This window comes from Kluyvera cryocrescens NBRC 102467 (assembly GCF_001571285.1).
GTDB lineage: Bacteria > Pseudomonadota > Gammaproteobacteria > Enterobacterales > Enterobacteriaceae > Kluyvera > Kluyvera cryocrescens.
In genome coordinates, this window is sequence record NZ_BCTM01000006.1 from 1 (window position 1) to 56,486 (window position 56,486).

Here is a 56,486-nt window from a genome sequence, read left to right on the forward strand (position 1 = left end):
GACTCGCTTCGCTCGCCCTGACGGGCAGCCTGCTCACTGCGTTCGCCGTCTGTCCAACGGGCGTTGCCCGTTGTCGACCCCGGTTCCGGGGTTCTCACCCCGCCTGGCTGTGCAACAGGCGAAAAAAAAGCCCGTACTTGTGTACGAGCTCTTCTTAAAATATGGCGGTGAGGCGGGGATTCGAACCCCGGATACGTTGCCGTATACACACTTTCCAGGCGTGCTCCTTCAGCCACTCGGACACCTCACCATATTGTTTTGCTGCACACCTTGGGTGGGCAACGGGGCGCTACTATAGGGAGTTGGACGAAAACGGTCAAGCATAATTTCTGCATTATGTATCGTTCGGTTAATCAATGAACACTGCCCCGTTAATCCATAGTGGGGCAGGTGGTGTGGCGTACAAAAGATGCGTTGTATCAGCGCATTGATGGCGCCGAATTATTCATGTTGTTCTATCTGACCAAATCGGCCAGAGTTAAAGTCGCGAACGGCTTCGGCGATCTCGGCTTGGCTATTCATCACGAAGGGCCATAGCCCACAATCGGCTCATGAATAGGTTCGCCCGCCAATACCAGCACTTTGGCGTCGGTGCTGGCATGAAGATGCACGCGTTTTCCTTGCTGACTCAGCACGATCAGCTGTGCTTCCTGGGCGCGGGTCGCACCGTTGACCGTGACAGTCCCTTCCAGTACGACAATCGCAGTGCTCCACCCCTCAGGTTGCTCAAACGTGAACTCTTTATCCTGTGCAATCTGCATATCCCAGACGTTCATCGGCGAGAAGGTGTTAGCGGGCCCCGCGGTTTGCTGATATCGACCCGCAATCACGCGCAGTGAACCGCTATTGTCAGGGAGCGCAACCGCTGGGATAGCCGCAGCTTCAATCCCCTGATACCCCGGCGCGGTCATTTTGTTTTTCGCCGGCAGATTGACCCACAGTTGGATCATCTTAAGCTCACCGCCCCGGCGGGCGAATTCAGCGGAATGAAATTCCTGATGCAAAATACCCGCACCCGCAGTCATCCACTGCACGTCGCCGGCACCAATGACGCCTCCTTTACCGGTGGAGTCGCGGTGTTCAACCTCACCGGCATAAACGATGGTCACCGTCTCGAATCCGCGATGGGGATGCTCACCCACGCCGCGTTTGGCGCCGTAGGCGGGAAAGTGGTGCGGCCCGGCGTAGTCAAGCAATAGAAATGGGCTCAGGCTTTCACCGTGCGACTGATAAGAAAAGAGCGAACGTACCGGGAAGCCATCGCCCACCCAGTGCGGACGCGGCGCGGTGTACACACCTGTGATCTGTTTCATCGTTTTCTCCTGCAGCGTGATTTTTGATGTGTATTAGCTTAGAACCACGGGTAATTTCGCGGTAGATAGTGGAAATAATCTACACTGTTGCAAAAATAGAACGATGAGGTGGCGATGCAGGATCTCAATGCGTTAGCGTGGTATGTCCACGTGGTGGATAACGGCGGCTTTGCCGCTGCGGGGCGGGCGCTGGATATTCCGAAATCCAAACTTAGCCGGCGGATTGCCCAATTGGAAGAGCAGCTTGGCGTGCGCCTTATTTACCGAACGACCCGGCAGTTTGCGGTCACTGAGGTGGGGCAGACTTTCTACCAACACTGCAAAGCGATGCTCATTGAAGCTGAAGCGGCGCAGGAGGCGATTGCCGTGCTGCAGGCCGAGCCGCGCGGAACGGTGAAGCTGGCGTGTCCTGTGACGTTGCTGCATGTGCACGTTGGGCCGATGCTGGCGCGTTTTATGCTGCGTCATCCTGGCGTACAGATCCAGCTTGAGGCGACCAACCGCCGGGTGGACCTGGTGGCGGAAAGCGTAGATGTCGCCATTCGGGTGAGACCTCGCCCGTTTGAGGACAGCGATCTGGTGATGCGCGTGCTGGCCGATCGTGGGCATTGTCTGGTAGCGAGTCCTTCTCTGGTGGCATTGATGGGGAAACCGCGTTCGCCGGACGATCTGTGCCGTTGGCCGGGGCTGAGTATGGCGGTGGGTAAGCACATTCATCAATGGCAATTAGATGGGCCAAATGGGGCCCGGGCCGAAGTGCATTTCACGCCGCGATTTATTACCGGCGATATGCTGGCGCTGCGCGAGGCCGCCATCGCAGGCGTTGGCGTGGTGCAGTTGCCGGTGCTCATGGCGAAAGAGCAACTGGATGCGGGAACATTGGTTCGGGTTTTGCCCGAGTGGGAACCGAAACGTGAGGTTATTCATGCGGTGTTTCCATCGCGCCGGGGTCTGCTGCCGGCGGTGAGGGCGCTGGTTGATTTCCTCGGTGAAGAGTATGCGCAAATGATTGAGGATTGATTTTACATTTAATTTACAATCACGCAGTGAATATGCTATTTGTCATCGCTCGGTTCCCTACTGGAGAGGCGTGAGACACGTAACCAGAATGAATACGCAAGATATTCAAATGGCAATTAGCCCATCGCTGGCCGAACTGGTGTTGGAAAAGTTAGGTTTCAGCCATCGCCCCGCGCTGACGGAACACGGATTGACGCAGCTGTATCAGGTCTGGTGTCGCAACGTGCCGTTCGACAATATTCGTAAACGTATCCAGGTTGCGCAGGGAATTCATGCGGCGCTCCCCGGTTCTACGCCTGATGATTTTCTCTCCCATTGGTTACGTTTTGGAACCGGCGGAACCTGTTGGGCCGGACATGGGGCGCTGTATGCGCTGCTGAAAGCGGCGGGATTTTCCGTTCAGTTCGGCCTGTCGACCATGCGTTCTCCACGTCCGGTTAGCGCGGGTTCTCCGGGACATGGCACCTTGTTTGTCCGTCTCGAAGAGACCTTATTTATTGTCGATGCGACGATGCTTCACGGACAGCCTTTACCCCTGCAAGCCTGGCATTCCCCGCATCCCGTTTGGGGGACGCGGGTGCATCGTGACGAAGGGGTCTGGTCTATTAACTGGAAACCGCTTGGGCGTTCGCGAGTGGACTGCCAACTGGTGGAGTTCGATGCGGCTGCACATGAATATCCGCTGCGGCATGAACAAAGCCGCTATCACAGCCGGTTTGACGGGGCGCTGCATATTCGTCTGGCGGGTCGGGAATCGATAATCGGGATTGTGAAGGGCGAAAAAGTTGTGCGCGATACCTCAGGTAAAGAGTCATTCTCACCGCTTTCGCATCGCCAGCAGCAGCTGTTATTGATCGAGCGCTTTGGTATTGCGCAGGAGATCGTTGCGCAGCTGCCGCCGGATGAGGTGGAAAAATAAGGCACAATCGTCACCCCGTCTGGCTGTGCAACAGGCGAAAAAAAACGTATTTGCGTACGGGCTCTTCTTAAAATATGGCGGTGAGGCGGGGATTGACTCGCTTCGCTCGCCCTGACGGGCAGCCGGCTCACTGCGTTCGCCGTCTGTCCAACTGGCTGCGCCAGTTGTCGACCCCGGTTCCGGGGTTCTCACCCCGCCTGGCTGTGCAACAGGCGAAAAAAAAAGCCCGTACTGGCGTACGAGCTCTTCTTTAAATATGGCGGTGAGGCGGGGATTGACTCGCTTCGCTCGCCCTGACGGGCAGCCGGCTCACTACGTTCGCCGTCTGTCCAACGGGCGTTGCCCGTTGTCGACCCCGGTTCCGGGGTTCTCACCCCGCCTGGCTGTGCAACATGCGAAAAAAAAGCCCGTACTTGCGTACGAGCTCTTCTTTAAATATGGCGGTGAGGCGGGGATTCGAACCCCGGATACGTTGCCGTATACACACTTTCCAGGCGTGCTCCTTCAGCCACTCGGACACCTCACCAAATTGTTGTCCCGTGTTGCTGGGACGAGCGCTAATGTAGGGAAAAGGCCTGCCAGCGTCAATAAACTTTTTAAAAAAATCGTGCGTTTAGACAAACTTCACTCAACTTGTTCCTTAAATACGCATAAATCGTCTTTTTTGCGATCAGTCCCGCATTTAGCGGGACAGCGAAATGAAATTTGTTATGCTGTTAAATCACAAAAAAATCAAAAATGCGCCGGGTAAGTTCTTGCTGAGGTGCTTTAAAACAGGAGTCGCAATGGAGATCATCTTTTACCATCCCACGTTTGATACCCCTTACTGGATTGCCGAGCTCACGAAGAAGCTGCCGGGAGCCAATGTCCGTGCATGGCAGCGCGGTGATAACGCGCCAGCGGATTATGCGCTGGTGTGGCACCCGCCGGTAGAAATGCTGCAGGGGCGTAACCTGAAAGCGGTATTCGCATTAGGTGCTGGCGTGGATTCCATTCTTAGTAAGCTCAAAGCGCATCCAGAAATGCTGCCAGACGCGATTCCGCTTTATCGTCTTGAAGACACCGGAATGGGGAGCCAGATGCAGGAGTATGCCGTCAGCCAGGTGTTGCATTGGTTCCGCCGCTTTGATGATTACCAGCAATTACAGCGTGAAGGGCGCTGGCAGCCGCTGGCTGATTATAACCATGATGAATTCACCATTGGCATTATGGGGGCGGGCGTACTGGGATCGAAAGTGGCACAAAGTCTGCTGCCGTGGGGATTCCCGGTGCGCAGCTGGAGTCGCAGCCGTAAAGATTGGCCGCAGGTCACAAGCTTTGCTGGGGAAAGTGAGTTGGCGGAGTTTCTGCGGGATACACGAGTGCTGATTAATCTTCTGCCCAATACTGCGGAAACCATTGGCATTATCGATCAATCGCTGCTGGCTCAACTGCCGGACAATAGCTACGTTCTCAATCTGGCGCGGGGTGTTCATGTGGTCGAAGACGATCTGCTCGCGGCGCTGGATAGCGGCAAACTGAAGGCGGCGATGCTGGACGTGTTTAGCCGGGAACCATTGCCTCAGGAAAGCCCTTTATGGCGTCACCCGCGCGTCACAATGACGCCGCACGTGGCGGCCGTGACGCGACCACAGGAAGCGATAAGTTATATTGCGCAGACCATTAGCCAACTCGAACGTGGTGAACAGGTCGATGGTCAGGTCGATCGCGTGCGTGGCTACTGAGACGCCAGGCTAATAAACGCGGGGCTTTCCTGCTATCCTTGAAGAATCACAAAAGAGGAGAATGTGATGTATCCTGTTGACTTACATATGCACACTGTCGCCAGCACGCATGCCTATAGCACGCTGCATGACTATATTGCCGAAGCGAAACGCAAAGGGATCAAGCTGTTCGCGATTACCGATCACGGCCCCGATATGGCCGATGCTCCGCATTATTGGCACTTTGTGAATATGCGTATTTGGCCGCGTATTGTTGATGGTGTCGGTATTCTGCGCGGCATTGAAGCGAATATCAAAAACATCGAGGGTGAGATCGACTGTACCGGGCCGATGTTGACCTCGCTGGACTTTATTATTGCCGGTTTCCATGAGCCCGTTTTTGCTCCGCAGGATAAAGAAACGCATACCCGGGCAATGATTGCCGCCATGGCCAGCGGTAACGTTCATATGATAAGCCATCCAGGGAACCCGAAATTCCCTGTTGATATTCCCGCCATTGCTGAGGCAGCCGCGAAATATCACGTTGCGCTGGAGATTAACAACTCCTCGTTTGTCAGTTCGCGCGTGGGCAGTGAGCAAAACTGCCAGGCGATTGCCGCGGCGGTACGCGACGCTGGCGGCTGGCTGGCGCTGGGCTCGGATTCACACACTGCCTTTACGCTGGGTGAGTTTACCGAGTGCCAGAAGATCCTCGATGCGGTGGAGTTCCCGCGGGATCGGATCCTGAATGTCACTCCGCGACGTTTTCTGAATTACCTTGAATCGCGCGGTATGCCGTCGATTCCTGAATTTGCTGATTTTTAATGACTAACTGGACTAACTGAATGAACGAGTTTTCAATCATCTGTCGTGCGCTTGGCTCGCTGTACTATCGTCAACCGCAAGACCCTCTGCTGGTTCCGCTGTTTACCCTGATCCGTGAAGGCAAGCTGGCGGCAAACTGGCCACTGGAACAGGATGAATTACTGGCTCGTCTGCAAAAAAGCTGCGATATCCAGCAAATTGCTGCTGATTATAATGCGCTGTTTGTTGGCGAAGAGTGCAGCGTGCCACCGGTACGCAGCGCCTGGGTGGAAGGGGCGACGGAAGCAGAGGTTCGTGCCTTCCTGACCGGACAGGGTATGCCATTAGGTGAAAACCCTGCCGATCAGCTGGGAACGCTACTCCTGGCCGCTTCCTGGCTTGAGGATAACGTCAAAGATAATGACAGCGAAGCTCTGGACATCCTGTTTGACGACTATATCGTGCCTTGGGTTGGTACGTTTCTTGGAAAACTTGAAGCCCATGCCACGACGACGTTCTGGCGTACGATGGCGACGCTGACGCGCGAAGCGATTTCAGCCATGTTTGACGATCTGCAGGAAGAGCACGAAGAGTGATTTAAATCACATAATTAATGTAATGGAAAGCAATCCCGTGATCATAGTGTGCTTGTGATCTCATCAATAAGGCGAGTATCTGCTAAGATACTCGCCATGAACGTTAACTTAGCTATTGCAATTACCACAGGCATTCTCTCCGGTATCTGGGGATGGGTTGCCGTTTCACTCGGGTTACTCAGCTGGGCCGGTTTCTTAGGCTGTACGGCTTATTTTGCCTGTCCGACGGGGGGGCTAAAGGGGCTGGTGATTTCTGCCTGTACCACCATGAGCGGCGTTATCTGGGCGTTGGTGATTATTTATGGCAGCGCGCTCGCACCGCATCTGGAAATCGTTAGCTACGTCATGACGGGTATCGTGGCGTTTTTGATGTGTATTCAGGCAAAACAGCTGCTGCTTTCATTTGTACCAGGCACCTTCATCGGCGCCTGTGCGACCTTTGCCGGACAGGGCGATTGGCAGTTGGTTGTTCCTTCTTTAGCGGTGGGACTGCTGTTTGGCTATGCGATGAAAAATAGCGGGCTATGGCTTGCTAATCGCAAGGCCAGAACTCAGGCAGTGAAAGAGACCGTGCTCTGAGAACAGAGAAACAGACAAAGGGCGGCAGATGATGCATCTGTCGCCCTTTTTTTTGTGGCTCAATTCAGTGCTTAAAGTTGTCGTTGGCCCAGGAGACGGCCTGAGTGCGATTTTTTACCGCGATCTTTTTGAAAAGATGGTAAAGGTGGGTTTTTACCGTGCTTTCACTGATAAACAGTGAACGGGCGATTTCAATGTTTGAGGCTCCGATGCGCAGCTTGTTCAGGATCTCTTTTTCTCGATACGTCAGGATAGTGCTTTCTAAATTATCATAACGATAGTTGCCTGAATGCATAATCAGATAGCTGGCGAGTTTACGCGAAAAATAGCATTCCCCCTCCATAACTTTCTGCAACCCTTTGATTAGGAAATGTTCTTCATCATGGGAATAAAAAATCCCGCAGATATGCGGCCAGGTCTCGATTTCAGAATAGGCATAATCTTCGGGAGTGTTAAAGAGCAAAAGCTTAACTCCACGCTTAATTTTACACAGCTCTTCCTGCCATCCTTTTATTAACCGTTTATCAGTCTCTATCAAATCAAAAAGAATGATGCCATCCGCGATGCTATCTATATTAACTACATGAATATTAATGATTTTAATATCCATCTTTAGTAGTTTCTTGAGATTCTGCGAAAGGGCGCACGACTGTAGTGACGGCCTTGTAATCAAGAAAAGAGTTTGGCTTGAAAAGGTGAGCTCTTTTGTCATGATGAGTCCCCGATTTTTTTATTAACAACAGGCACATATTATAGAATCATCTATTTAAGCACTGCTGAAAAGTGGTTACTGTGTGGTTTAAGTGTTACGAATATAGAAAAAATAACTAACGATTCTTAATTTAAAATTTAGTCGCAACCCTCCTTAAAGCAAGAAATAATCATGAAACATAATGTAAAAATAAATTGCAAAATGTAAATTTAATATATTGTCAGCATTTTTGACACAATATCGCAGAGCGTCATTGGAAAGATTAATTTAGATTAAATGCTATTATTATCAAATTGATGTTGAAATGCCATGTAACGCTAATATGATCTCGTCATACTTTTTGTATGATGATTTGTTGTGATGCTTATCGCCCTTCAAACTTTAGTAGAATCACCATCCTTATAAGGTGTTGTTTTCGTTTTGCGTTATCTGTTTGTATTAATGTCTTAGCGGGTAATACTAAAGTTCCACTTTTTTAAAATAAATCATTCTTTGTAATGAGAACATCATACCTTCTCAATATGCATACTCATCCATATAGCATCGAGTCACTGAGTATTTCGGTGTGACAAAACTTACGTATCTTTCTTTCGATATCCCTGGCACGGTAAGGCGGTAAACTTTTAAAGATTTATATGACTGTAGGATCCAATAAATGGTTAGCAATTGACACTATGGTTTTTTATTAATAAATCAGTAGTGGCATCGTTTTGACCATTATTTATTAAACACGATCCGTTCATTTGGTTGTGTGGGATACCTATCATTAAATCTTAGGTTGCTGTGCCTTCAAATTTCCGCGTGGCTTTATAACTTATTGAAATTTCTGTTTTTGCTGTTCCTTATTAATTACGTACTTATCGTTAGGACGTTATGTAATTTCCCGAAGGGTGTCGTGATTATCTCTGGTTATATTTGTTTTTATTACAAAATGATCGGTTTTTACGGCAATAGCACACAGCAACTAATAACGCGTGAAAGGGTTCATCATGAAAATGAAGCAACTCGCCATCATTGTGGCGCTCACCGTTTTATATCCTGCGGCGACTATATATGCCGTAGCCGCAGGTGGTAACGGTAATAATGGCAATAGCGGCCAGAATGCTAATAACGGCAACAACGGCGGCAATGGCAACAACGGTAATGGAGGCGGTAACGGCAATAACGGTAATGGAAATTCTAATGGCAATGGAGGCGGGAGCGACCACGGCGGTAACGGAGGCGGTAACGGAGGCGGTGGCGGTAATGGAGGGGGTGGCGGTAATGGGGGCGGTAACGGAGGCGGTGGCGGTAACGGAGGCGGTGGTGGTAATGGAGGTGGTGGCGGTAACGGAGGCGGTGGCGGTAATGGAGGCGGTGGCGGTAATGGAGGCGGAGGCAATAACGGAGGCGGTGGCGGTAACGGAGGCGGTGGCGGTAATGGAGGCGGAGGTGGTAACGGAGGCGGTGGCGGTAATGGAGGCGGAGGCGGTAATGGAGGCGGAGGCGGTAATGGAGGCGGAGGTGATAACGGAGGCGGTGGCGGTAATGGAGGCGGTGGTGGAGATCACGGCGGAAATGGAAATGGCAATAATGGAAATGGTAACGGAAACGGAGGCGGGGGCAATGGAAGCGGCAACAATGGCAATGGGAACGGGAATGGGAATGGAGGTGGCGGTGATAACGGAGGTGGCAGCAACGGAAATGGCAATGGCAATAATGGAAATGGTAATGGAAACGGAGGCGGGGGCAATGGAAGCGGCAACAATGGCAATGGGAACGGGAATGGTAACGGCGGCGGCCATGGCGGTGGTATAGGTGGCGGCATCGGAGGCGGCCATGGCGGTGGTATAGGTGGCGGCATCGGAGGCGGTCACGGCGGTGGTATAGGTGGCGGCATCGGAGGCGGTCACGGCGGTGGTATCGGTGGCGGTATCGGCGGCGGCCATGGCGGTGGTATCGGTGGCGGCATCGGCGGCGGTATCGGCGGCGGCCATGGTGGTGGTATAGGTGGCGGCATCGGAGGCGGCCATGGCGGTGGTATCGGTGGCGGTATCGGCGGCGGCCATGGCGGTGGTATAGGTGGCGGCATCGGAGGCGGTCACGGCGGCGGTTGGGGAGATCATGGCGGTTGGGGCGGCGGCAATAATGGCGGCGGCAACAACGGCGGTGGTCACAATGGAGGAGGCCACGGCGGCGGTTGGGGAGATCATGGCGGTTGGGGCGGCGGCAACGGCGGCGGTGGTCAGAATGGCGGAGGCCACGGCGGCGGTTGGGGAGATCATGGTGGTTGGGGCGGCGGCAATAATGGCGGCGGCCACAACGGTGGTGGTCAGAATGGCGGAGGCCACAACGGTGGTGGTCACAATGGTGGCGGCCACAACGGTGGTGGTCACAACGGTGGTGGCCACAACGGTGGCGGTAACAACGGTGGTGGTAACAACGGTGGTGGCAACAACGGTGGCGGTAACAACGGTGGCGGTAACAACGGTGGTGGCAACAACGGTGGCGGTAACAACGGTGGCGGTAACAACGGTGGTGGCAACAACGGTGGTGGCAACAACGGTGGCGGTGGCGTTGATCCCGTTGGCGGTACCCCTAGCGTGACGGCTACCACTGTACGGGGTGGCTTCTTTAGCAGCAGCCCAACATCTGGTACTTCAGATGGGGCGAAATGTAACCAGCCAGGCGCCGCGGGATGTAACTTCCGTTAGCGGTTTTGATGTAAGGGTCATGCAGTCACAATGAGTTTAAAAATATGAGAAGGCCGTAATCTGCGCATTACGGCCTTTTTCTTTCGCAAAATGAATCAAGAGATCGCCGATACTGCCGAAAATAAGTAAGTGAGAGCTTATGGATAGGGCCTCCAGGCAAGATACATAAAAGCCGTCTAACGTCATTAATGTAAATGCAATGTTTACAGGATGTGCATTCCGAATGTGCATCAGAGTCAGGACCGGGTGCCATTCCAGATAACCCTAAATTCACTGGGAGTTGCCATGCAAACAGTCATCCGCAGTTTGAATTCGATCCTTTGTGTTTTGGCGGTAAGTTCAACCGCGACCCTTGCTGCAACGGGAGGCGTAATCCACTTTGTGGGGCAAATCGTTGAAACACCGTGCGCATATCAAGCATCTTCACGACAGGTTCACGTCAAATGCTACAACGACAAGATCGGCAACACTGAGCAGGCTATCCCGATAGCTGCTTTGCTTAAGGGAGGCGTTATTTCTAATGACAAGAGCACCGCCCGTTTGCAATGGGTCGATCGCACGAAAAATCTCGCCATACTGAACGTCGAATATAAATAGTCCGAAACGAAATTGCGGTCAGCGTTGTCTATGGTAGACAATATGTTCTTCTAAGACAGAGGATAGTAAGCATGACCGAACGAATTCAGCTGCTGCAGGGCGATATCACCCGCCTTGAGGTGGATGTTATTGTCAATGCCGCCAACCCATCACTGCTGGGTGGCGGCGGTGTTGATGGCGCCATCCACCGCGCAGCAGGCCCCTCGCTCCAGGAGGCTTGCGCAGTCGTCCGCCAGCAGCAGGGCACCTGCCCACCGGGACATGCCGTGATCACACACGCAGGGGAGTTGAAAGCGAAAGCGGTTATCCATACCGTTGGGCCTGTCTGGCAGGGTGGAGGGGAACACGAAGCTTCTCTGCTGGAGCAAGCTTATCGTAATAGCCTACAGCTGGCGTTGGATAATGGCTATCACACGCTTGCATTTCCGGCGATCTCAACCGGGGCGTATGGTTACCCTCACGCCGCCGCAGCGGAGATTGCCGTCCGGACGGTCGCCGCTTTCCTGACCCGTCGAAGCCTTCCAGAGATTGTTTATTTTGTCTGCTTTGATGATGAGACGTTACGGTTATACCAGCAGCAGCTTGGCCAGACCCGGATCCCGAGCCTGGCCAACGATGCTAATACTTAGTGGTGGACGGCTGAGCCTTGGCCGCTTTCTGCTGAGGCTTGCCGGAAAACAGGAAACGTAGCAGTGGGATGCGCAGGTGAATTTCGTAGAGCACGATGGCGCAGCCAACCACAAACAGCAGGCCAGTCAGGAAACCCAGCGCGTTTGAACTGATGCTGGGCATAATCCAGGCACCGAAAAACAGCGTCAACGGATGATGCACCAGATAGATAAATAAAGACGCATTCACGAAATAGGTCACCCGTGCAGACTGGAAGTTCAGCAGGCGGTGACCAAACGAAAAGACCACATTGACCATCCACACGCCCAGCACCATCGTAATCACGTACTCCGTTTCATACATCCAGGCATCACCCGAACCGTAGCGCTGGTTTGCAAGATAGGCGATAAACCCGAACAGCGCGGCAAACATGCACCACGGTGATGGCGTAGTAAACAGCGCCTTGAGCCGCGGGTGAATAAAGGCTAGCGCACCGAGAATAAAGAACGGTATGTAGAATAATGTCTGCATGACGACAAAGTTGAATATGCCGTCGCTAAGAATAGGCGGGTAGAGCAAGAAAATCGTGCGGCGAATCGCGGCATAGACAATGCCCAACAGCAGGAACATCAGCGTGAGTTTTTCCATCGACATATTATCGAAAAGATCGGCGCGTCGGCGCATTTGTCGGCGACGCATCAGGCGAAACGCCAGGATACCGATGGTGGTGAGAACAACCAGCACCAGTAAAAACCACAGATGCGACACCAGCTCCCAGGCCAGCGTATTATATTTTTGATAGAAAGTGAGCGTATGCCAGGTTTCCGTCTTACCCTTTACATATTGCAGCATCAGGAATTGCGGCAGCGTCAGTAGCGGTATCGCGGTTAGAAGAGGTATGCCGACGCGCTCCACGCGAACTTTCCACCACTTTTTAAGCGGGTAGCGCAAAAAGAGCATATAGGAAAAATAGCCAGAGATAACAAAGAATACCTGCATGCGGAAGGCATGAATGAAATCGTTGAATAGCGTTAACCACCATGACGGTGTTTCACTGTTCATATGCCAGGTATGGCTGGAATAGAGTAATGAGATATGAAAAGGGATCCCCAGGAGCATCAGCCAGGCCCGAATGGAGTCGAGGAAGTATTCACGCTGCGCGGGTTTGTTATTCATAGGGTTAGGTACGATTCTCAGACTAATCGCCTTACACGGCCAGACGATAAAGTTTACATTCGTTGGCAACCCTACACTAACTCTGGTTACCTGTCTCCAGGATAAGCACGCAAAGTGCAAAGTGCGGTTAACAGTTGCTTAATCCATAAGCCACTGCGCTGAACAATATGGGGATTATGTTGTCGGATTGCTTGAATTTCCAGTAAAATGGATCGGATCGATTTAAGCACACAAAGGGGGAAGTGCTTAGTTATATGAAACATACACCACAGATGATGAAACTGCGTTGGTTAGGCGCAGCCGTAATGTTGTCCCTGTGTACTTCATCTGCATGGGCATTCACTATTGATGACGTTGCTAAGCAAGCTAAATCGCTGGCTGATAAGAGCTATGAAGCGCCGAAAAGCAACCTGCCATCCGTCTTCCGCGACATGAAATACGCGGACTACCAGCAAATCCAGTTCAACCACGATAAGGCATACTGGAACAAAATAAAGACCCCATTTAAGCTTGAGTTTTACCATCAGGGTATGTATTTCGACACGCCGGTGACCATTAATGAAGTCACGGCGACTTCCGTGCGTAAAATTAAGTACAGCCCGGACTATTTTACTTTTGGTGACGTTAAGCACGACAAAGACACCGTGAAAGATCTTGGCTTCGCGGGCTTCAAAGTGCTTTACCCAGTCAACAGCAAAGATAAAAACGACGAAATCGTCAGCATGCTCGGCGCGAGCTACTTCCGCGTTCTCGGTCAGGGGCAGGTTTACGGTTTATCTGCTCGTGGCCTGGCTATTGATACCGCTCTGCCGTCAGGCGAAGAGTTCCCGCGTTTCCGTGAATACTGGATTGAGCGTCCGAAAGCCAACGACAAACGTCTGACTATCTATGCGCTGCTGGACTCCCCTCGTGCCACCGGAGCATACCGTTTCGTGGTGATGCCGGGTCGCGATACCGTGGTTGATGTACAAACCAAAATTTACCTGCGCGATAAAGTGGGTAAACTGGGCGTTGCACCGCTGACCAGCATGTTCCTGTTCGGGCCAAGTCAGCCGTCGCCGACCACCAACTTCCGCCCTGAACTCCACGATTCGAACGGCCTGTCTATCCATGCTGGCAACGATGAGTGGATTTGGCGTCCGCTGAACAATCCTAAGCACCTGGCCGTCAGCAGCTTCGCTACTGAAAACCCGCAAGGTTTTGGTTTGCTGCAGCGTGGCCGTCAGTTCTCCCATTTTGAAGATCTTGACGATCGCTACGACCTGCGTCCAAGCGCCTGGATCACGCCAAAAGGTGACTGGGGTAAAGGGACCGTTGAGCTGGTAGAAATCCCAACCAACGACGAAACCAACGACAACATCGTCGCTTACTGGACACCGGACAAGCTGCCGGAAGCCGGTAAAGAGATGAACTATAAGTACACCATCACCTTCACCCGTGATGAAGAAAAACTGCATGATGCAGACAGCGCGTATGTGATGCAGACGCGTCGTTCTACGGGAGATGTGAAGCAGTCCAACCTGATTCGTCAGCCGGACGGTACGGTGGCATTCGTGGTCGACTTCGCTGGCGCTGAGATGCGTAAAATGCCGCAGGATACGCCGGTAACGGCGCAGGCCAGCATTGGCGACAACGGTGAAATCGTCGAAAACAGCGTTCGCTACAACCCGGTGACTAAAGGTTGGCGTTTAACGCTGCGCGTGAAAGTGAAAGATCCGAAGAAAACCACTGAAATGCGCGCTGCGCTGGTCAATGCCGATCAGCCGCTGAGTGAAACCTGGAGCTATCAGCTGCCTGCAAATGAATAACACAACGAAGTATATCGACGCACTGTCGCTTACGGATAGTGAAAAAGCAGCGCTTCCCGGCACGGATCTCCGTGCCGTACATGAAGCGCTGGATGATGAACATCAAACTTTTTCCCGTGATGATGACACTCCCCTGGCGTCCGTTAAGGCCCGGCTCGAACAGAGCTGGCCTGACTCTTTGGCCGGCGATCAGTTGACCAAAGATGACGAAGGGCGTACCCAGCTCAAGGCGATGCCGAAGGCGACGCGCTCCTCCATGTTCCCCGATCCATGGCGGACGAACCCGGTCGGCCGTTTCTGGGATCGCCTACGCGGTCGCGACGTCACCCCTCGCTATCTTTCCCGTTTGACCAAGGAAGAGCAGGCGCATGAGGCCAAATGGCGTACGGTGGGCTCTTTACGCCGCTATACGCTGCTGATCCTCACGCTCGCTCAGACCGTGGTCGCAACCTGGTACATGAAGACCATCCTGCCTTATCAGGGCTGGGCGCTGATTAATCCGGCGGACATGGTGGGACAGAACGTTTGGCTTTCCTTTATGCAGCTGCTGCCATATCTGCTGCAAACCGGGATCCTGATTCTGTTCGCTGTCCTGTTCTGTTGGGTGTCGGCCGGTTTTTGGACCGCGTTGATGGGCTTCCTGCAGCTGCTGATAGGGCGTGATAAATACAGCATTTCTGCCTCGACGGTGGGTGATGAACCGCTGAATCCGGAGCACCGGACGGCGCTGATTATGCCTATCTGTAACGAAGACGTCTCCCGCGTGTTCGCCGGTCTGCGTGCGACATGGGAATCGGTGAAAGCGACCGGTCAGGAGAAACACTTTGATGTTTACATCCTGAGCGATAGCTATAACCCGGACATCTGCGTGGCGGAACAAAAGGCCTGGATGGAGCTTATCGCGGAAGTGCAGGGCGAAGGGCAGATTTTCTACCGTCGCCGTCGCCGTCGCGTGAAGCGTAAAAGCGGTAACATCGATGACTTCTGTCGTCGTTGGGGCAATCAGTACAGCTACATGGTGGTACTGGATGCCGACTCCGTAATGTCCGGTGACTGTCTGACTAACCTGGTACGCCTGATGGAAGCGAACCCGAATGCTGGCATCATCCAGTCTTCGCCGCGCGCTTCCGGGATGGACACGCTGTATGCGCGCTGCCAGCAGTTTGCGACGCGCGTTTATGGGCCGCTGTTTACCGCCGGTCTGCACTTCTGGCAGTTGGGTGAATCCCACTACTGGGGGCACAATGCGATCATTCGCGTGAAGCCGTTTATCGAGCACTGTGCGCTGGCACCGTTGCCGGGCGATGGTAACTTCGCCGGGTCGATTCTGTCGCATGACTTCGTTGAAGCCGCGCTGATGCGTCGTGCAGGGTGGGGCGTATGGATCGCCTATGACCTGCCGGGCTCCTATGAAGAACTGCCGCCGAACCTGCTGGATGAGCTCAAACGTGACCGCCGCTGGTGTCAGGGTAACCTGATGAACTTCCGCCTGTTCCTGGTGAAAGGGATGCACCCGGTACACCGCGCGGTGTTCCTGACGGGCGTAATGTCCTACCTCTCCGCGCCGCTGTGGTTTATGTTCCTGGCCCTGTCGACTGCGCTGCAGGTGGTACATGCCCTGACCGAGCCGCAGTATTTCCTGCAGCCGCGTCAGCTGTTCCCGGTATGGCCGCAGTGGCGTCCTGAGCTGGCGATTGCGCTGTTCGCCTCAACGATGGTACTGCTGTTCCTGCCGAAACTGCTGAGTATCATCCTGGTGTGGTGTAAAGGTTCGAAAGAATACGGCGGCTTCATTCGCGTGACCCTTTCACTGCTGCTGGAAGTGCTGTTCTCAGTGCTGCTGGCGCCGGTACGTATGCTGTTCCACACCGTATTTGTGGTCAGCGCGTTCCTTGGTTGGGAAGTGGTGTGGAACTCACCGCAGCGTGACGATGACTCTACGCCGTGGAGCGAGGCATTTATGCGCCACGGTTCACAGATGCTGTTGGGTCTGGTTTGGGCCGTTGGCATGGCGTGGCTCGACCTGCGTTTCCTGTTCTGGCTGGCACCGATTGTCTTCTCGCTGATCCTGTCACCGTTCGTGTCGGTGGTTTCGAGCCGGGCAACTAACGGTCTGCGCACCAAACGCTGGAAGCTGTTCCTGATCCCGGAAGAGTACAACACGCCGAAAGTGCTGGCGGATACGGAAAGCTATCTGAAGCTTAACCGTGAGCGGATCCTCGATGACGGCTTTATGCATGCGGTGTTTAACCCAGCGTTTAATGCCCTGGCAACTGCGATGGCCACTGCGCGCCACCGTAGCAGCCATGTGCTGGAAATTGCCCGCGACCGCCACGTTGAGCAGGCGTTAAACGATATGCCGGAGAAACTTAACCGCGATCGTCGCCTGGTGCTGCTGAGCGACCCGGTGACGCTGTCGCGTCTGCACTATCGCGTCTGGGCGGCCCCGGAGAAATACTCTTCGTGGGTGGGTGAGTACAACAAACTCACGCTGAATCCATTGGCATTGAAAACAAAATAGCGATAATAGGCCTGTTCCCGGCCTTCAGGCTGGGAACGCGTGGAGCTTAGATTCGCCGTAGGGAAATACCGGCAAACATTGCCGGTATTTTTTTGTCTGTTAAATGAGGAATAATGACGTGATACGAACTCTCCTGGTGGCAGCCATGGTGACGGTGCTGAGCGGATGCGGCAGCATCATTAGCCGGACAATCCCGGGACAGGGCCACGGAAATCAGTACTATCCGGGGGTGCAGTGGGATCTGCGCGACTCCGCGTGGCGTTACGTCACCATCCTTGACCTGCCGTTTTCGCTGGTCTTCGATACCCTACTGCTGCCGATTGACGCCAGCCATGGGCCTTACGAATAACTAGCGTTCATCCCACTCATCAGCAGCGGCCTGGCCCTCTTCGGTATCCAGCGAGGGCTCAAGCTGATATTCACCTTCATCCCATTCGTGTAGCGTATTCTCTTCAATCCATTCCTGGCGCAGTTCAACTTCATCGAAGTCGCCGTCAAATACGCTCTGCGCCGCTTCACCTGTGAGCATCGGCAGACATTCGCCTTCTTCGTCCTCATCGGCAAAGAATTCGGCTTGCCACATAATGTCACCGTCTTGTTGCACGTACTTTTGCATATTGAACTGCTGAACATCCGCGTCACCTTCCTCAAGACCGGGGTTATCGGCGAGGAACGTTTCGCGTGCCGCATCAATAGCTTCTTCGAGGGTGGCGTATAAAGTCATCTCAACTCCCTGCAATATGATGGGTATTCAGGGAAATAATAGCTTAACTTTTCGCTTGTATAGGCCCAGGGCTTTGAATTTATGTAAAGCCCTGGGTAGGGGGATCAGCTGCGGGAAGGAGCGGGACTACGGCGCAGGCTCAGCCCGGTATAAACGGCATTAATCAGCACCACCAGCGCGGTGACGCAGAATACGGCACGAAAGCCATAGTTTGCCGAGACGGCAGCACCTATCAGCGGACCGGTAACGTTGCCGATATCGCGGAAGGATTGGTTATAGCTGAAGATACGTCCGGCAATCTGATTGCTGGAGTTGTACACCAGCAGCGTCTGCACGGCGGGAAGTAGCGCACCGTCGGCGGCGCCGAGCAGGAAGCGCAAAATACCTAATTGCAGTGGGGTTTGCACAAACGACATTGGGATCAGCAGCAATACTGAAACAATAAGAGCCACAATGAGAATTTTTTCCGGGCCGATCCGATCGCCAAGCTTGCCCAAACGTGGGGCGCACATCAGCGCCGCGACGCCGGGAACCGAGGCAATCATGCCGCTGATAAAAGCAATATTGCTGATATTGCCGGCAAGGTCGCGGACATACAGCGTCAAAATAGGCGCGATAGAACCGGTTGCGACCTGAATGATCAAGGTGGTGACGAACAGGCTCAGCACCAGCTCGCGATTTTTCAGTGAGCCGAACACCTCTTTGACGTGCAGCATCTCTTTTTTGGATACCGGCGTGAAGTTCTCGCGGATGAAAAAGAGCGTCAGCATAAAGCAAATAAACAAAACCGCTGCCGTCATAAAGAACACCGGACGCAGGCCGTAGTTATCGGCAAGGAATCCGCCGGCAAGCGGGCCCAGCAGCGCCCCGCTGACGCCACCGGTTGATAGCGTGCCCAGCGCCCAGCCGCTCTTATGACGGGGAATTTGCGTGGCAATAAGCGCATTGGCATTGGGAATAAAGCCGCCTAACAACCCCAGCAGCGCGCGCAGCACCAGAAATTGCCAGATATTCTGCGCCAGCCCCATCAACAGCATCACGATACCCATGCCCAGCGCTGAACGCAGCAGCATGATTTTACGCCCCTTGCGATCGGCGAGACCGCCCCACAGCGGCGAAGCCACAGCGGAAAACAGGAAGGTGATACTGAACACCAGCCCTGACCACATATTGAGTTCGCTATGTCCGGTTACGCCAAGTTGTTCCACATAGAGGGGGAGAAAAGGCATCACCAGGCTGAATGCGGCGCCGGTTAAAAAGCAGCCGAGCCAAACGACGGTGAGATTTCGCTTCCAGTTTATGGGGGCATCTGAGGGTTGCATAGGGTTCCGCAGGCAAAGTATCGCAACAAAATAATGTATATATAAGCCTGCTAATTATGCGCCTGTGTTGTTATTGCTGCAATGTGGGAAGCATTTATAATGCTAAAACAAAAAACGCGCAGCCGGAGCTGCGCGTTGGGAGAGCTAATAGCGGGAAGGCACGCCCTCGGGGCGGGTCTTAAAGCGGCGGTGCAGCCACATATATTGCTCGGGGGCCATCATGATGCACTGCTCAACGATTTTGTTCATCCACGTGGCGGTGGTTTCGGCATCGTCCAGCGGTGGATTGCACTCAGGAGGCAGAATAATCAGTTCGTAGCCTTTACCGTCCGGCTTGCGGCGCGGAACGAAAGGGACCACGCAGGCTTTAGACATTTTCGCCAGCATCCATGTTCCGGAAGTGGTGGCCGCGTCTTTCACCGCAAACAAGGGCGCAAACACGCTGGCTCGTGGGCCGTAGTCGTGATCCGGGGCATACCAGATAATTTCACCGTTCTTGAGCGCGCGGACCATGCCTTTAAGGTCTTTACGGTCGATCATGTCTTTATTGGAGCGCATACGTCCCCAGGTCTGCAGCAGGTCGATGACCGGATTGTCGTTCGGGCGATAGACGCCGATGCCAGGATTGTGAATCCCAAACATTCGCGCCCCCATTTCCAACGTCAGAAAGTGAATCCCGATCAACAATACGCCGCGTCCCGATTCCTGTACTGCACGAATATGTTCGAGGCCGCTTGCATCCATCCAGCGATTCACTCGGGCGGTGGGCCAGAACCAGGCGATGCCGGTTTCAATCACGCCCATGCCGACTGATTCAAAATTCTTAACTGCCATCTGGTGGCGTTCCGCTTCGCTCATCTCCGGGAAACACAGCTCGAGATTACGGTAAGCAATTTGGGCACGGCGCTTCATTAAGCGCATCGCCAGTCTGCCCATGGCATTGCCCAGCCGGTACAGAACGGGGTACGGCAGTTGAACGACTAGCCAGAGCAGGCCAACGCCCATCCATAACAGCCAATAGCGAGGATGCAGCAATGCGGCAGTGAATTTGGGTAACTGGGTCATGTCTTTCCTGTTGTTATGAGCAACTGGCTCTATTGTTGCACTTTTTTTCGGTCATCCAAAACAACGCGCTCTCAACTGGCGCTAAATTAAACGATTGTTTTGCGGTACATCGACAATGGTGATGAAAATGTAGCGCAAATTGTGGGGATGTAAATTAGCAGTGATTGCTATATCATGCGCCCCTTTATGATTAAATCCATCCATCCATTCAATTTTGCAGGATAAGAACACCATGCCAGTGTTGCATAACCGCATTTCGAATGAGACGCTGAAAGCGCAGATGCTGGCAGAAGTTGAGCCACGCACCACCATCTCATTCTATAAGTATTTTACCATTGTTGATCCAAAAGCGACGCGCGATGCACTGTACGTCGCGCTATCGGCGCTGAATGTCTTTGGCCGCGTCTATTTGGCCCGCGAAGGGATCAATGCGCAAATTAGCGTGCCGGCAAGCCGCGTTGATGCGTTGCGCGAATGCCTGAATGGCTTCGATCCGGCGCTGAAGAATCTGCGACTGAATATCGCCCTCGATGATGACGGTAAATCCTTCTGGGTACTGCGCATGAAGGTTCGTGAGCGGATCGTTGCCGACGGTATTGAGGATCCGACTTTTGACGCCAGCGACGTCGGCGAGTATCTGAAGGCCGCAGAAGTCAACGCTATGCTCGACGATCCGGATGCGGTGTTTATCGATATGCGTAACCACTATGAATATGAAGTGGGCCATTTCGATCAGGCGCTGGAAATCCCCGCGGACACCTTCCGCGAGCAGTTGCCGAAAGCCGTTGAAATGATGCAGGAACATAAAGATAAAAAAATCGTCATGTACTGCACGGGCGGCATTCGCTGCGAAAAGGCCAGCGCGTGGATGAAGCATAACGGCTTTAAACAGGTCTGGCATATCGAAGGCGGGATCATTGAGTATGCGCGTCGTGCGCGCGAGCAGGGGCTCCCGGTACGTTTTATCGGGAAAAACTTTGTTTTTGACGAACGCATGGGCGAACGCATTTCCGATGAAATTATCGCCCACTGCCACCAGTGCGGCACGCTGTGCGATAGCCACACCAACTGCTTAAACGACGGCTGTCATTTACTGTTTATCCAGTGCCCGAGCTGTGCGGCGAAATTTGACGGCTGCTGCAGCGAAGCCTGTCAGGAAGAACATAAACTGCCGGAAGAAGAGCAGCGTCTGCGCCGGGCAGGGCGTGAAAATGGCAATAAGATTTTTAATAAATCCCGCGGTCGTCTGAATACCAAACTGGGCATTCCGGACCCGGAGAATGCCAACAGCTAGCTGAAATAGAGATAGGCGATGTCAATCACTGCCAGCAGCAGCCAGAGCATCAGATAAAGCATTAGGTGTTCACGGATATTGTTGATGAGGTAGTTGAACAGGCGACGCATAACGTTCTCAATGAAGCGGCCCCGATTATTCGGGGCCGTTTTTTTTAATGATTAAAACGACTCAGAGCGAAAGGACTCAGGTCGAATGCCGGTGTTTGCTGCTGCGCGAACTGGGCGGCAATCTCCCCCAGCACGGTCGCAAATTTAAAGCCATGACCGCTCAGACCGCCGATGAACAGTACATCCGGCTGGCCGGGCAGGGTATCGATGATAAAATCTTCGTCCGGCGAGTTATCATAGGTACAGGCTGCACCGTGAAGACAACCGCCGATCCCAGGCAAAATGTGGCGCAGGAAGCTGAACGCTTCTGAGCCGTCGGTGGCAACGGCGCCAAATGCCTTGCGTTCTTCAGGACGATTAATGACCTGACCGCCGTTGTGCTTACCGATTTTGAGCTCATTTTCCACTGCCGGGAAGCCGTAGAACTGGTCGCCGTTTGGCAGTTCGCCAGTAAAGGCCGGGAAGTTATTCTTTTTGCTGTAGCGACCGTCGGCCTGGAACCAGGCAAACACTTTACGCACCGGTTGAATCGGCAGTTCGGGATAAAACTGTTTCACCCAGGTGCCGGCGGTTAGCAGGAGCTTCTTGCCGCGCCAGCTTCCTTCGGAGGTCTCAATCGTCACGCCGTCCGCGTCGCTGTGAATGGCGGTCACCGGGCAATTAAACAGTTGAGCGCAGCCGGCATCTTTGGCCATGGCAATCAGCGTCTTAACCGCCAGCTCGCTTTTCAGCACGCCGGAATCCGGTTCGAAAATCGCCTGGTAATCATTGGGCACGGTAATTTCTGGCCAGCGTTTCATGACCGCGGCGGCGTCAAGATGCTCAACAGGGAGGTTGAACTGCGCGGCGCTTTGTGCGGCCGTGTTAAGAAACGCAGAGTTGGCTGGGCCAAGGTTAACCACACCGCTGCGTTCGAACAGCTCTTCACCGCTGGTGGCGGCAAGTTCATCCCATAATGTTTGGGCACGCAGCACCAGCGGTACGTATTTTTCACCTTCGCCATAGGCATGGCGCATCAGGCGCGTATCCCCGTGGTGGCTCCCCTGCTGGTGTGGAGGCATATGGGCGTCAGTCATCAGGACGTTTAATCCCGCTTTTCGGGCGTAATAACCTGCCGCAGCGCCGACGGAGCCGCTACCAATAATAATAAGATCGTATTGCATAGTCTTTCCTGACACGATGAAAAGGCGCGAAACAGAGACAGGTAGAGTAATTAAGCCACGGTGGTTATACAAGCGTGGAAATAATTAAGGCACCCGCAGGTGCCTGTTGGCTCTTAATTCGAGGAAAGTATCGGCATTAATGCCTGCGATACTCGTTGACCTGATAATCGCCAGACTCAATTTTGGCAATCCCAGCTTCCAGAATAGAAATAAACTGACGTGCGACGTCCGTCGTTAACCATAGCGTCTGGCCAACTTCTGCTTCTTTGTTGCTCGCTTCATTGGGGTCTTGGTAGTGCAGGCGCAGCATCAGCGCATCGTAGCTATCTACGGTGCTGATGTCCCATCCGACGAGGGGATGGGTCTGGATGACTTCATTATTCTTTTCCATCATAACCCCTTATTAACGTGTTAAAAGGCAACAACTCTCGAGGTTTAATGCAATTTTTTTGTGAAGCTTTATCAGTATACAACAATTCAATAAATACTCGAGAATTGAAATCAAAAGCAACATAAATTCCTAAGTAGGCTGTTGTTTGCGCAATAAACAACCATTTTGCTCGTTGTTTTTGCGTCTAATGTAAAATATGGGGATGAACGGCGGGTAAAACAAGCAGATAAAGATGAAAAAAAGCCGGGGCGACCCGGCAAAAACACAATGTTTGAACAAGGGTTAATCGGTGATAAACCAGTCGTCCGCACTTTCCCAGGTTTCTTGCAGGATTTCGGTGATGCGGTCTTTATCTTCTTTAATGCCACCGATGACGGAAAGGTTGTTACTGGCGGCGTAGCGCACGCTAACGCTGCCTCCGCTGTCGGGAAACTGGTTATTGATACGGCGGGAAAGTTCGTCTGCCAGCGCGTCTAAGGCACCGGCGGGCAGCACGGTGGTTTTTGCAACAGTGACTTCAATACGCATAAATGCCCCCTGTGTAATATACTGTATATTTATACAGTTACATTTGGTTTTTTACAACAGGGGGCGCGATTTTATTTTTTCACCGTCCAGCGCAGCGTTTCGCCAGCGAGGAATGGCACCAGCGTATCGTCGCTCAGCGCAATGCTGTCGGCAACCTGGCTCTCTTCGCGCACCAGTTCAACAAACCCCTCATTGACCGGCAGACCGTAAAAACGCGGGCCGTTCAGTGAACAGAATGCTTCCAGATGCTGCAGCGCATTCATCTCTTCAAATACCGTGGCGTAGCTGCCCAGCGCGGTAGGCGCGTTGAAGCAGCCGGCACAGCCGCAGCTGGCTTCTTTTCGGTGGCGAGCGTGCGGCGCCGAGTCAGTGCCAAGGAAGGCACGGGTAAAGCCGCTGGCCACCAGTTCACGTAGCGCCTGCTGATGGACGTTTCGTTTAAGGATTGGCAGGCAGTAAAGATGCGGACGCACGCCGCCGACCAGCATGTGGTTGCGGTTAAACATCAGGTGCTGAGGGGTGATGGTTGCGGCGATAAGATCGTTACCGTCACGCACGTATTCCGCGGCGTCTTTAGTGGTGATGTGCTCGAATACCACTTTCAGGCCCGGCAGGCGCTGGCGCAGCGGCTCCATCACCGTATCAATAAAGCGTGCTTCACGGTCAAAAATATCGATATCCGCGTGGGTGACTTCGCCGTGTACCAGCAGCGGCATGCCGAGTTTCTCCATGCGCTCAAGCACCGGCATGATGGCATCAGTGCTGGTTACGCCATGGCTGGAGTTAGTGGTGGCGTTCGCTGGATAGAGCTTAGCGGCGGTAAAGACACCTTCGTTAAAGCCGCGTTCAAGCTCGTTGGGGTCGAGGGTATCGGTCAAATAGCAGGTCATCAGCGGGGTGAAATCATGCCCGGCCGGTACGGCATCGAGAATACGCTGACGGTAGGCGATAGCCGCATCCACGGTCGTGATTGGCGGAACCAGATTCGGCATGATAATTGCGCGGCCATACAGTTCACTGGTGTAGGGAACAACCGTTTTTAGCATCTCGCCATCGCGAAGATGAATATGCCAGTCGTCTGGGCGGCGAATTTTCACAACTTGAGGTAATGCGGTCATTTGAGGCTCCGGCTGGTGGGATTGCAGTCATTTTTGCCGGGCACTAAGGATAAGCGTAAACGTTTTCCTTTGCATCTCTTTTAGATAAAAAAATGCCCGGCGATGGCCGGGCGCGATTGCGGAGAAATCAGTTAGTGAACGGGATGATAATTTCCCCAGGCTTCACTTCGATACCTTTAGCATACTTTTTCGCGAGCGCTTCTCCCTGGCTGGCATCCTCTTTTAACACATAGGCCGGCTGTTTATTAAAGTAGGTGCGCAGGGATTGGTTGAGGTAAGGGATCAGCGTCTGTACCACCGATTGCATTTTTTCCGGCGTGACCTTCGCGTCCTGAACTTCCATCTCCTGGAGATAGATGGCGCCCTGTTCCTGATTAAATACCGGCAGTGCTTTGAGCGTCAGCACGATATTGGCTTTCTGACTGCCAAACAGCGAGTTCAGGTCCAGCTTTGCATCACCACTGAGGGTGATTTTATTGGGTTCTTCACGGCCAATGGCGCTGGTGAGGTTAGTGAGAACAATGTGTGCGTCGGCGACGCCTGGGAGCCCGATATCTTTGGAGAAATTATTGCGCTTTTGTAACGCATGGTTGATCTCCTGTTCGCTTACCGAATACTGCGTAAGCTGGTTACAGCCGACAACCAAACCACTGATGATTAGGGCTGCAATAACAAACAATTTATTCATGGGGTTCCTCAACGAGAAGCATCGTGTTCATCCTGACTAAGAGCAGCATACGCTGTCAGTAGGGTTGTGACAGCGGAAAACACTGAAAGTGCCGCAGACAGGCGAAATCGCCTGTTGGAGTACGGCGTCAGGGCGCGCGCAAATCCCGATGTAAGTTAATTCTAAAACGGGTCAATACCGTGTTCAATGACGCTATTTGTCAGTGCGGTTGGCTGACTTTTTATCACTCAGAAAGTCGGCGTCAATATTGGGGATATCCTCATTCATCGTCTTTTTAAAGCCTTTTAGGGCCGCGCCCAAATCGCTCCCGAGCGATGCCAGTTTTTTTGTGCTGAACAGTAAAATGACCAGCACCGCGATCACTAACAGTTTGGTCATGCTTATTTCACCCATGATGGCGCCTTTAAAGAATTGAATATTGATACCGCAGATGTGTCTTAGAATACACGATAGCGGATAGACGAAAAATTCAGGCGTAAATTCTCGCAAAGTTGCCGCTGCATTATTTGTCGCAAAATGGCAAAACTGAGCTATTTCGCTTGAGAAATAACCATTTTCGATTTTCCCACATTTCTCAAGTGGTTAGAAAGCATCAGAAACATCTTCATTTTGCAGGGCGCCTTCACTGTTTCTCGTATTGCCAGCAAGACCCGTTTTTTATCACAATGCAAAATAATAGATTGTTGTTTTCATTGGCTGCCGTCGTGCAGGTATAGTTAAACGACCAGGGTATGGGTTAGGTACGGGAGTAGTGAGATGTTTGGCTATCGCAGTAGTGTGCCGAAAATTAGGTTAACCACCGACCGGATGGTCGTGCGTCTGGTCCACGACCGTGACGCCTGGCGTCTGGCTGATTATTACGCCGAGAATCGGCAGTTCTTAAAACCCTGGGAACCTGTCCGCGATGACAGCCACTGCTACCCATCAGGTTGGCAGGCGCGATTGTCGATGATCAATGAGTTTCATAAACAGGGAACCGCTTTTTATTTCGCACTGCTCGATCCGGAAGAGAAAGAGATTATCGGTGTGGCAAACTTTTCCAACGTAGTGCGCGGCTCGTTTCATGCCTGCTATCTTGGCTACTCGATCGGCCAGAAATGGCAGGGCCAGGGGATGATGTTCGAGGCGCTCTCCAGCGCTATCCGCTACATGCAGCGCACGCAGCACATTCATCGGATTATGGCCAACTACATGCCGCACAATCAGCGCAGCGGTGATCTGCTGGCACGATTGGGGTTTGAAAAAGAAGGCTATGCCAAAGACTATTTATTGATTGACGGCCAGTGGCGCGATCATGTGCTCACGGCGTTGACGACCCCACAATGGACTGCAGGTCGATAAGGAGATAATTATGAAATACCAACTGAGTCCGCTTGAGGCCCGCGTGATCGGCTGTCTGCTGGAAAAACAGGTGACGACCCCCGAGCAATATCCGTTGTCGATAAACGGCGTGGTCACGGCGTGTAACCAGAAAACCAACCGTGAACCGGTGATGACGCTCAGCGAAGCAGACGTTCAGGAGCAACTGGATACGTTGGTTAAACGCCACTACCTGCGTACGGTGAGTGGTTTTGGTAACCGGGTAACGAAATACGAGCAGCGTTTTTGTAATTCTGAATTCGGCGATCTCAAGCTCTCGACCGCGGAAGTGGCGCTAGTCACGACGCTGCTGCTGCGTGGGGCACAAACGCCGGGTGAACTGCGCGGGCGCGCCCAGCGCATGCATGAGTTCAGCGACATGGCAGAGGTCGAGAATACTCTGGAGCGTCTGGCCACGCGTGAGGATGGCCCGTTTGTGGTTCGTCTGCCGCGCGAGCCGGGAAAACGCGAAAGCCGCTATATGCATCTGTTCAGCGGCGAGGTGGATTTACAGTCCCTTGCCGCCGTTCAGCCTGAATCAGCGCTGATTGATGATGACCTGCGTTCCCGCGTTGAAGCGCTGGAAGGTGAGGTCGCTGAGCTGAAACAGCGTCTGGAATCACTGCTGGCGCATCTTGGGGAATAAACAGATGGCTAAAATTCGCATTGGCGTGGTCGGGCTTGGCGGCATTGCCCAAAAAGCCTGGCTGCCGGTGTTAAGCGCCGCGACCGATTGGACGCTGCAGGCGGCCTGGTCACCGGGTAAAGAAAAGGCACTGCGAGTATGTGAAAGCTACCGGATGCCCTACGCCGATTCTCTCACGGCGCTTGCCGCGCAGTGTGACGCGGTCTTTGTGCACAGCTCTACGGCGTCACATTACGCCGTGGTGAGCGAACTGCTCAACGCTGGCGTTCACGTTTGCGTCGATAAACCGCTTGCCGATAAGCTCGATGATGCGGAACGGCTGGTGGCGCTTGCTGCGCGCAAAAATCTGACGCTGATGGTCGGCTTCAACCGTCGCTTTTCGCCGCTGTATCGGCAGCTTAAGCAGCGGGCGGGGGAGATGTCCTCGCTGCGTATGGATAAGCATCGTGCCGACAGCGTGGGGCCGCAGGATCTGCGCTTCACGCTGCTGGATGACTATCTGCACGTGGTTGACACCGCGCTGTGGCTGGCGGACGGCAAAGCGAAACTCAGCGGTGGCGTGCTGCAAACCACCGATGAAGGCTGCATGTTTTACGCGGAGCACCACTTTAGCCAGCCAGGCCTGCAGATTACGACCAGTATGCACCGCCGAGCCGGTAGCCAGCGCGAATGGGTGCAAGCGGTTGCCGATGGCGGCCTGTACGAGGTCACGGATATGCGCGAGTGGCGAGAAGAGCGCGGTTCGGGCGTTGTCGCCCAGCCCATCCCCGGTTGGCAAACCACGCTCGAACAGCGAGGTTTTAGCGGCTGCGCGCGCCATTTTATTGAGTGTGTGCAAAATCAGACCGTTCCGGATACGGCGGGAGAGCAGGCGATTTATGCCCAGCGGATTGTCGAAGGGCTTTGGCGTGAGGCGATCCGCGAATAAACCTAGATTACATTTAACGGAGAATACGATTGAAAAGGGATCTCTGTTACGCTCCCTTTCTACTCTTGCCATATAAAAGTGCGACGCAAGGAGCGCGCAGGGGGCGGCCAATCGCCGCCGCCCCTTAACCCGTTCACGGGGAACGAGGCGTCATATATCGCTTGACGAAAGGTGAACGGAACCCTACGCTCAGCCGGCAAGTTCCACTGTAAACCCACATCAGCTGTAACAACTGGCAGTAGCAATTCATCCCGAACCCGGTAGACTAACGCCACTTTTTCAGCGCTCTACCGACGGGCGCTTTGAACCGGGTTGTGGAATCACAGATTAATGAACCTACTTAAATCGCTGGCAGCCGTCAGCTCGATGACTATGTTTTCGCGCGTGCTGGGATTTGCGCGTGACGCGATTGTGGCGAGGGTATTTGGTGCCGGTATGGCAACCGATGCCTTCTTCGTGGCGTTTAAGCTGCCCAATCTGCTGCGTCGTATTTTTGCCGAAGGGGCATTCTCACAGGCGTTCGTGCCTATTCTGGCAGAATATAAAAGCAAGCAGGGTGAAGATGCGACCCGCGTCTTCGTCTCTTACGTCTCCGGCCTGTTGACGCTGGCGCTGGCGCTGGTGACCGTGTTGGGGATGCTTGCCGCACCGTGGGTGATTACTATCACTGCGCCGGGTTTTGCCGATACCGCCGATAAATTCGTGCTCACAACCCAACTGCTGCGCATTACCTTCCCTTATATCCTGCTGATCTCACTGGCCTCGCTGGTGGGGGCGATTTTGAACACCTGGAACCGTTTCTCGGTTCCGGCTTTCGCGCCGACGTTCCTGAACGTCAGCATGATTGGCTTTGCCCTGTTTGCGGCACCGCATTTTAATCCACCGGTGCTGGCACTGGCGTGGGCCGTGACGGTCGGCGGCGTACTGCAATTGGCTTATCAACTGCCGCATTTGAAGAAAATCGGCATGCTGGTACTGCCGCGCATTAATCTCAAAGATGCGGGCGCGGTACGCGTGGTCAAACAGATGGGACCGGCTATTTTGGGTGTTTCGGTGAGTCAGATTTCTCTGATTATTAACACCATTTTCGCCTCCTTCCTGGTCTCGGGTTCCGTCTCGTGGATGTACTATGCCGACCGTTTAATGGAGTTTCCGTCTGGCGTGCTGGGCGTAGCGCTCGGGACAATCTTGCTGCCGTCTTTGTCAAAAAGCTTCGCCAGCGGCAACCATGATGAATACTGTCGTCTGATGGATTGGGGTCTGCGTCTGTGCTTTCTGCTGGCGCTGCCTAGTGCGGTAGCACTAGGTATTCTGGCAAAACCGCTGACCGTGGCGCTGTTCCAGTACGGCAAGTTCACTGCCTTTGACGCAGCCATGACTCAGCGTGCGCTGGTGGCATACTCCGTTGGCCTGATGGGATTGATTGTGGTCAAAGTGTTAGCTCCCGGCTTCTATTCTCGTCAGGACATTAAGACCCCGGTGAAAATCGCCATTGTGACGCTGATTATGACTCAGGTGATGAACCTGGCGTTTATCGGCCCGCTTAAGCATGCGGGGCTGTCGCTGTCGATTGGTCTGGCCGCCTGTCTTAACGCCGGTCTGCTTTACTGGCAGCTGCGGAAACAGAAAATCTTTACCCCACAGCCGGGCTGGAGCAAGTTCCTGGTGCGTCTGGTGGTCTCGGTGCTGGTGATGGCCGCGGCGCTGCTGGGGATGATGCACGTGATGCCGGAATGGTCGTTGGGCACCATGCCGTACCGTCTGCTGCGCCTGCTAGCCGTAGTGGTCGTTGGGATTGTGGCTTATTTTGCGACGCTGGCGATTCTGGGGTTCAGGATTAAAGAGTTTGCCCGCCGGACGGCGTCATAGACGAGAAATGCACTTCGCGGGGCACATTCTGTTGCCCCGCAAGCGTTAAACGGAAAACTTCTTCGCGCTACGCGCCACACTACCGCCTGCTGCCTGACCATCTTTACCGTAAAGTCCCGTCTCCTGGAACGGTTTGAGGACGTCAATCGCCTGCTGATTGCGTACAATCTGACCCTCAAGCAGCCAGCCGTTATGCTGGTTCACACGGCGCAGGTGCTGCGTGGTTTCGGTAATAGCCTGCCAGCGATCGCCGATCTCTTCTTCGGCATGACGCTGCGCTGTTTGTTCGACCCGGCGCTGTTTCTCCAGATAGTCTAACGTTGCCAGCAGAGAGCTTTTCTCTTCGGTAATGCTGGCAAGCTGCAGGCCGTTGACATTGCCTGCGGAGAGCTGCTGCTGCTCAGCATCCATCACCTCTTTGAGGGAGGTGAGGATGCTGGTCATTTGGTCGAGTATTGCTGACAAACCGCTCATCTTTTATTTACTCTGCAAATAGTCTTTCGTGTCCTGAATTAGCGCGTCGGCGATCTTGCCGGTGTCCATTTTCAATTCGCCATTACGGATTGCCGTTTTCAGCTCTTCCACGCGGGACAGATTAATATCGCTGCTACCGGAACGGGTTAACGCCGTTTGCGCATTGCTTAAGGTCACGCTCGCGCTGGTGGCTGCGGTGGTTTTTTCCGCACGGGTTTTCTGCGCGCTGGTTTCCGGGGTTTCGCGCTGCTGTACGGTGGTGACAGCTTTCAGAGGTGATGTACGATCAATGCTCATGGTTCTTTCCTCATGGAGGCTCTTGTATGGCGCAGGCGCCGACTCTCATTAATTGTTAATTATCTATCGGCAAGCGACACAGTTTCTTTATGACGTTTATAGATTAATCAGAATATTCCCATCAGTATTGACCTGTCCGCTCACCACCTGCCCGGACGGCATTCGCACCCGCGCGCTTTGCGCGACGGACGCATTGTTCAATGCCTGGCCTTCACTGTTAATACTGAATCCCTCGCCCTGGGCGATCACCACGACTTTTTGCCCGGCTTTCACCCGCCACGATTGACGCACCATGGATAGCTGAAGGGGCTGGCCAATCGCCACGTCGCGCAGGCTTATTGCGTCTTCCGCCTGGGCCAACGTCAGCATGGTGCGCGGCGGTAGCTGATCGAGTCGGCCGCGCATCAGGGTTACGCTCTGCGCTTCAATCGGTGAACCACGCACAATCGGCGCTGCGGCGACAACATATTCGCCGATCGCCTGCACGTTCACCTGCAAATACTGTTTCGCATTCCCGCACTGCGCCAGCACCGTGATATTTCCCCACAGGCGCGAGTTCCCGGGCGTATTAAACGCAGGCTCATCGCAAGCCAGCTTCAGATTCTGCGCATTACGCAGGCTGACGCTGACTTCATCGCTAAATCCGGTCAGCCGCTGGGTGAAAAAATCGGTCAGCTGCGTCTGGATGTCGGCCGCTTGTACAAGCGGGCTGAAGGCCAGTAGCGCTGCGGTAAATGGGGCAATGAGCTGACGCATTGAACACTCCGGTGGATGTCGAATGTATGCATTTTACCCAACTTGTTCCGACATCAACGCAATAAATAGCGACGCATATTGCGCTTATTCCAACGATGACGCGCATGGGCGGAGAATTAAGCTTATAGCTGAAACTTTGTCATTAGCGGAGGAGACATGCTCGATAAACTCGATGCCGCACTACGTTTTCAGCAAGAAGCTCTAAACCTGCGCGCTGAGCGTCAGGAGATTCTGGCCGCCAATATTGCTAACGCCGATACCCCGGGGTATCAGGCGCGCGATATTGATTTTGCCAGTGAACTTAAAAAGGTCATGACGCGCGGGCGCGCGGAAAACAGCGGCGTGGCGCTGACGCTGACCTCTTCACGCCATATTCCCGCCCAGACAATTTCGACACCTGAAGCCGATCTGCTGTACCGCATTCCTGACCAGCCTGCGATGGATGGAAACACCGTTGATATGGACCGGGAACGTACGCAGTTTGCCGATAACAGCCTCCAGTACCAGACCGGGCTTACGGTTCTGGGCGGACAAATCAAGGGCATGATGAGTGTCCTGCAGCAGGGGAACTAACCCATGGCATTACTCAATATCTTCGACGTCGCGGGTTCTGCGCTGACCGCGCAGTCCAAACGTCTGAACGTGGCCGCCAGTAACCTGGCGAACGCCGACAGCGTGGCGGGGCCGGACGGGCAACCGTATCGCGCCAAGCAGGTTGTTTTCCAGGTCGATGCGCCAATCGGTGCCGCGACCGGTGGCGTGAAGGTGGCTGACGTCGTGGAAAGCCAGGAGCCCGACAAGCTGGTCTATCAGCCAGGGAACCCGCTGGCGGATGCCAAAGGTTACGTCCGTATGCCTAACGTCGACGTTGTCGGTGAGATGGTGAACACCATGTCAGCATCGCGCAGCTACCAGGCGAACGTTGAGGTACTCAATACCGTGAAAAGCATGATGCTCAAAACGTTAACGCTTGGACAATAAGGAGATAACCGATGTCTGTCGTATCCAATATCAATGACACATCCAGTAGCCAGGCGGCGTCATCATCGTCGTCGGTTAGCAGCACCGGTACCAATAGTTCTTCGGATCTGCAAAGCAGCTTCCTGACGCTGCTGGTGGCGCAGTTGAAGAACCAGGATCCAACCAACCCGCTGCAAAACAACGAATTAACTTCACAGCTGGCGCAGATCAGCACCCTGAGCGGCATTGAAAAACTCAATACCACGCTGGGCTCCATCTCCGGACAAATCGATAGCAGCCAGTCTTTGCAGGCAAGCTCATTGGTGGGTCACGGCGTAATGATCCCCGGTTCGACCATTCTTGCGGGAAAAAACAGCACCAGCGAAAGCGTGGATACCACGCCGTTCGGCATTGAGCTGACGCAGGCGGCTGAAAAGGTTACCGCCACCATCACCGATGGCAATGGCAAAGTGATCCGTACGTTGAATATGGGCGCGCAGACTGCGGGCGTTCATACCTTTACCTGGGATGGCAAGCTCGACGATGGTACGGCGGCACCGGATGGTGCTTACAACATCAGCTTTGCCGCGAGTCAGGGCACCACGCAGTTGGTGGTCCAGCCGCTGCAATTTGCGCTGGTACAGGGCGTTACCCTGGGCAAAGACGGAAACAAACTGGATTTGGGAACTTACGGCACCACCACGCTGGATCAGGTTCGCCAGATTATTTAAGCCTTGATACACGTTATTGTTCAGGTCGTTACCGCGGCTGGGTACGTTTACCCTCCGCCCCGATGCCGCCTGGACGATGATGCGTATCTCTACTTCAGGAGAGACGTAATGGCCTTTTCACAAGCGGTTAGCGGTTTAAACGCGGCTGCCACCAACCTCGATGTTATCGGCAACAACATCGCCAACTCCGCCACCTACGGGTTTAAATCCGGGTCGGCGTCATTCGCAGACATGTTCGCGGGTTCCAAAGTTGGCCTGGGTGTAAAAGTCGCTGGGATCACTCAGGACTTTACCGACGGTACCACCACTAGCACCGGACGCGCGCTGGACGTGGCGATAAGCCAGAACGGTTTCTTCCGTTTGGTCGATACCAACGGCGCGGTGTACTACAGCCGTAACGGCCAGTTCTCGCTCGACGAGAACCGTAATCTGGTGAACTCGCAGGGACTGAACCTGACCGGCTACCCGGCCAGCGGTACGCCGCCAACCATCCAGCAGGGTGCGAACCCGGTGGCGCTGTCGATTCCTAACACCTTGATGTCGGCAAAAGCGTCAACCACCGGCACCATGCAGATGAACCTGAACTCGACGGATGACGTCATCACCAAAACGTTCAACGCAAGCGATCCGGATACCTACAGCAAAAAAGGTACCGTGACCGTCTATGACAGTCTGGGCAACTCCCACGATCTGAACGTGTATTACGTGAAAACGGCTGAGAACAAGTGGGACGTCTATACCCAGGATACCAGCATCAGCGGCGCTAAAGCGGTCCAGGCGGCACAGATGGAGTTTACCTCCAGCGGTACGCTGAAATCGGTAACGAATTACATCGATGACAAATCTAATCCAGGAAACTTGATTCTGGATACAGCAAATCCGGGAACAGGTATAGCCATTGACGTGGCGTCTCTGAATGGTTCCGTTGCGGGCACCTTCAACCTCAGCTTCCTCAACTCCATGCAGCAGAACACCGGCTCCAGCGACGTGGTGGCCACCACTCAGAATGGCTATGCGCCGGGCAGCCTGGTGAGCTATCAGGTCAACGACGATGGCTCAGTGGTCGGTAACTACTCCAACCGTCAAAGCCAGCTGCTGGGCCAGATTGTGCTGGCAAACTTCTCTAACACCGGCGGCCTGCAGTCGGAAGGCGATAACGTCTGGTCTGCGACTCAGTCTTCCGGCGTCGCATTGCTGGGGACCGCAGGGACCGGCAACTTTGGTTCACTGACTAACGGTGCGCTGGAGGCCTCCAACGTCGATCTGAGTAAAGAGCTGGTGAACATGATTGTGGCGCAGCGTAACTATCAGTCGAATGCGCAGACCATCAAAACCCAGGACCAGATCCTCAACACGCTGGTTAACCTGCGTTAATTCTCTAACAGGGTGACGTCATGGATCACGCGATATACACGGCAATGGGCGCCGCCAGCCAGACCATGCAGCAGCAGGCGGTCACGGCGAGCAACCTTGCTAACACGTCTACACCAGGCTTTCGCGCACAGCTAACCGCCATGCGCGCGGTGCCGGTTGTGGGGCCGTCCGTGGAGACACGTACGCTGGTCGCCGCAACCACGCCGGGGGCGGATATGACGCCTGGGCAACTGGACTATACCGCGCGTCCGCTGGACGTGGCGATTCAACAGGACGGCTGGCTGGCGGTGCAGTCTACGGACGGCAGTGAAGGCTATACCCGTAATGGCAACATCCAGGTCAGTCCCACCGGGCAGTTGACTATCCAGGGCAACCCGGTCATCGGTGAAGCCGGGCCGCTGAGCGTGCCGGAAGGCTCGCAGGTGACGATTGCCTCGGATGGCACCATTTCGGCACTGACGCCGGGCGATCCGCCGAATACGGTCTCGCCGGTGGGCAAGCTGAAGGTGGTGAAAGCCAACGCGACGGAAGTGGCGCGCGGGGATGATGGGCTTTTCCATCTCACCCCGTCGGCGATCGCGACGCGCGGACAGACGCTTCAGGCTGACCCTACGCTGCGCCTGCAATCCGGGGTGCTGGAAGGAAGTAACGTCAAACCGGTGGCGGCGATGGCAGACATGATTGCCAGCTCGCGCCGGTTTGAAATGCAGATGAAGGTTATCAGCAGCGTGGATGAAAACACGCAGAAAGCTAACCAGTTGCTGTCAATGAGCTAAGGAAAAATATGATCAGTTCATTATGGATCGCGAAAACCGGTCTCGACGCGCAGCAAACCAATATGGACGTTATCGCCAACAACCTGGCAAACGTCAGTACCAATGGTTTTAAGCGCCAGCGCGCGGTATTTGAAGACTTGCTCTATCAAACCGTTCGCCAGCCGGGTGCGCAATCATCCGAACAAACGACGCTGCCTTCAGGCCTGCAGATTGGTACCGGTGTGCGCCCCGTGGCAACCGAGCGTCTGCATAGCCAGGGGAACCTGTCGCAGACCAACAACAGCAAAGATGTGGCGATTAAAGGCGACGGATTCTTCCAGATCCTGCTGCCAGACGGATCGTCTGGCTATACCCGTGACGGCTCGTTCCAGGTGGATCAGAATGGCCAACTGGTCACGGCCAGCGGTTATCAGGTTCAGCCTGCCATTACCATTCCGGCTAACGCCATTAGCATCACCATTGGGCGCGACGGCATTGTCAGCGTGACCCAGCAGGGGCAGGCGAACCCGGTACAGGTAGGGCAGTTGAACCTGTCGACCTTTATGAACGACACCGGTCTCGAAAGTATTGGTGAAAACCTGTACATCGAAACCCAGGCGTCGGGCGCGCCCAATGACACCACGCCGGGCTTAAACGGCGCGGGTCTGCTGTATCAGGGATACGTAGAGACCTCTAACGTCAACGTGGCGGAAGAACTGGTCAATATGATCCAGGTGCAGCGCGCGTATGAGATCAACAGCAAAGCGGTATCAACCACCGACCAGATGCTGCAAAAACTGACGCAGCTGTAAAAGGGATGGCCCCGCTTAGCCGGGCTACAAGAGAGTGAGTAGCCCGGCTGAGCGCAGCGATGCCGGGATGTTCCTGAGATTCAGAAGAAGAAAGCAATGCAAAAATCCGCAGCGTTTCGTTTTCCGCTTTTAACCCTCGTCGCGATAAGCGTCGCGGGATGCGCCTTGATCCCGACCAAACCGCTGGTGGAAGGGGCGACAACGGCTCAGCCGATCCCCGGTCCGATACCGGTGGCGAACGGTTCTATCTTCCAGACGGCGCAGCCAATTAACTACGGCTATCAACCGCTGTTTGAAGACCGACGTCCGCGCAATATTGGCGATACCCTGACTATCGTACTGCAAGAAAACGTCAGCGCGAGCAAAAGCTCGTCGGCCAACGCCAGCCGCGATGGCAAAACTAACTTTGGCTTTGACACCGTGCCACGCTACCTGCAGGGGCTGTTTGGCAATGAGCGTGCCGATGTGGAAGCGTCCGGTGGCAACACCTTTAACGGCAAGGGCGGCGCGAACGCGAGCAACACCTTCAGCGGAACCTTAACCGTGACCGTCGACCAGGTGCTGGTCAACGGCAACCTGCACGTCGTGGGTGAGAAACAGATAGCGATTAACCAGGGTACCGAATTTATCCGCTTCTCTGGGGTCGTTAACCCGCGCACCATCAGCGGCAGCAACACCGTTCCATCCACCCAGGTGGCGGATGCGCGCATCGAATACGTGGGCAATGGCTACATCAACGAAGCACAGAATATGGGCTGGCTGCAGCGTTTCTTCCTTAACTTGTCGCCGATGTAACGAGGTGAATTATGTTTAAAACTCTGCTAACCCTGGCTCTGGTGCTGGTCACCGGCCTGGCGAACGCCGAACGCATTCGCGATCTCACCAGCGTGCAAGGGGTTCGGGAAAACTCCCTGATCGGCTACGGGCTGGTGGTGGGGCTGGACGGCACGGGTGACCAGACGACGCAAACGCCGTTTACCACCCAAAGCTTGAACAACATGCTGTCACAGTTGGGCATTACCGTGCCTGCGGGCACCAACATGCAGTTGAAAAACGTGGCGGCGGTGATGGTTACCGCACAGCTCCCGGCGTTTGGTCGCCAGGGGCAGACTATCGACGTCGTGGTGTCATCGATGGGTAACGCCAAAAGTCTGCGCGGCGGCACGCTGCTGATGACGCCGCTAAAAGGCGTCGACAGTCAGGTTTACGCGCTGGCTCAGGGTAACATCCTGGTCGGCGGTGCGGGTGCGGCGGCGGGCGGTAGCAGCGTTCAGGTTAACCAGCTTAACGGCGGTCGGATTACCGGTGGTGCAACCATTGAACGTGAACTGCCTACCCAGTTTGGCGCGGGCAATACCATCAATCTCCAGCTTAATGATGATGATTTCACCATGGCGCAGCAGATTGCCGACACCATTAACCGCCGCAGCAGCCTGGGTAATGCGACCGCGCTGGATGCGCGTACCGTGCAGGTGCGTGCGCCAACCGGCGGCAGTGGGCAGGTGCGTCTGCTGGCGGATATTCAGAATCTTGAAGTCGGCCTCGCACCGCAGGATGCGAAAATCATCATTAACTCGCGTACGGGCTCAGTGGTGATGAACCGTGAAGTCACGCTGGATAGCTGTGCTGTGGCGCAGGGCAACCTGTCGGTGACGGTCAACCGCTCGGCGCAGGTCAACCAGCCGGATACGCCGTTTGCCGGTGGCAGAACCGTGGTGACACCGCAAACGCAGATCGACTTGCGTCAAAGCGGCGGCTCATTGCAGAGCATTCGCGCCAGCGCCAATCTCAACAACGTGGTCCGCGCGCTTAACGCGCTGGGCGCAACGCCGATGGATCTGATGTCTATCATCCAGGCGATGCAAAGCGCAGGCTGTCTGCGGGCGAAAGTGGAGATTGTCTAATGTTGACTGACAGCAAATTACTGGCCAGCGCCGCCTGGGACTCGCAGTCTTTGAACGAACTGAAGACCAAGGCCGGACAGGATCCGCAGGCTAACCTGCGGCCGGTAGCGCGGCAGGTTGAAGGGATGTTCGTGCAGATGATGCTGAAAAGCATGCGCGAAACCCTCCCGAAAGATGGACTGTTCAGCAGCGACCAGACGCGGCTCTACACCAGTATGTATGACCAGCAGATCGCCCAGCAGATGACCGCGGGTAAGGGCTTAGGCCTTGCAGAGGAGATGGTTAAACAGCTGTCAGCGCAACAGACCGAACCGGCAGAAAACGTCGGTCAGGTACCGATGAAATTTGATATGCAGACCATCACCAGCTACCAGAATGCGGCGCTGACTCAGATGGTGCGCAAAGCGCTGCCAAAAGCGCCGGACAGCAGCGATACGCCGCTGTCCGGCGATTCAAAAGATTTTCTCGCCCAGCTTTCTCTGCCCGCGCGGCTGGCGAGCGAGCAAAGTGGTATTCCGCACCACCTGATTCTGGCGCAGGCCGCGCTGGAGTCTGGCTGGGGGCAACGGCAGATTCGCCGCGAAAACGGTGAGCCGAGTTTCAACCTGTTTGGTGTTAAAGCCTCCGGTGACTGGAAGGGCAAAGTCACCGAGATCACCACCACCGAGTTCGAGAACGGCGAGGCTAAGAAGGTCAAAGCCAAATTCCGCGTCTACAGCTCGTATCTGGAAGCGCTGTCCGACTACGTCGGCCTGTTGACCCGCAATCCGCGCTACGCGGCAGTGACGTCGGCGTCAACGGCAGAGCAGGGGGCTCAGGCGTTGCAGAACGCCGGATATGCCACCGACCCGCAGTACGCGCGCAAATTAACCAGCATGATTCAGCAGTTGAAATCGATGAGCGAGAAGGTCAGCAACACCTACCGCAACGATCTCGAAAATCTGTTCTGATTTGCCTCAAGTTTGCAGTTAGCCATCCGATAAGTAATACCATGGCCTTAAGAAGGAGCGTTCATGTCCAGTTTAATTAACAGCGCGATGAGCGGGCTCAGTGCCGCGCAGGCCGCGCTGAACACCACCAGTAACAACATCGCCAGCTACAACGTGGCCGGATACACCCGCCAGACGACGGTGCTGGCTTCAGCCAACAGTACGCTGGGTGCCGGCGGTTGGGTGGGGAATGGCGTTAACGTTTCGAGCGTACAGCGTGAGTACAACGCGTTTATCACCAACCAGCTGCGTACTGCGCAAAGCCAGAGCAACGGTCTGACTACGCGCTACGAGCAGGTCTCGAAAATCGACAGCATGATTTCCAGCACGACGAACAACCTGTCGACGACGCTGCAGGACTTCTTCAGCAGTCTGCAAACGCTGGTGAGCAATGCCGAAGACCCGGCTGCGCGTCAGACCGTGCTGGGCAAAGCTGACGGCGTGGTGAACCAGTTTAAAGTCGTTGACCAGTATCTGCGTGACCAGGACAAGCAGGTTAATCTGTCTATCTCCTCAACCGTCGATCTGGTGAACAACTACTCTTCGCAGATTGCTAGCCTGAACGACAAAATTTCCCGCCTGACCGGCGTAGGTGCAGGCGCATCGCCAAACGATCTGCTCGATCAGCGCGACCAACTGGTGAGCGAGCTGAACAAGCTGGTGGGTGTGGAAGTTAACGTCCAGGACGGCAGCACCTATAACATCACCATGGCAAACGGTTATACCCTTGTTGCCGGAAGCAAAGCGAGCCAGTTGGCCGCCGTACCGAGCAGCGCGGATCCCAACCGTACCACCGTAGCCTATGTCGATAACGTCGCCGGCAACGTTGAAATCCCGGAAAAACTGTTGACCACCGGTTCACTGGGCGGTCTGCTGACCTTCCGTTCTCAGGATCTTGACCAGACCCGCAACAGCCTGAACCAGATGGCAATGGCCTTTGCCGACGCGTTTAACACGGTACATAAGCAGGGGATTGATGCCGACGGTAAAGCTGGCGTTGATTTCTTTGATTTCGGTAAACCGTCCTCCATCGCTAACAGCAAAAACAAAGGTGATGCTGAGCTAGATGTGAAGATGACCAAGTCTTCCGCCGTGCAGGCTACCGATTACAAAGTGGTGAAAACCGACAGCGGTTGGGAAGTGACGCGCCTGTCTGATAACACCAGCGTCAAACTGGACACCGATAGCGATCTGGCTAACGGTGTACTGAAGTTCGATGGACTGACGGTTACCGCACAGTTGAAATCAGGTGGCACGAACGCTGCCGCAACGGGCGACAGCTTTATCGTCAAGCCGGTAAGCGACGCCATCGTCAACATGAAAGTGGCCATCAGCAGTGAATCGCAGATTGCGATGGGGTTGCCGACGAGCGATCCGACCAACCCTGATGTGGGCGATGGCGAAAGCGATAACCGCAACGGTCAGGCGCTGCTGGATCTGCAGAACAGTAAAGTGGTCGGTGGTTCAAAAACCTTTAACGACTCCTACGCAGCGCTGGTGAGCTCAATTGGTACCAAAACGGCAACCCTGAAGAGCAGCAGCACCACTCAGGCAAACGTGGTGACGCAGCTGAGCAATCAGCAGCAGTCGATTTCAGGCGTTAACCTTGACGAAGAGTACGGCAACCTGCAGCTGTTCCAGCAGTACTATCTGGCCAATGCGCAGGTGCTGCAAACCGCAAGCACTCTCTTCGACGCATTAATTAATATCCGCTAAGGAGAGGGAATAGCATGCGCGTCAGTACCTTGATGATGTACCAGCAGAATATGAGCGGCATTACCAACTCTCAGTCTGAATGGTTAAAGTACGGTGAGCAGATGTCGACCGGGAAACGCGTCAACCGCGCCTCGGACGACCCGGTCGCCGCTTCGCAGGCGGTCGTGTTATCACAGGCGCAGGCGCAAAACGCCCAGTTTGCCACTGCCCGTACCTTCGCCACCCAGCGCGTCTCGACGGAGGAGAGCACCTTAAAACAGGTCACTACCGCGATTCAGTCGGCGCAGGAGAAGATTGTTTATGCCGGTAACGGCACGCTCAGCGATGACGACCGGGCATCGCTGGCTACCGATCTACAGGGGATTCGCGATCAGTTGCTGAACCTGGCGAACAGTACCGATGGCAACGGTCGCTATATTTTTGCCGGTTATAAAACCGATACGCCGCCGTTTGATGACAGCGGGAAATATGTGGGCGGTACGATCAACGTTGAGCAGCAGGTGGATTCTTCACGCTCTATGGTCATTGGCCATACCGGTAACCTGATCTTTGATAGCGTCACCAGTAATGCCAAACCGGATGCCGATCAGAATATCTTTACCGCGCTCGACAGCGCGATTGCGTCCTTGAACACGCCGCTGGAAGACGCTGACGATGCGACGAAAGACATCGAGGCTGCGGCCATTGACCGCACTAACCGTAGCCTCAGCAACTCGCTGAACAACGTGTTAACAGTCCGTGCCGAACTGGGGACGCAGCTCAACGAGTTGGATAAACTCGACGCGCTGGGTGATGACCGCGCGCTGGCGCAAACTCAGCAGATGAGTAACCTGGTAGACGTAGACTGGAACTCGACGATTTCCAACTACACCATGCAGCAAACGGCGCTGCAGGCAGCCTATAAAGCCTTTACCGATATGCAAGGTATGTCACTGTTTCAACTGAATAAATAATAAAATAAGGTTTGAACATATCTGGAAACTGGGTATGTTTTTATCGCCCGCGTCATTACCCCGGCGCGGGCTTTTTTTCATCGATTAACGGGTGCCGAGCGCGGCGCTGCGTAAACGATAGGTTTCACTGACGCGAATCGCCAGCGCCACCAGACCGGCCACCGTCGCTAATGCGACAACACCTTCCCAACCTGCCAGCGAGTAAACCTGAGTGCCGAGAACGGAACCCAGCGACATCCCGATAAAGACGCCGGTAAACAGCAGCGCATTCAGGCGACCGCGAGCCTGCGGTTCCAGGCTGTAAACCAGGTTCTGGTGCGCCACCAGGCTTGACTGTAAGCCGAGATCAAAGCCTACGGCCGCGATGGCAATCAGGACCAGCTGTGCCATCGCTGGCAGCGCCGGTAGCAGGAACATCAGGGCAAATGAAACGCTCACCAGCGCCGCCCCCAGTTGGGTCACTTTTTCCGCACCGACTTTATCGGCCAGACCGCCAGCCAGCGGTGCAGCAAGCGCACCGGCGGCACCCGCGATACCAAAACCGCCGGCAACCGCGCTACCCATGTGATAGTGCTCTGCAAGCATCACTGCCAGGGTTGACCAAAAGGCGCTAAAGGCGATAGAGAGAAAGCCCTGCGCCATTGCCGCGCGACGCAGCGTAGGATAACGACGCCATAGATGCGCCATCGAGGCCATCAGCGCTGGATATCGCAGTTCGGAATGCGCGGTAAAGTGCGGCAGAACGCGCCACAGTAAGAGGCCAATTAAAGCGATGCTCACCGCAGCGGCCTGATACATGACCCGCCAGCCAAACAGTTCGCCCACCACGCCGCTGACGGTACGCGACAGCAGGATCCCCAGCAGCAGCCCGGTCATCACCGTCCCGACCATTTTTCCCTGCTTGCCCGCAGGGGCCAGAATGGCGGCGGCCGGTACGATATCTTGCGCCATGGTGGCGGCCATACCGATAAGCAGACTGACCGCCAGCAGAGAATGGAATTGCTGAGTCAAACTGTAGATTAGCAGCAATAGCGCCAGCGCCAGGCTTTTGAGCAGAATTAGCGTGCGGCGGTCGTAGCGGTCACCCAACGGCAGCAGGAACAGGATACCCAGCGCATAACCGGCCTGCGTCAAAGTGGGTATCAGGCCCATGCCTTCAACGCTTAAGTGTAAGGTGGCGCCCATCAGCGGCAAAAGCGGCTGCGCGTAATAAATGGCGGCGACGCTGAATCCAGCGCCGAGTGCCAGGATAAAAATCAACAGACCGGCGGTCTGCGAAGGGGATGTGGCTGTGGTCATTTATGTATCCTCAACGGTGTATGGGAGGCATTTTCCGTGTCTTCACGCTGGAGCGGTAGCCGTCGTGGTGGTAAAACAGTTATACGTTTAGCGTATAGGCAGTAAGCAAATGAAAAGAAATGAGCGTATAGACCGCGTCGAGCTGATGCGGACCTTTATTCGCATCGTCGAGTCGGGTTCACTCTCCGCCGCCGCCCGGCAGATGGAAACGACCCAGGCGACAATCAGCCGCCGTTTGCAGTCGCTCGAAGAGATGCTGGGTGCGAAGCTGCTGCTACGGTCAACCCATGCGATGAAACTCACCGATGACGGTGAACGCTGCTACCACCACGCCCGTCAGGTGGTAGAGTCGTGGCTCGCGTTGGAAGATGCGCTACAGCTAACCGATGATCAGCCGGTAGGTACCCTGCGCGTGCGCGCACCACATGCCTTTGGCCAGCAGCAGTTGCTGGCACCGTTGGTGGGCTTTCTGGCGCGTTATCCGCAGCTGTCGGTGGAGTGGATGCTGCATGACAAAGCGGTTGATTTTATAAGCGACAATATTGACTGTGCGATCCGCGTGGGGGCGGAAGTCGACCCGGCGACCGTAACGGTACTGCTGGCCGAAGTGCCAAGATGCATTGTCGCTGCGCCCGAGTTGCTGCGTCGATTCCCGGCGGTGGTCGATCCCACGTCATTGTCGGCGCTGCCATGGATTGCTATCAGCACGTTTTACCAGCATGAAGTGGTGCTAACCCAGCCGGAGAGCGGGCAGACGGTCAGTATCGCTATCGCTTCGCGGCTTAGTACGGATAGCCTGTACGTCGCGAAAAATGCGGCGCTGGCGGGGGTCGGCGTCGCGGTAGTTTCCAGTTGGACGGTGGAAGAGGAGCTGGCAAACGGTACGTTGGTTGAACTGTTGCCGCAGTGGCAGACGGCGCCGTTACCGGTCCATCTGGTTTATCCCTGGGCGCGCTATTATCCGGTGCGGTTACGCAAATTTCTCGACCTGATGCGCGAAGTGATGCCGCAAATTGCCGGAATGCGACAGCCGGAAAAAGGATAACCACTGCTGAGGTTTGAGGCATAAAAAAATCGGCCCTGAAGGGCCGATTTTTCATCGTGCGCGAAGCGGATTATTCAGCCGATTGCGGACGCGTTGGTTCAGCAGTGGCCGTGTGCGTTGCGCTATGACCGCCTGCGGAGCCTTTACCTTCGAAGCCGAAGGATGGGCGTACCCAGTCGCTGTGACGCGGTGCTTCAGGCACGTAGTCCGGCGCTGGGGCACGCGTCATTGGTGCCGTAGCATGGCTCGCGGCAACGATAGACGGCGCAACAGCGGCCGGTTTGGCAGCCACAGCAGGGGCTTCAACCACGGTTTCTTTCACGGCAGGTTCTGCAGCGGCTGGGGCCACAGGGGCTTCAACTTCAGCAGGCGCTTCAACCACCGGAGCAGTTTCTACGACTGGCTCGACCACGACCGGCGCTGCAACTTCTTCAATCTCGGCTTTCGCTTCGACAGATTCCGCGACAGGCTGCTCAGTTGCTTCAACGACAACAGGCACTTCTTCTGCAACGACTGGCGCCGGTGCTTCTTCCTGAACTGGCGCAGCTTCTTCAGCAACGGCGGCAACAGGTTCGGCAACCACTTCTGGCACAGCGGTTTCCGCTGGCTGGACTGGTGCTTCTACGATTGCTGGCTCAGCGGCAGCAACCGGAGCAACAGTTTGCTCTACGGTTTCAACCGCGGCTGGCTGCTCAATTACTTCCTGCTCAACTGGCGCATCAACGACAGCCTGATCCTGAACCGGGGTAACCGGGTAGCGAATCCACACTTTACCAGAAGCCATTTCTGGCGACGCACAGGCGACGGTCAGCGGCATTGGGGACTGTGTTGGATAACGCTCATCGCGGTAACGACGACGACGCTGACCGCTGACGCGCAGATGGCGCGGTGAGCGACGGGAGCGACGCGGCATACCGTTGTTATCACGAGCTTCACCGTTTTCATCCTGCTCAGCCTGCGCTGGTGCATCAACGACGGCCGGCAGGTCAACTTTCGCCAGTGCAGTACGCGGTGCTTCCTGCTGTGGTTCTTCCGGCGCAAATTCACGTGCGGCGGTCTGCTCTGCGGTTTCGATACGCACTTTCTGCGACAGCTGGCGCGGTTTGCGGCGCGGCATATTCTGTACGCGATCTTCCGGTGCGGCTTCCTGAGCAACGACGGCTTCTTCACGATTCTGCGGTTTCGCTTCCTGCTGCGCTTGACGTTTATCGTCATTGCGGCGGCGGTTGCGTTCGCGACGCGGCTGCTGCTCGTCACGGGACTTCGATTTGTCGCCATCTTCTACAACGGCAGCGGACTGCTGGCGATTTTCACGTGCTTCGGTCGACTGCTGTGGTTTCTCACGACGATTACGACGGTTGTCCTCGCGGCCTTCACGATTCTCGCGCGGTTCGCGACCTTCCGCATTTTCGTTACGATCGCTGCGTTCATTACGGTCACCGCGATCGTTACGACGGTCGTTGCGATCATTACGGTCGCGACGATTGTTTTGACGCGGTTTACGACGTTCCTGCTGGCGTTCCGGCTTGGCTTCCTGCTGTTTTTCCGGCTGAGCTTCAACGGTTTTTTCCGGCGCACCGGCAAACAGGTTTTTCAGCGCAGCGAAGAAGCGGGAAATCAGGCCAGGAGCCGCAGGGGCTGCAGCAACGGCGGCTTTCGCTTTTGGTGCGGCAACCGCGGTTTTTTCTGCGGTTGGTGCAGGTGGAACTTCCGGCATGACGAAGGTCGCCAGCGCAGGTTGTTCCGGCATTTTACGCTCGGCGATCTCTTCATCAACCGGCAATGCCATCTCTTCTTCATGCAGCTTCGGCAGCAGATAGCTCAGCGTTGTGGTCTCTTCGCCTTTGCGCACGCGCAGTACGGAGTAGTGCGGGGTTTCCATCTGATCGTTTGGCACGATGATGCAGCGCACGTCGGTCTGACGGGATTCAATGGCGGTGACTGCGGCACGTTTTTCGTTCAGCAGGTAAGAGGCAATTGGCACAGGGACAATCGCATGAACTTCTTTGGTGTTCTCTTTCAGCGCTTCTTCTTCAATCAGACGCAGGATAGAGAGCGACAGCGATTCGTTGTCACGCACGGTACCGGTGCCGGAGCAGCGCGGGCAGACGTGGTGGCTGGATTCGCCCAGTGATGGGCTCAGACGTTGACGTGACATCTCCAGCAGGCCAAATCGGGAGATATGGCTAATCTGAATACGTGCACGGTCCTGGCGCACCGCTTCACGCAGACGGTTTTCTACCGCGCGCTGGTGGCGTACCGGTGTCATGTCGATGAAGTCGATAACGATCAGGCCGCCGAGGTCACGCAGACGCAGCTGGCGGGCGATTTCATCGGCCGCTTCAAGGTTAGTGTTGAATGCCGTTTCTTCGATGTCGCCGCCGCGAGTTGCGCGTGCGGAGTTGATATCGATAGCGGTCAACGCTTCGGTGCTATCGATAACAATAGAGCCACCGGATGGCAGACGGACTTCACGCTGGAAGGCGGATTCGATCTGCGATTCAATCTGGTAGTGGCTGAACAGCGGAATTTCACCAGTGTACAGTTTAATTTTGCTGCTGAAATCCGGACGACCGAGCGCAGAAATGTGCTGACGCGCCATTTCCATCACTTTCGGGTTGTCGATCAGGATTTCGCCAATGTCCTGGCGCAGATAGTCGCGGAAAGCGCGAACGATAACGTTACTTTCCTGGTGAATCAGGAATGGCGCAGGGCGGCTTTCGGCCGCTTTCTGGATGGCTTCCCAGTGCTTCATGCGGAAGCTTAAATCCCACTGTAACGCTTCGGCGGATTTACCGACGCCCGCGGTACGTACGATTAAACCCATGCCGTCTGGCAGTTCGAGACTGGCCAGCGCTTCTTTGAGCTCGGTGCGGTCATCACCTTCGATGCGACGAGAGATACCGCCAGCACGTGGGTTGTTCGGCATCAGCACCAGATAGCTGCCCGCCAGGCTGATAAAGGTAGTCAGCGCAGCGCCTTTATTGCCGCGTTCTTCTTTATCAATCTGAACGATAACTTCCTGACCTTCACGCAGCACGTCTTTGATGTTCGGACGGCCATGCGCGTTGTAATTAGCAGGGAAGTATTCGCGAGCGATTTCTTTGAGGGGGAGGAAACCATGACGCTCGGCGCCGTAATCAACAAATGCGGCTTCGAGACTGGGTTCAATACGGGTAATTTTGCCTTTGTAGATGTTCGCTTTTTTCTGTTCGTGTCCTGGGCTTTCAATATCCAGATCGTACAGACGCTGCCCATCAACGAGGGCGACACGCAACTCTTCCTGCTGAGTTGCGTTGATTAACATTCTTTTCATCGTAACTTACTCATTATTCTTACATTGACGACTAAGCTGCGAGCAGAGTATTGCCTTTCCGGGGTAGACCGATGGCCTCGTGACTATTCACGTCGCCAACCTCACGGTTGTCGCTCGTTTAAGAGGCGCAGAGTGTCGGTAGCCTGTGTTTCAAACGGAACCACAGCGCAATTATTTGGGGAACAACCTGGGATAACTCTCCAGAGAAGATTCCATTTATACTCGTCATCTTTTAGAGGGTAGAGGTCTTAGCATCTTACTTGCGTAAGCACGGATGTTTCCCGTTGCGCTCGCTGTCTACCCGCTAAAATTCGTACAGTATATGTACCGGTAAGGACTGCAACCCGCAGCCCGCTAACTGTTTGAGCGATCAATACGTCTTACGCCATTGCTGCGTGGATGATCAAACAAACAAAACTGGTCATTCCGTTAATATCCTTGTTATTCCAGGTTCAACACGGAAAACAGCTTCATTATTCCTTGCTAACCTAGTTATAGCAAGATGACTTTCACCTTTTATCACCCGGTTACTCACAGTTTCTTCACCCGTTCGTTGAGATTGTTCTAATAACAAACAACTCGCGGGAGAAAGCATCTGCAGAAAACAGGTCATGCTAAATATAAGCATAGAAAAATGAGTGGCGCTATTGAGCGGGGGTATTTAGAATCGCGCACCATGAAAACTGAGACTCCAACCGTAAAAATGATTGCCATCAGCGCTGATGAAGCCGGGCAACGAATTGATAACTTTTTGCGCACCCAACTGAAGGGCGTGCCAAAGAGTATGATTTACCGCATCCTGCGTAAGGGTGAAGTGCGGGTGAACAAAAAACGCGTCAAGCCAGAATACAAGCTGGAAGATGGCGATGAAGTTCGTGTGCCGCCGGTACGCGTCGCCGAGCGTGAAGAAGATGCCGTCTCACCGCATCTGCAGAAAGTGGCGGCACTGAGTGATGTGATTTTGTATGAAGATGATCATATTCTCGTGCTGAACAAGCCTTCGGGCACGGCGGTTCACGGCGGCAGCGGATTAAGCTTTGGCGTGATTGAAGGGCTCCGCGCCCTGCGTCCGGAAGCGCGCTTCCTTGAGCTGGTTCACCGCCTTGACCGCGATACGTCTGGCGTTCTGCTGGTGGCGAAGAAGCGCTCTGCGCTGCGTTCGCTGCACGAGCAGTTGCGCGAAAAGGGCATGCAGAAAGATTATCTGGCGCTGGTGCGCGGACAGTGGCAGTCGCACGTGAAAAGCGTGCAGGCGCCGCTGCTGAAAAATATTCTGCAGAGCGGCGAACGTATTGTGCGCGTCAGTCAGGAAGGCAAACCGTCGGAAACCCGTTTTAAGGTGGAAGAGCGCTATGAGTTTGCCACCTTGGTCCGCTGTAGCCCCGTCACCGGTCGTACTCACCAGATCCGTGTGCATACCCTGCACGCAGGGCATCCTATCGCTTTTGACGATCGTTATGGCGACCGGGAGTTCGATAAGCAACTGGCCGGGACCGGCCTAAATCGCCTGTTCTTGCATGCCGCCGCGCTGAAATTTACACATCCGGGAACCGGTGAGGTGATGCGCGTCGAGGCGCCAATGGATAACGTACTGAAGCGTTGTTTGCAGGTTTTGCGTAATCAAAAATAAGAAAAAGCGGGCATAGCCCGCTTTTTTTACGCCATTTCGCGCAGACGCACGGCCACGCTTTTTTCTTTGATGGGTAAATTCACCAACGCGGCCAACAAGGCAAGCGCAATATCTGCGTACCACACCCACGTCAGGCTCCCCTCATACTGCATCGCCACGCCGCCAAGCCAGGCACCGAAAAAAGCGCCAATCTGATGAGTAAACAGCGTGAAGCCAAATAGCGTCGCCAGATAGCGAGTGCCGAAGAGTTTACCGATGATCCCAGCGGTTGGCGGTACCGTCGCAAGCCAGGTAAAGCCGATGGCGCAGGCGAAGACGTAAAACGCGGTTTCTGATTTTGACGACAGCAGGAATAGCGCAATCATCACCGCGCGCGAGGCGTAAAGCACCGCAAGTATGTATTTCATCGGGTAATGCTTGCCGAGAAAGCCAGCGGCAATACTGCCGGCGATATTGCATAGCCCAATCAGCGACAGGCTGATGGCGGGAACGGACGCATCATGCCCGCACAGCGCGGCCTCGGAGGGCAGGTGAGTGGTGAGAAACGCCACGTGAAAGCCGCAGGTGAGGAACCCTGCATGAAGCAACAGGTAGCTGGGGTTACGAAAGGCCAGAGCAATCTGCTGTTTTAACCCGCTATCGGCGGCGGCCTGTTCGGCCGGCGCGTGGGCCAGGCGTTTATCCCCTCGGCACAGCAGCCATGACGGAAAAATGGTTGCCAGCGCTGCCACCGCCAGAAAGCCGAGGCCCGAAGCCATGCCCCGTAGGCTGATAATAAGCTGTACGAGTGGAGCAAAAATAAATTGCCCGACGGACCCGCCGGCGTTGATGAGGCCACTCGCCATGGAGCCCTTATCGGTTGGCAGACGACTGGCGACTACGCCTATCAGCACGGAAAAGCTTCCCGCTGCAGCACCGGCAGGGCTAAGCAGACCTTGCGCGAGGGTTAGCGGTAAAAACGATGCGGCCCACAGGGTGCCTAACTGACCCAGCGCTATCATGACGGCCCCGAGAACCAGTACGCTGAACGCCCCGCGTTTATCCGCCCAGGCGCCAAAGAGCGGCTGGAAGGCTCCCCACATGAGCTGGCCAATCGCCAGCGCCATACTGATTTCGGCGATGCTCATGGTGGTTTCCATCACAATAGGATGAACAAACAGCCCCACGGTTTGACGAATACCCATGGTAATCATCAAGATAACGCTAGCGAGGGTAATGGGTATCCAAAGCGTTGAAGACGATGGCGATGAGGTGCTCACGGAGCACTCCTGTGGTGATAATGATGTAGGGCAAGAGAGTACTGAGGACGGCATAAAAAATCTATCGGGGTTAGCCCGCCAGTGGGGCGGGCTGATGCTGAATGGTTAAGGTTTCAGCCATTTATCCAGCCATGGGAATACTTCATCCTGCTGTTGGCGGTAAAACACGTGCCCCAGTTCTGGCCAGCTCTTCGTTACCAGCATATCGTCGGCTTTTTGTGAGGCCCACACTTTATGCACTTTCGCGAAGGCATCGCTGACCGCCTGCGCGGGGAACAGTTTGTCCTGACCGCCGCTGAAAATCAGCATCGGCTTGGGGGCGGCAATGCTGGCGATATCCGGAATATCCATTTTCGCGGGCATACCGGGATGCAGCATGTAATACGCCGATTGGCCGCGCAGAACGTTGTTACCCGGCGTCATCAGCCCCTCATAGGTGCCAAACCATGAAATCACGGCGGTAGCCGCCACTTTTTCGGAGAGTGCCGCCAGTTGCCATGCGCGGAAGCCACCCATTGAGAAACCGAGCACGCCGATACGCTGAGGATCGACGTCTTGCAATGAGGCGATAAAATCAACGGTGCGCATGTCCTCGTAGGCCACTTCGCCTGCCAGCGAACATCCCAGGTTGAAGTGGTTGCTGGCTAGCGCCTGTTGCTGTTCGTATACCATCGGACCACGGTCACCCCAGCCGGGGCTGTCGATGGCAATAACCGTATACCCGCGCTTTGCCAGCTCATCGCCGATAAAACGCCCGCTAAAGAATTTGTCTGCCCATGCCTGCGCGCTGGCAAGCTGCCCGGCATCACCCCACGGGCGAATGAGTTTCTCTTTCCCAATATCGAATTTAGACCCGTGATCGTGCAGCAAGACAATAGCCGGGTGGGGGCCGGGGGTTTTTGGCGTCAGCAACAAGGCGGCGATGCGGTTATCGTCGGTAATGTTCAGCGCCAGTTTCTCCGCCACGTAGCCTCCCCGATCTTCACGGGCGATCTTCTGCACATCGAAGGGTTTGGTGGCTTCGGGGGTGAGTAAGGCTTGACGAAACTGTTGGCGAGCATGCTGCTGCCAGCGCTTAAAATCAGAATAGTGCCCGGAGAGCCATGAGTCAGGGTAGGTCATCTGGGTTTTCATCTGTTGCCAACTGGCTGGAAGATTGCTTTCCTCGATGCCCTTGCGCTGCCAATCATCGGCAGCGTTACTCTGTGTTGCGGTTAACATTGCCAGCATAAATAATATTTTACCTTTGCCACGCATCCTCTTCCCTCATAATAAAACGACGTTTCAATATTGAAGGTGGATTGTAGCGGTGGTGGAAAAATAAACTGTGATCGCGGGTAAAATAAGCAAGATCGTTGAGAATAGCCTGACGGCAGGCGTGACATCAGGCAATCAGCGGCGGAAAAATGTTAATCTAACAGCGGGTTAAATTCCTCGCGGCGCAGCATTTTGCACAGCGCTATCAGCGGCAGGCCCACGAGGGTATTTGGGTCTCGTCCCTCAAGACGGTCAAACAGGGCGATGCCTAACCCTTCGCTTTTGAAGCTCCCCGCGCAATTAAGTGGGCTCTCCTTGCGAATGTAAACGTTTATTTCTTGTTCACTCAGATGGCGAAAATGAACATCAAACGGTTCACATTCGGTTTGTAACTGTCCATTTGCCGAATTATAAAGCGCCAGCCCGGTATAAAAGGTCACCACATTGCCGCTGGCTTTTTTTAATTGCAGGCGGGCATTCTCTTCGGTGTGAGGTTTGCCGGTAATTTCGCCATCCAGAACGCATACCTGGTCGGAGCCAATAATCAGGTGATTAGGATAGCGGGCTGCCAGCGCCTGAGCCTTCGCCTGCGCTAACCGCAGCACGAGGCTGCGCGGCGTTTCGCCAGGCAGCGCTAGCTCGTCAACGTTAGGTGCGGCGCATTCAAACGGTAGGCCAAGCTTGTCTAAAAGCATTTTTCGGTAGGGCGAGGTGGAAGCAAGAATCAATTCAGGCATAATTTTTCAAATAGAGTGTAGCGAATTAGATTCCGACATTTTAAACTATAGGCCGCAATGTGTGCGAATAATTGGCGAAAGGCAACCTGAGGCTGCCTTTTTCTTTGACTCTCTGACGCTACAAAGTTAATATGCGCGCCCTATGCAAAACGTAAAATTACCCCTGACTCTCGATCCGGTTCGTACGGCTCAAAAACGCCTTGATTATGCAGGTATCTATACCCGCGATCAGGTGGAGCGCGTCGCCGCGTCCGTAGTCAGTGTGGATACCGATGTGGAATGCGAGATCTCCTTCGCCATCGACAACCAACGTCTCGCGGTGATTACCGGTGATGCGAAGGTGACGGTGTCGCTGGAATGTCAGCGTTGTGGCAAATCGTTTACCCATCATGTTCACACAACGTATTGTTTCAGTCCGGTCAAGAATGATGACCAGGTTGAAGCACTCCCGGAAGCGTATGAGCCGATTGAGGTTAACGAATTCGGTGAAATCGATCTGCAGGCGTTGGTCGAAGATGAAATCATCCTCGCCTTGCCGGTAGTTCCGGTGCATGATTCTGAACACTGTGAAGTGTCCGAGGCGGACATGGTCTTTGGTGAATTGCCTGAAGAGGCACAGAAGCCAAATCCATTTGCCGTATTAGCCAGCTTAAAGCAAAAGTAATTGAGGAGTAAGGTCCATGGCCGTACAACAGAATAAACCAACCCGTTCCAAACGTGGCATGCGTCGTTCCCATGACGCTCTGACCGCAGCAAACTTGTCTGTAGACAAAACCTCCGGCGAGAAACACCTGCGTCACCACATCACTGCCGACGGTTTCTACCGTGGCCGTAAGGTTATCGCTAAGTAATCACGCGATGCTCGAGGTTTCCGCACTTGTGTGAAGACCAAAGAGTATAAGCGTGGTGAAGCTTAGTGAGGAATTTCCCCGGGAAACTGGGGAAACACCAAACCGAGCGGCGACGATACCTTGACACGTCTAACCCTGGCGTTAGATGTCATGGGGGGCGATTTTGGCCCTTCTGTGACAGTGCCTGCAGCATTGCAGGCACTGGATTCTAATTCGCAACTCTCACTTCTTTTAGTCGGCAATCCCGACGACATTACGCCATTACTTGCCAAAGCTGACTTTGAACAACGTTCGCGTTTGCAGATAATCCCTGCCCAGTCGGTTATTGCCAGTGATGAACGGCCCTCGCATGCGATCCGCCATAGCCGCGGAAGCTCAATGCGCGTGGCGCTCGAAATGGTGAAAGAAGGGCGGGCAGAAGCCTGCGTCAGCGCCGGAAATACCGGTGCGCTGATGGGGCTCGCTAAATTATTGCTCAAGCCGATTACCGGGATTGAGCGTCCGGCGCTGGTGACGGTTTTACCGCATCAGCAAAAGGGCAAAACGGTGGTGCTGGATCTTGGCGCTAACGTGGATTGTGACAGTACCATGCTAGTGCAGTTTGCCGTCATGGGGGCGGTGATGGCGGAAGACGTCCTCGGGATTGCAAACCCTCGCGTGGCGTTGCTGAACATCGGCGAAGAAGAGATTAAAGGGCACGATAGTATTCGCGATGCCTCATTAGTGTTAAAAACAATCTCTTCCCTCAACTATATCGGCTATCTTGAAGCCAATGAACTGTTGACGGGTAAAACCGATGTTCTGGTTTGCGATGGCTTTACAGGTAACGTCACCTTAAAGACGATGGAAGGGGTTGTCAGAGTCTTCCTCTCGCTGCTGAAATCGCAGAGCGAGGGTAAAAAACGGTCGTGGTGGCTGATTTTATTAAAGCGTTGGTTACAAAAAAGCCTGACCAGGCGATTCAGTCACCTCAACCCCGACCAGTATAATGGCGCCTGTCTGTTAGGATTGCGCGGCACGGTGATTAAGAGTCATGGTGCAGCCAATCAGCGAGCGTTCGCGATCGCGATTGAACAGGCAGTGCAGGCAGTGCAGCGACAAGTTCCGCAGAGAATTGCCGCTCGCCTGGAATCCGTATACCCCGCAGGATTTGACGCACTCGAAGTTGGCAAACCATAAAGCCTGCTTCGCAGCGGTCGAGTAGTGCGGCTATATTAGCGAAAAGTGACTGAGCGTACATGCATACGAAGATTATTGGTACCGGCAGCTATCTGCCTGAGCAGGTGCGGACTAACGCCGATCTGGAAAAAATGGTTGATACCTCTGACGAGTGGATTGTCACCCGTACAGGTATCCGCGAGCGTCGTATCGCTGGCCCTGATGAATCCGTGTCTACGCTGGGTTACGAAGCGGCCAAACGGGCACTGGAAATGGCTGGCATCGAAGCAAGCGAGCTGGGCCTTATCGTGGTGGCTACCACCTCCGCGACCCACGCGTTTCCAAGCGCCGCCTGCCAGATTCAGGACATGCTGGGCGTAAAAGGCGCTCCGGCATTTGACATCGCCGCAGCGTGTGCTGGCTTTACCTATGCGCTGAGCGTTGCTGACCAGTACGTGAAGTCTGGCGCGGTGAAATATGCGCTGGTGATTGGTGCTGATACTCTGGCGCGTACCTGCGATCCGACCGATCGCGGCACCATTATTATTTTCGGTGATGGCGCAGGTGCGGTTGTTCTTGGCGCATCTGAAGAGCAGGGGATTATCTCTACCCACCTGCACGCCGACGGTAGCTATGGCAAACTGCTGACGCTGCCTAATGCCGATCGCGTTAATCCGGACAATTCCATCTATCTGACCATGGCCGGTAACGAAGTCTTTAAAGTGGCGGTCACTGAGCTTGCGCACATCGTTGATGAAACGCTGGCCGCCAACAATCTGGACCGTTCTGAACTGGACTGGCTGGTGCCACACCAGGCGAACTTACGTATTATCAGCGCGACGGCGAAGAAACTCGGTATGTCGATGGACAACGTAGTGGTGACGCTCGATCGTCACGGTAACACCTCGGCCGCTTCCGTACCGTGTGCCTTTGATGAAGCCGTGCGTGATGGCCGCATCAAACGCGGTCAGCTGGTGCTGCTGGAAGCTTTCGGTGGCGGTTTCACCTGGGGCTCTGCGCTGGTTCGTTTCTAAGTACAAGGATAAAAAAATGACGCAATTCGCTTTTGTGTTCCCGGGACAGGGTTCTCAAGCGGTAGGTATGTTGTCTGAACTGGCAGCGACCAACCCGGTTATTGAAGAAACTTTTCATGAAGCTTCGGCTGCTCTGGGCTACGATCTGTGGGCGTTGACCCAGCAGGGCCCGGCGGAAGAACTGAACAAAACCTGGCAGACTCAGCCGGCGCTGCTGACGGCGTCCGTTGCGCTGTTCCGTCTGTGGCAGCAGCAGGGCGGCAAAGCCCCAGCGCTGCTGGCAGGTCATAGCCTTGGCGAATACTCTGCGCTGGTTTGCGCAGGCGTGATCCCCTTTGCTGACGCGGTGCGTCTGGTAGAGATGCGCGGCAAGTTTATGCAGGAAGCGGTACCGGAAGGCACTGGCGGTATGTCCGCTATCATCGGTCTTGACGATGCATCCATCGCCAAAGCCTGTGAAGAATCTGCCGAAGGGCAGGTTGTTTCCCCGGTTAACTTCAATTCCCCAGGCCAGGTGGTTATCGCCGGCCATAAAGAGGCGGTTGAACGCGCGGGCGCTGCCTGTAAAGCTGCGGGCGCTAAGCGTGCGCTGCCGCTGCCGGTAAGCGTGCCGTCCCACTGTGCGCTGATGAAGCCTGCGGCGGAAAAGCTGGCCGTTGAGCTGCAAAAAATCACCTTTAGCGCACCGACTATTTCAGTGGTAAATAACGTCGATGTGAAGTGCGAAACCGACGCAAACGCGATTCGCGATGCGCTGGTTCGTCAGCTGTACAGCCCGGTTCAGTGGACCAAAACCGTTGAGTTTATGGCATCCCAGGGCGTAGAGCACCTGTATGAAGTGGGTCCGGGTAAAGTTCTGACCGGTCTGACTAAACGTATTGTAGATACCCTGACGGCATCGGCGATTAATGAGCCGGTTGCGCT

At 54.6% G+C, this 56,486-nt stretch carries 56 protein-coding genes, 2 tRNA genes and 1 pseudogene (1 of these 59 running past the window's edge); 35 read left to right on the forward strand and 24 right to left on the reverse strand.

What is annotated here, in order from left to right; translation table 11 throughout:
- Positions 1-162 precede the first annotated feature (162 nt).
- Positions 163-250: transfer RNA gene (locus tag KCR01S_RS04205), tRNA-Ser, on the reverse strand.
- Between the two features lie 191 nt (positions 251-441).
- Positions 442-1,313: pseudogene (locus tag KCR01S_RS04210) on the reverse strand (pirin family protein).
- Positions 1,314-1,421: 108 nt separating this feature from the next.
- On the opposite strand from KCR01S_RS04210, the gene KCR01S_RS04215 reads away from it, so the two are divergent.
- Positions 1,422-2,333 (forward strand): LysR family transcriptional regulator, encoded by a 912-nt coding sequence (locus KCR01S_RS04215; RefSeq protein WP_156478740.1) that lies wholly within the window; start codon positions 1,422-1,424, stop codon positions 2,331-2,333.
- A gap of 88 nt (positions 2,334-2,421) precedes the next feature.
- On the forward strand, positions 2,422-3,252 hold the full coding sequence (locus KCR01S_RS04220) for an arylamine N-acetyltransferase family protein (protein ID WP_244886189.1): 831 nt from the start codon (positions 2,422-2,424) through the stop codon (positions 3,250-3,252).
- A gap of 438 nt (positions 3,253-3,690) precedes the next feature.
- Here KCR01S_RS04220 and KCR01S_RS04225 read toward each other — a convergent pair.
- Positions 3,691-3,778 (reverse strand) — tRNA-Ser (locus KCR01S_RS04225).
- A gap of 259 nt (positions 3,779-4,037) precedes the next feature.
- On the opposite strand from KCR01S_RS04225, the gene ghrA reads away from it, so the two are divergent.
- The 4 genes from ghrA to KCR01S_RS04245 all read left to right on the forward strand — a co-directional run bounded on the left by ghrA (position 4,038) and on the right by KCR01S_RS04245 (position 6,934).
- Positions 4,038-4,976, forward strand: coding sequence for a glyoxylate/hydroxypyruvate reductase GhrA (ghrA, locus tag KCR01S_RS04230; RefSeq protein ID WP_061280067.1), 939 nt, complete (start codon positions 4,038-4,040; stop codon positions 4,974-4,976).
- Between the two features lie 66 nt (positions 4,977-5,042).
- Positions 5,043-5,780, forward strand: coding sequence for a phosphatase (locus KCR01S_RS04235; protein ID WP_061280069.1), 738 nt, complete (start codon positions 5,043-5,045; stop codon positions 5,778-5,780).
- A 20-nt stretch (positions 5,781-5,800) separates the two neighbouring features.
- Positions 5,801-6,355 carry a TorD/DmsD family molecular chaperone gene (locus KCR01S_RS04240; RefSeq protein WP_061280072.1) on the forward strand — a complete coding sequence of 185 codons (555 nt, stop codon included), beginning with the start codon at positions 5,801-5,803 and terminating at the stop codon, positions 6,353-6,355.
- 96 nt (positions 6,356-6,451) lie between these two features.
- The gene (locus KCR01S_RS04245; protein WP_061280075.1) at positions 6,452-6,934 is read left to right on the forward strand and encodes a DUF1097 domain-containing protein; all 483 of its coding nucleotides are present in this window, start codon (positions 6,452-6,454) and stop codon (positions 6,932-6,934) included.
- A gap of 64 nt (positions 6,935-6,998) precedes the next feature.
- On the opposite strand, the gene csgD is transcribed toward KCR01S_RS04245, so the two are convergent.
- The gene (gene csgD / locus KCR01S_RS04250) at positions 6,999-7,646 is read right to left on the reverse strand and encodes a biofilm master transcriptional regulator CsgD (RefSeq protein ID WP_061280077.1); all 648 of its coding nucleotides are present in this window, start codon (positions 7,644-7,646) and stop codon (positions 6,999-7,001) included.
- Positions 7,647-8,677: 1,031 nt separating this feature from the next.
- On the reverse strand, positions 8,678-9,991 hold the full coding sequence (locus tag KCR01S_RS25320) for a hypothetical protein (protein ID WP_167348810.1): 1,314 nt from the start codon (positions 9,989-9,991) through the stop codon (positions 8,678-8,680).
- Here KCR01S_RS25320 and KCR01S_RS25060 point away from each other — a divergent pair.
- From KCR01S_RS25060 to ymdB, 3 genes are all read left to right on the forward strand, one after another.
- On the forward strand, positions 9,963-10,232 hold the full coding sequence (locus tag KCR01S_RS25060) for a hypothetical protein (RefSeq protein WP_072277089.1): 270 nt from the start codon (positions 9,963-9,965) through the stop codon (positions 10,230-10,232). The genes KCR01S_RS25320 and KCR01S_RS25060 overlap by 29 nt on opposite strands.
- A 392-nt stretch (positions 10,233-10,624) precedes the next feature.
- Positions 10,625-10,936: a hypothetical protein gene (locus KCR01S_RS04265; protein ID WP_061280083.1), complete on the forward strand. Its 312-nt coding sequence runs from the start codon at positions 10,625-10,627 to the stop codon at positions 10,934-10,936.
- A gap of 71 nt (positions 10,937-11,007) precedes the next feature.
- Positions 11,008-11,565 (forward strand): O-acetyl-ADP-ribose deacetylase, encoded by a 558-nt coding sequence (ymdB, locus tag KCR01S_RS04270; protein WP_061280086.1) that lies wholly within the window; start codon positions 11,008-11,010, stop codon positions 11,563-11,565.
- On the opposite strand, the gene mdoC is transcribed toward ymdB, so the two are convergent.
- The gene (gene mdoC, locus KCR01S_RS04275; protein ID WP_061280087.1) at positions 11,555-12,721 is read right to left on the reverse strand and encodes a glucans biosynthesis protein MdoC; all 1,167 of its coding nucleotides are present in this window, start codon (positions 12,719-12,721) and stop codon (positions 11,555-11,557) included. The two genes, ymdB and mdoC, sit on opposite strands and share 11 nt — an antisense overlap.
- A 254-nt stretch (positions 12,722-12,975) precedes the next feature.
- On the opposite strand from mdoC, the gene mdoG reads away from it, so the two are divergent.
- The 3 genes from mdoG (at position 12,976) to KCR01S_RS04290 (ending at position 17,399) form a co-directional block, all read left to right on the forward strand.
- Positions 12,976-14,529, forward strand: a complete 1,554-nt coding sequence (gene mdoG, locus KCR01S_RS04280) for a glucans biosynthesis protein MdoG (RefSeq protein WP_061280090.1) — start codon at positions 12,976-12,978, stop codon at positions 14,527-14,529.
- Positions 14,522-17,050 (forward strand): glucans biosynthesis glucosyltransferase MdoH, encoded by a 2,529-nt coding sequence (gene mdoH / locus KCR01S_RS04285; RefSeq protein ID WP_061280093.1) that lies wholly within the window; start codon positions 14,522-14,524, stop codon positions 17,048-17,050. The genes mdoG and mdoH overlap by 8 nt, the downstream gene beginning before the upstream one ends.
- 121 nt (positions 17,051-17,171) lie before the next feature.
- A complete protein-coding gene (locus tag KCR01S_RS04290; RefSeq protein WP_061280347.1) occupies positions 17,172-17,399 on the forward strand; it encodes a YceK/YidQ family lipoprotein in 228 nt (75 codons plus the stop codon).
- On the opposite strand, the gene KCR01S_RS04295 is transcribed toward KCR01S_RS04290, so the two are convergent.
- From KCR01S_RS04295 to KCR01S_RS04305, 3 genes are all read right to left on the reverse strand, one after another.
- A complete protein-coding gene (locus KCR01S_RS04295; protein WP_061280095.1) occupies positions 17,400-17,774 on the reverse strand; it encodes a MysB family protein in 375 nt (124 codons plus the stop codon).
- Positions 17,775-17,878: 104 nt separating this feature from the next.
- Positions 17,879-19,096 (reverse strand): multidrug efflux MFS transporter MdtG, encoded by a 1,218-nt coding sequence (gene mdtG, locus KCR01S_RS04300; protein WP_061280097.1) that lies wholly within the window; start codon positions 19,094-19,096, stop codon positions 17,879-17,881.
- A 144-nt stretch (positions 19,097-19,240) separates the two neighbouring features.
- Complete coding sequence (locus KCR01S_RS04305; RefSeq protein ID WP_061280099.1) at positions 19,241-20,161, reverse strand: Kdo(2)-lipid IV(A) acyltransferase; 921 nt, start codon at positions 20,159-20,161, stop codon at positions 19,241-19,243.
- 232 nt (positions 20,162-20,393) lie between these two features.
- Here KCR01S_RS04305 and trhO point away from each other — a divergent pair, with 232 nt between their 5' ends.
- Positions 20,394-21,455, forward strand: coding sequence for an oxygen-dependent tRNA uridine(34) hydroxylase TrhO (trhO, locus tag KCR01S_RS04310; RefSeq protein WP_061280103.1), 1,062 nt, complete (start codon positions 20,394-20,396; stop codon positions 21,453-21,455).
- On the opposite strand, the gene KCR01S_RS23905 is transcribed toward trhO, so the two are convergent.
- From KCR01S_RS23905 to tatA, 7 genes are all read right to left on the reverse strand, one after another.
- Positions 21,452-21,565, reverse strand: a complete 114-nt coding sequence (locus KCR01S_RS23905) for a DUF2770 family protein (RefSeq protein WP_072277087.1) — start codon at positions 21,563-21,565, stop codon at positions 21,452-21,454. The two genes, trhO and KCR01S_RS23905, sit on opposite strands and share 4 nt — an antisense overlap.
- Positions 21,566-21,609: 44 nt before the next feature.
- Complete coding sequence (solA, locus tag KCR01S_RS04315; RefSeq protein ID WP_061280104.1) at positions 21,610-22,728, reverse strand: N-methyl-L-tryptophan oxidase; 1,119 nt, start codon at positions 22,726-22,728, stop codon at positions 21,610-21,612.
- 136 nt (positions 22,729-22,864) lie between these two features.
- Positions 22,865-23,119: a biofilm formation regulator BssS gene (bssS, locus tag KCR01S_RS04320; protein ID WP_052285557.1), complete on the reverse strand. Its 255-nt coding sequence runs from the start codon at positions 23,117-23,119 to the stop codon at positions 22,865-22,867.
- 282 nt (positions 23,120-23,401) lie between these two features.
- A complete protein-coding gene (dinI, locus tag KCR01S_RS04325) occupies positions 23,402-23,647 on the reverse strand; it encodes a DNA damage-inducible protein I (RefSeq protein WP_061280109.1) in 246 nt (81 codons plus the stop codon).
- 71 nt (positions 23,648-23,718) lie between these two features.
- Positions 23,719-24,765, reverse strand: a complete 1,047-nt coding sequence (gene pyrC, locus KCR01S_RS04330) for a dihydroorotase (RefSeq protein ID WP_061280111.1) — start codon at positions 24,763-24,765, stop codon at positions 23,719-23,721.
- A 127-nt stretch (positions 24,766-24,892) separates the two neighbouring features.
- Positions 24,893-25,453, reverse strand: a complete 561-nt coding sequence (locus tag KCR01S_RS04335) for a lipoprotein (RefSeq protein ID WP_061280113.1) — start codon at positions 25,451-25,453, stop codon at positions 24,893-24,895.
- A 192-nt stretch (positions 25,454-25,645) separates the two neighbouring features.
- A complete protein-coding gene (gene tatA, locus KCR01S_RS04340; RefSeq protein ID WP_061280115.1) occupies positions 25,646-25,846 on the reverse strand; it encodes a twin-arginine translocase TatA/TatE family subunit in 201 nt (66 codons plus the stop codon).
- 363 nt (positions 25,847-26,209) lie between these two features.
- On the opposite strand from tatA, the gene rimJ reads away from it, so the two are divergent.
- The 4 genes from rimJ (at position 26,210) to murJ (ending at position 30,255) form a co-directional block, all read left to right on the forward strand.
- Positions 26,210-26,794: a ribosomal protein S5-alanine N-acetyltransferase gene (gene rimJ / locus KCR01S_RS04345; RefSeq protein ID WP_061280118.1), complete on the forward strand. Its 585-nt coding sequence runs from the start codon at positions 26,210-26,212 to the stop codon at positions 26,792-26,794.
- A gap of 10 nt (positions 26,795-26,804) precedes the next feature.
- Positions 26,805-27,458: a YceH family protein gene (locus KCR01S_RS04350; protein ID WP_061280121.1), complete on the forward strand. Its 654-nt coding sequence runs from the start codon at positions 26,805-26,807 to the stop codon at positions 27,456-27,458.
- A 13-nt stretch (positions 27,459-27,471) separates the two neighbouring features.
- Entirely contained in the window at positions 27,472-28,386 is a 915-nt protein-coding gene (locus tag KCR01S_RS04355; RefSeq protein ID WP_167348812.1) for a Gfo/Idh/MocA family protein, read from the forward strand.
- 330 nt (positions 28,387-28,716) lie between these two features.
- Complete coding sequence (gene murJ, locus KCR01S_RS04360; RefSeq protein ID WP_061280126.1) at positions 28,717-30,255, forward strand: murein biosynthesis integral membrane protein MurJ; 1,539 nt, start codon at positions 28,717-28,719, stop codon at positions 30,253-30,255.
- Positions 30,256-30,300: 45 nt separating this feature from the next.
- On the opposite strand, the gene flgN is transcribed toward murJ, so the two are convergent.
- The 3 genes from flgN to flgA form a co-directional block, all read right to left on the reverse strand.
- Positions 30,301-30,729, reverse strand: a complete 429-nt coding sequence (gene flgN / locus KCR01S_RS04365; RefSeq protein WP_061280128.1) for a flagella biosynthesis chaperone FlgN — start codon at positions 30,727-30,729, stop codon at positions 30,301-30,303.
- Positions 30,730-30,732: 3 nt separating this feature from the next.
- Positions 30,733-31,026 carry a flagellar biosynthesis anti-sigma factor FlgM gene (gene flgM, locus KCR01S_RS04370; protein WP_061280131.1) on the reverse strand — a complete coding sequence of 98 codons (294 nt, stop codon included), beginning with the start codon at positions 31,024-31,026 and terminating at the stop codon, positions 30,733-30,735.
- 96 nt (positions 31,027-31,122) lie between these two features.
- Positions 31,123-31,782, reverse strand: a complete 660-nt coding sequence (gene flgA, locus KCR01S_RS04375) for a flagellar basal body P-ring formation chaperone FlgA (protein WP_061280133.1) — start codon at positions 31,780-31,782, stop codon at positions 31,123-31,125.
- A 156-nt stretch (positions 31,783-31,938) separates the two neighbouring features.
- Between flgA and flgB the strand changes: the two genes are divergently transcribed.
- The 11 genes from flgB to flgL all read left to right on the forward strand — a co-directional run bounded on the left by flgB (position 31,939) and on the right by flgL (position 41,976).
- Entirely contained in the window at positions 31,939-32,355 is a 417-nt protein-coding gene (gene flgB / locus KCR01S_RS04380; protein ID WP_052285569.1) for a flagellar basal body rod protein FlgB, read from the forward strand.
- Positions 32,356-32,358: 3 nt separating this feature from the next.
- Positions 32,359-32,763, forward strand: a complete 405-nt coding sequence (gene flgC, locus KCR01S_RS04385; protein WP_035894207.1) for a flagellar basal body rod protein FlgC — start codon at positions 32,359-32,361, stop codon at positions 32,761-32,763.
- 11 nt (positions 32,764-32,774) lie between these two features.
- Complete coding sequence (gene flgD, locus KCR01S_RS04390) at positions 32,775-33,473, forward strand: flagellar hook assembly protein FlgD (protein ID WP_052285571.1); 699 nt, start codon at positions 32,775-32,777, stop codon at positions 33,471-33,473.
- A gap of 108 nt (positions 33,474-33,581) precedes the next feature.
- On the forward strand, positions 33,582-34,847 hold the full coding sequence (flgE, locus tag KCR01S_RS04395; protein WP_061280136.1) for a flagellar hook protein FlgE: 1,266 nt from the start codon (positions 33,582-33,584) through the stop codon (positions 34,845-34,847).
- Between the two features lie 20 nt (positions 34,848-34,867).
- On the forward strand, positions 34,868-35,623 hold the full coding sequence (locus KCR01S_RS04400; RefSeq protein ID WP_061280138.1) for a flagellar basal body rod protein FlgF: 756 nt from the start codon (positions 34,868-34,870) through the stop codon (positions 35,621-35,623).
- A gap of 8 nt (positions 35,624-35,631) precedes the next feature.
- On the forward strand, positions 35,632-36,414 hold the full coding sequence (gene flgG / locus KCR01S_RS04405) for a flagellar basal-body rod protein FlgG (RefSeq protein ID WP_052285574.1): 783 nt from the start codon (positions 35,632-35,634) through the stop codon (positions 36,412-36,414).
- 96 nt (positions 36,415-36,510) lie between these two features.
- A complete protein-coding gene (locus KCR01S_RS04410; RefSeq protein ID WP_061280140.1) occupies positions 36,511-37,209 on the forward strand; it encodes a flagellar basal body L-ring protein FlgH in 699 nt (232 codons plus the stop codon).
- A gap of 11 nt (positions 37,210-37,220) precedes the next feature.
- Entirely contained in the window at positions 37,221-38,318 is a 1,098-nt protein-coding gene (locus KCR01S_RS04415) for a flagellar basal body P-ring protein FlgI (protein WP_061280142.1), read from the forward strand.
- Positions 38,318-39,268 (forward strand): flagellar assembly peptidoglycan hydrolase FlgJ, encoded by a 951-nt coding sequence (gene flgJ, locus KCR01S_RS04420; protein WP_061280144.1) that lies wholly within the window; start codon positions 38,318-38,320, stop codon positions 39,266-39,268. Before KCR01S_RS04415 ends, flgJ begins: the two co-directional genes overlap by 1 nt.
- Positions 39,269-39,331: 63 nt before the next feature.
- Positions 39,332-41,023 (forward strand): flagellar hook-associated protein FlgK, encoded by a 1,692-nt coding sequence (gene flgK / locus KCR01S_RS04425; protein WP_061280147.1) that lies wholly within the window; start codon positions 39,332-39,334, stop codon positions 41,021-41,023.
- Between the two features lie 14 nt (positions 41,024-41,037).
- Complete coding sequence (flgL, locus tag KCR01S_RS04430) at positions 41,038-41,976, forward strand: flagellar hook-associated protein FlgL (protein ID WP_061280149.1); 939 nt, start codon at positions 41,038-41,040, stop codon at positions 41,974-41,976.
- An 84-nt stretch (positions 41,977-42,060) separates the two neighbouring features.
- Here flgL and KCR01S_RS04435 read toward each other — a convergent pair whose 3' ends face one another.
- Positions 42,061-43,275, reverse strand: a complete 1,215-nt coding sequence (locus KCR01S_RS04435; RefSeq protein ID WP_061280151.1) for an MFS transporter — start codon at positions 43,273-43,275, stop codon at positions 42,061-42,063.
- 109 nt (positions 43,276-43,384) lie between these two features.
- On the opposite strand from KCR01S_RS04435, the gene KCR01S_RS04440 reads away from it, so the two are divergent.
- Complete coding sequence (locus KCR01S_RS04440) at positions 43,385-44,320, forward strand: LysR family transcriptional regulator (protein ID WP_061280153.1); 936 nt, start codon at positions 43,385-43,387, stop codon at positions 44,318-44,320.
- A gap of 70 nt (positions 44,321-44,390) precedes the next feature.
- On the opposite strand, the gene rne is transcribed toward KCR01S_RS04440, so the two are convergent.
- Positions 44,391-47,636 carry a ribonuclease E gene (gene rne / locus KCR01S_RS04445; RefSeq protein ID WP_061280155.1) on the reverse strand — a complete coding sequence of 1,082 codons (3,246 nt, stop codon included), beginning with the start codon at positions 47,634-47,636 and terminating at the stop codon, positions 44,391-44,393.
- A 676-nt stretch (positions 47,637-48,312) separates the two neighbouring features.
- On the opposite strand from rne, the gene rluC reads away from it, so the two are divergent.
- Positions 48,313-49,266, forward strand: a complete 954-nt coding sequence (rluC, locus tag KCR01S_RS04450; RefSeq protein ID WP_156478741.1) for a 23S rRNA pseudouridine(955/2504/2580) synthase RluC — start codon at positions 48,313-48,315, stop codon at positions 49,264-49,266.
- Positions 49,267-49,292: 26 nt separating this feature from the next.
- On the opposite strand, the gene KCR01S_RS04455 is transcribed toward rluC, so the two are convergent.
- From KCR01S_RS04455 to KCR01S_RS04465, 3 genes are all read right to left on the reverse strand, one after another.
- Positions 49,293-50,525: an MFS transporter gene (locus KCR01S_RS04455; protein WP_061280158.1), complete on the reverse strand. Its 1,233-nt coding sequence runs from the start codon at positions 50,523-50,525 to the stop codon at positions 49,293-49,295.
- 105 nt (positions 50,526-50,630) lie between these two features.
- On the reverse strand, positions 50,631-51,746 hold the full coding sequence (locus tag KCR01S_RS04460; RefSeq protein ID WP_420883586.1) for a dienelactone hydrolase family protein: 1,116 nt from the start codon (positions 51,744-51,746) through the stop codon (positions 50,631-50,633).
- 188 nt (positions 51,747-51,934) lie between these two features.
- Positions 51,935-52,519, reverse strand: coding sequence for a Maf family protein (locus tag KCR01S_RS04465; RefSeq protein ID WP_061280162.1), 585 nt, complete (start codon positions 52,517-52,519; stop codon positions 51,935-51,937).
- A gap of 142 nt (positions 52,520-52,661) precedes the next feature.
- On the opposite strand from KCR01S_RS04465, the gene yceD reads away from it, so the two are divergent.
- The 5 genes from yceD to fabD all read left to right on the forward strand — a co-directional run.
- A complete protein-coding gene (gene yceD / locus KCR01S_RS04470; RefSeq protein ID WP_052284446.1) occupies positions 52,662-53,183 on the forward strand; it encodes a 23S rRNA accumulation protein YceD in 522 nt (173 codons plus the stop codon).
- Positions 53,184-53,199: 16 nt separating this feature from the next.
- Entirely contained in the window at positions 53,200-53,370 is a 171-nt protein-coding gene (rpmF, locus tag KCR01S_RS04475) for a 50S ribosomal protein L32 (protein ID WP_052284447.1), read from the forward strand.
- Positions 53,371-53,490: 120 nt separating this feature from the next.
- Positions 53,491-54,549 (forward strand): phosphate acyltransferase PlsX, encoded by a 1,059-nt coding sequence (gene plsX / locus KCR01S_RS04480; protein ID WP_072277088.1) that lies wholly within the window; start codon positions 53,491-53,493, stop codon positions 54,547-54,549.
- A gap of 59 nt (positions 54,550-54,608) precedes the next feature.
- Entirely contained in the window at positions 54,609-55,562 is a 954-nt protein-coding gene (locus KCR01S_RS04485) for a beta-ketoacyl-ACP synthase III (RefSeq protein WP_061280168.1), read from the forward strand.
- Between the two features lie 16 nt (positions 55,563-55,578).
- Positions 55,579-56,486 carry the 5' portion of an ACP S-malonyltransferase gene (fabD, locus tag KCR01S_RS04490; RefSeq protein WP_061280170.1) on the forward strand. The gene runs 22 nt beyond the window's last position, so the window shows 908 of its 930 coding nt (coding positions 1-908); it begins with the start codon at positions 55,579-55,581; the stop codon falls past the right edge of the window.

Coding starts and splice junctions, on each gene's coding strand:
- KCR01S_RS04220 (WP_244886189.1), top strand. CDS start 2,422: ATGAATACGCAAGATATTCAAATGGCAATTAGCCCATCGCTGGCCGAA.
- ghrA (WP_061280067.1), top strand. CDS start 4,038: ATGGAGATCATCTTTTACCATCCCACGTTTGATACCCCTTACTGGATT.
- KCR01S_RS04235 (WP_061280069.1), top strand. CDS start 5,043: ATGTATCCTGTTGACTTACATATGCACACTGTCGCCAGCACGCATGCC.
- KCR01S_RS04240 (WP_061280072.1), top strand. CDS start 5,801: ATGAACGAGTTTTCAATCATCTGTCGTGCGCTTGGCTCGCTGTACTAT.
- KCR01S_RS04245 (WP_061280075.1), top strand. CDS start 6,452: ATGAACGTTAACTTAGCTATTGCAATTACCACAGGCATTCTCTCCGGT.
- csgD (WP_061280077.1), bottom strand. CDS start 7,646: ATGACAAAAGAGCTCACCTTTTCAAGCCAAACTCTTTTCTTGATTACA.
- KCR01S_RS25060 (WP_072277089.1), top strand. CDS start 9,963: ATGGCGGAGGCCACAACGGTGGTGGTCACAATGGTGGCGGCCACAACG.
- KCR01S_RS04265 (WP_061280083.1), top strand. CDS start 10,625: ATGCAAACAGTCATCCGCAGTTTGAATTCGATCCTTTGTGTTTTGGCG.
- ymdB (WP_061280086.1), top strand. CDS start 11,008: ATGACCGAACGAATTCAGCTGCTGCAGGGCGATATCACCCGCCTTGAG.
- mdoC (WP_061280087.1), bottom strand. CDS start 12,721: ATGAATAACAAACCCGCGCAGCGTGAATACTTCCTCGACTCCATTCGG.
- mdoG (WP_061280090.1), top strand. CDS start 12,976: ATGAAACATACACCACAGATGATGAAACTGCGTTGGTTAGGCGCAGCC.
- mdoH (WP_061280093.1), top strand. CDS start 14,522: ATGAATAACACAACGAAGTATATCGACGCACTGTCGCTTACGGATAGT.
- KCR01S_RS04295 (WP_061280095.1), bottom strand. CDS start 17,774: ATGACTTTATACGCCACCCTCGAAGAAGCTATTGATGCGGCACGCGAA.
- mdtG (WP_061280097.1), bottom strand. CDS start 19,096: ATGCAACCCTCAGATGCCCCCATAAACTGGAAGCGAAATCTCACCGTC.
- KCR01S_RS04305 (WP_061280099.1), bottom strand. CDS start 20,161: ATGACCCAGTTACCCAAATTCACTGCCGCATTGCTGCATCCTCGCTAT.
- trhO (WP_061280103.1), top strand. CDS start 20,394: ATGCCAGTGTTGCATAACCGCATTTCGAATGAGACGCTGAAAGCGCAG.
- KCR01S_RS23905 (WP_072277087.1), bottom strand. CDS start 21,565: ATGCGTCGCCTGTTCAACTACCTCATCAACAATATCCGTGAACACCTA.
- solA (WP_061280104.1), bottom strand. CDS start 22,728: ATGCAATACGATCTTATTATTATTGGTAGCGGCTCCGTCGGCGCTGCG.
- bssS (WP_052285557.1), bottom strand. CDS start 23,119: ATGGAAAAGAATAATGAAGTCATCCAGACCCATCCCCTCGTCGGATGG.
- dinI (WP_061280109.1), bottom strand. CDS start 23,647: ATGCGTATTGAAGTCACTGTTGCAAAAACCACCGTGCTGCCCGCCGGT.
- pyrC (WP_061280111.1), bottom strand. CDS start 24,765: ATGACCGCATTACCTCAAGTTGTGAAAATTCGCCGCCCAGACGACTGG.
- KCR01S_RS04335 (WP_061280113.1), bottom strand. CDS start 25,453: ATGAATAAATTGTTTGTTATTGCAGCCCTAATCATCAGTGGTTTGGTT.
- tatA (WP_061280115.1), bottom strand. CDS start 25,846: ATGGGTGAAATAAGCATGACCAAACTGTTAGTGATCGCGGTGCTGGTC.
- rimJ (WP_061280118.1), top strand. CDS start 26,210: ATGTTTGGCTATCGCAGTAGTGTGCCGAAAATTAGGTTAACCACCGAC.
- KCR01S_RS04350 (WP_061280121.1), top strand. CDS start 26,805: ATGAAATACCAACTGAGTCCGCTTGAGGCCCGCGTGATCGGCTGTCTG.
- murJ (WP_061280126.1), top strand. CDS start 28,717: ATGAACCTACTTAAATCGCTGGCAGCCGTCAGCTCGATGACTATGTTT.
- flgN (WP_061280128.1), bottom strand. CDS start 30,729: ATGAGCGGTTTGTCAGCAATACTCGACCAAATGACCAGCATCCTCACC.
- flgM (WP_061280131.1), bottom strand. CDS start 31,026: ATGAGCATTGATCGTACATCACCTCTGAAAGCTGTCACCACCGTACAG.
- flgA (WP_061280133.1), bottom strand. CDS start 31,782: ATGCGTCAGCTCATTGCCCCATTTACCGCAGCGCTACTGGCCTTCAGC.
- flgB (WP_052285569.1), top strand. CDS start 31,939: ATGCTCGATAAACTCGATGCCGCACTACGTTTTCAGCAAGAAGCTCTA.
- flgC (WP_035894207.1), top strand. CDS start 32,359: ATGGCATTACTCAATATCTTCGACGTCGCGGGTTCTGCGCTGACCGCG.
- flgD (WP_052285571.1), top strand. CDS start 32,775: ATGTCTGTCGTATCCAATATCAATGACACATCCAGTAGCCAGGCGGCG.
- flgE (WP_061280136.1), top strand. CDS start 33,582: ATGGCCTTTTCACAAGCGGTTAGCGGTTTAAACGCGGCTGCCACCAAC.
- KCR01S_RS04400 (WP_061280138.1), top strand. CDS start 34,868: ATGGATCACGCGATATACACGGCAATGGGCGCCGCCAGCCAGACCATG.
- flgG (WP_052285574.1), top strand. CDS start 35,632: ATGATCAGTTCATTATGGATCGCGAAAACCGGTCTCGACGCGCAGCAA.
- KCR01S_RS04410 (WP_061280140.1), top strand. CDS start 36,511: ATGCAAAAATCCGCAGCGTTTCGTTTTCCGCTTTTAACCCTCGTCGCG.
- KCR01S_RS04415 (WP_061280142.1), top strand. CDS start 37,221: ATGTTTAAAACTCTGCTAACCCTGGCTCTGGTGCTGGTCACCGGCCTG.
- flgJ (WP_061280144.1), top strand. CDS start 38,318: ATGTTGACTGACAGCAAATTACTGGCCAGCGCCGCCTGGGACTCGCAG.
- flgK (WP_061280147.1), top strand. CDS start 39,332: ATGTCCAGTTTAATTAACAGCGCGATGAGCGGGCTCAGTGCCGCGCAG.
- flgL (WP_061280149.1), top strand. CDS start 41,038: ATGCGCGTCAGTACCTTGATGATGTACCAGCAGAATATGAGCGGCATT.
- KCR01S_RS04435 (WP_061280151.1), bottom strand. CDS start 43,275: ATGACCACAGCCACATCCCCTTCGCAGACCGCCGGTCTGTTGATTTTT.
- KCR01S_RS04440 (WP_061280153.1), top strand. CDS start 43,385: ATGAAAAGAAATGAGCGTATAGACCGCGTCGAGCTGATGCGGACCTTT.
- rne (WP_061280155.1), bottom strand. CDS start 47,636: ATGAAAAGAATGTTAATCAACGCAACTCAGCAGGAAGAGTTGCGTGTC.
- rluC (WP_156478741.1), top strand. CDS start 48,313: ATGAAAACTGAGACTCCAACCGTAAAAATGATTGCCATCAGCGCTGAT.
- KCR01S_RS04460 (WP_420883586.1), bottom strand. CDS start 51,746: ATGTTAACCGCAACACAGAGTAACGCTGCCGATGATTGGCAGCGCAAG.
- KCR01S_RS04465 (WP_061280162.1), bottom strand. CDS start 52,519: ATGCCTGAATTGATTCTTGCTTCCACCTCGCCCTACCGAAAAATGCTT.
- yceD (WP_052284446.1), top strand. CDS start 52,662: ATGCAAAACGTAAAATTACCCCTGACTCTCGATCCGGTTCGTACGGCT.
- rpmF (WP_052284447.1), top strand. CDS start 53,200: ATGGCCGTACAACAGAATAAACCAACCCGTTCCAAACGTGGCATGCGT.
- KCR01S_RS04485 (WP_061280168.1), top strand. CDS start 54,609: ATGCATACGAAGATTATTGGTACCGGCAGCTATCTGCCTGAGCAGGTG.